The sequence below is a fragment of the Methylobacter sp. Wu8 genome, from assembly GCF_036440755.1.
GTDB lineage: Bacteria > Pseudomonadota > Gammaproteobacteria > Methylococcales > Methylomonadaceae > Methylobacter_A > Methylobacter_A tundripaludum_A.
This window is the reverse complement of sequence record NZ_JAZGVT010000073.1, coordinates 56,443-114,113: the sequence shown is the minus strand read 5'-3', so window position 1 is coordinate 114,113 and position 57,671 is coordinate 56,443. Positions and strand designations below refer to the sequence as shown.

At 55.0% G+C, this 57,671-nt stretch carries 50 protein-coding genes (2 of these 50 only partly in view); 39 read left to right on the top strand and 11 right to left on the bottom strand.

Translation table 11 applies throughout. From position 1 onward, the window contains the following. The 3 genes from V3O24_RS16240 to V3O24_RS16230 form a co-directional block, all read left to right on the top strand. On the top strand, nucleotides 1–2,381 hold the 3' portion of the coding sequence (locus V3O24_RS16240) for a methyl-accepting chemotaxis protein (RefSeq protein WP_331308026.1). Its footprint begins 505 nt before the window's first position; only the last 2,381 of its 2,886 coding nucleotides appear in the window; the start codon falls outside the window, past its left edge; its stop codon occupies nucleotides 2,379–2,381. Between the two features lie 186 nt (nucleotides 2,382–2,567). Continuing rightward, nucleotides 2,568–3,665, top strand: a complete 1,098-nt coding sequence (locus V3O24_RS16235) for an EAL domain-containing protein (protein ID WP_331308025.1) — start codon at nucleotides 2,568–2,570, stop codon at nucleotides 3,663–3,665. After that, nucleotides 3,665–6,190: a glycogen/starch/alpha-glucan phosphorylase gene (locus V3O24_RS16230; protein ID WP_331308024.1), complete on the top strand. Its 2,526-nt coding sequence runs from the start codon at nucleotides 3,665–3,667 to the stop codon at nucleotides 6,188–6,190. Before V3O24_RS16235 ends, V3O24_RS16230 begins: the two co-directional genes overlap by 1 nt. 223 nt (nucleotides 6,191–6,413) lie before the next feature. On the opposite strand, the gene V3O24_RS16225 is transcribed toward V3O24_RS16230, so the two are convergent. From V3O24_RS16225 to V3O24_RS16215, 3 genes are all read right to left on the bottom strand, one after another. Next, nucleotides 6,414–7,208, bottom strand: a complete 795-nt coding sequence (locus V3O24_RS16225) for a hypothetical protein (protein WP_331308023.1) — start codon at nucleotides 7,206–7,208, stop codon at nucleotides 6,414–6,416. Nucleotides 7,209–7,779: 571 nt separating this feature from the next. Further along, nucleotides 7,780–8,847, bottom strand: coding sequence for an acetate kinase (locus V3O24_RS16220; RefSeq protein ID WP_331308022.1), 1,068 nt, complete (start codon nucleotides 8,845–8,847; stop codon nucleotides 7,780–7,782). Beyond that, nucleotides 8,835–11,207 carry a phosphoketolase family protein gene (locus tag V3O24_RS16215; protein WP_331308021.1) on the bottom strand — a complete coding sequence of 791 codons (2,373 nt, stop codon included), beginning with the start codon at nucleotides 11,205–11,207 and terminating at the stop codon, nucleotides 8,835–8,837. The genes V3O24_RS16220 and V3O24_RS16215 overlap by 13 nt, the downstream gene beginning before the upstream one ends. Before the next feature lie 592 nt (nucleotides 11,208–11,799). Between V3O24_RS16215 and V3O24_RS16210 the strand changes: the two genes are divergently transcribed. The 9 genes from V3O24_RS16210 to V3O24_RS16170 all read left to right on the top strand — a co-directional run bounded on the left by V3O24_RS16210 (nucleotide 11,800) and on the right by V3O24_RS16170 (nucleotide 23,291). Beyond that, nucleotides 11,800–11,955, top strand: a complete 156-nt coding sequence (locus V3O24_RS16210; protein ID WP_331308069.1) for a hemin uptake protein HemP — start codon at nucleotides 11,800–11,802, stop codon at nucleotides 11,953–11,955. A 125-nt stretch (nucleotides 11,956–12,080) separates the two neighbouring features. Beyond that, a complete protein-coding gene (locus V3O24_RS16205) occupies nucleotides 12,081–12,332 on the top strand; it encodes a hypothetical protein (protein WP_146083301.1) in 252 nt (83 codons plus the stop codon). A 164-nt stretch (nucleotides 12,333–12,496) separates the two neighbouring features. Then, nucleotides 12,497–14,674 (top strand): TonB-dependent siderophore receptor, encoded by a 2,178-nt coding sequence (locus V3O24_RS16200; RefSeq protein ID WP_331308020.1) that lies wholly within the window; start codon nucleotides 12,497–12,499, stop codon nucleotides 14,672–14,674. 73 nt (nucleotides 14,675–14,747) lie between these two features. Next, complete coding sequence (locus V3O24_RS16195; protein WP_331308019.1) at nucleotides 14,748–16,352, top strand: aspartate aminotransferase family protein; 1,605 nt, start codon at nucleotides 14,748–14,750, stop codon at nucleotides 16,350–16,352. Continuing rightward, nucleotides 16,345–17,676, top strand: a complete 1,332-nt coding sequence (locus V3O24_RS16190; RefSeq protein WP_331308018.1) for a lysine N(6)-hydroxylase/L-ornithine N(5)-oxygenase family protein — start codon at nucleotides 16,345–16,347, stop codon at nucleotides 17,674–17,676. The genes V3O24_RS16195 and V3O24_RS16190 overlap by 8 nt, the downstream gene beginning before the upstream one ends. Next, nucleotides 17,673–18,860, top strand: coding sequence for an MFS transporter (locus V3O24_RS16185; protein ID WP_331308017.1), 1,188 nt, complete (start codon nucleotides 17,673–17,675; stop codon nucleotides 18,858–18,860). Before V3O24_RS16190 ends, V3O24_RS16185 begins: the two co-directional genes overlap by 4 nt. Nucleotides 18,861–19,523: 663 nt before the next feature. Continuing rightward, nucleotides 19,524–21,923 carry a GNAT family N-acetyltransferase gene (locus tag V3O24_RS16180; protein WP_331308016.1) on the top strand — a complete coding sequence of 800 codons (2,400 nt, stop codon included), beginning with the start codon at nucleotides 19,524–19,526 and terminating at the stop codon, nucleotides 21,921–21,923. Between the two features lie 46 nt (nucleotides 21,924–21,969). Next, the gene (locus tag V3O24_RS16175) at nucleotides 21,970–23,118 is read left to right on the top strand and encodes a PepSY domain-containing protein (protein ID WP_331308015.1); all 1,149 of its coding nucleotides are present in this window, start codon (nucleotides 21,970–21,972) and stop codon (nucleotides 23,116–23,118) included. Next, on the top strand, nucleotides 23,115–23,291 hold the full coding sequence (locus V3O24_RS16170; protein ID WP_331308014.1) for a hypothetical protein: 177 nt from the start codon (nucleotides 23,115–23,117) through the stop codon (nucleotides 23,289–23,291). Before V3O24_RS16175 ends, V3O24_RS16170 begins: the two co-directional genes overlap by 4 nt. Before the next feature lie 8 nt (nucleotides 23,292–23,299). On the opposite strand, the gene V3O24_RS16165 is transcribed toward V3O24_RS16170, so the two are convergent. Together V3O24_RS16165 and V3O24_RS16160 are read right to left on the bottom strand one after the other, a co-directional pair. Continuing rightward, nucleotides 23,300–23,557, bottom strand: a complete 258-nt coding sequence (locus tag V3O24_RS16165; RefSeq protein ID WP_331308013.1) for a hypothetical protein — start codon at nucleotides 23,555–23,557, stop codon at nucleotides 23,300–23,302. Between the two features lie 5 nt (nucleotides 23,558–23,562). Then, on the bottom strand, nucleotides 23,563–23,775 hold the full coding sequence (locus tag V3O24_RS16160; RefSeq protein WP_104422383.1) for a hypothetical protein: 213 nt from the start codon (nucleotides 23,773–23,775) through the stop codon (nucleotides 23,563–23,565). Between the two features lie 1,058 nt (nucleotides 23,776–24,833). Here V3O24_RS16160 and V3O24_RS16155 point away from each other — a divergent pair. The 8 genes from V3O24_RS16155 to sbnB all read left to right on the top strand — a co-directional run bounded on the left by V3O24_RS16155 (nucleotide 24,834) and on the right by sbnB (nucleotide 30,164). Next, complete coding sequence (locus V3O24_RS16155; RefSeq protein ID WP_331308011.1) at nucleotides 24,834–25,589, top strand: energy transducer TonB; 756 nt, start codon at nucleotides 24,834–24,836, stop codon at nucleotides 25,587–25,589. Between the two features lie 6 nt (nucleotides 25,590–25,595). Continuing rightward, nucleotides 25,596–26,432 (top strand): MotA/TolQ/ExbB proton channel family protein, encoded by an 837-nt coding sequence (locus V3O24_RS16150; RefSeq protein WP_331308010.1) that lies wholly within the window; start codon nucleotides 25,596–25,598, stop codon nucleotides 26,430–26,432. After that, nucleotides 26,429–26,857, top strand: a complete 429-nt coding sequence (locus V3O24_RS16145; protein ID WP_331308009.1) for a biopolymer transporter ExbD — start codon at nucleotides 26,429–26,431, stop codon at nucleotides 26,855–26,857. The genes V3O24_RS16150 and V3O24_RS16145 overlap by 4 nt, the downstream gene beginning before the upstream one ends. Before the next feature lie 99 nt (nucleotides 26,858–26,956). After that, nucleotides 26,957–27,181, top strand: a complete 225-nt coding sequence (locus V3O24_RS16140) for a hypothetical protein (protein WP_104422379.1) — start codon at nucleotides 26,957–26,959, stop codon at nucleotides 27,179–27,181. A 29-nt stretch (nucleotides 27,182–27,210) separates the two neighbouring features. Next, the gene (locus V3O24_RS16135; RefSeq protein WP_331308008.1) at nucleotides 27,211–27,435 is read left to right on the top strand and encodes a hypothetical protein; all 225 of its coding nucleotides are present in this window, start codon (nucleotides 27,211–27,213) and stop codon (nucleotides 27,433–27,435) included. A gap of 334 nt (nucleotides 27,436–27,769) precedes the next feature. After that, on the top strand, nucleotides 27,770–28,156 hold the full coding sequence (locus V3O24_RS16130; protein WP_331308007.1) for a hypothetical protein: 387 nt from the start codon (nucleotides 27,770–27,772) through the stop codon (nucleotides 28,154–28,156). Further along, a complete protein-coding gene (sbnA, locus tag V3O24_RS16125; protein WP_331308006.1) occupies nucleotides 28,153–29,142 on the top strand; it encodes a 2,3-diaminopropionate biosynthesis protein SbnA in 990 nt (329 codons plus the stop codon). Before V3O24_RS16130 ends, sbnA begins: the two co-directional genes overlap by 4 nt. Then, a complete protein-coding gene (sbnB, locus tag V3O24_RS16120; RefSeq protein WP_331308005.1) occupies nucleotides 29,139–30,164 on the top strand; it encodes a 2,3-diaminopropionate biosynthesis protein SbnB in 1,026 nt (341 codons plus the stop codon). Before sbnA ends, sbnB begins: the two co-directional genes overlap by 4 nt. 41 nt (nucleotides 30,165–30,205) lie before the next feature. Here the strand turns inward: sbnB and V3O24_RS16115 are convergent, their stop codons facing one another. Continuing rightward, nucleotides 30,206–30,544: a hypothetical protein gene (locus tag V3O24_RS16115; protein ID WP_331308073.1), complete on the bottom strand. Its 339-nt coding sequence runs from the start codon at nucleotides 30,542–30,544 to the stop codon at nucleotides 30,206–30,208. Between V3O24_RS16115 and V3O24_RS16110 the strand changes: the two genes are divergently transcribed. From V3O24_RS16110 to V3O24_RS16060, 11 genes are all read left to right on the top strand, one after another. After that, nucleotides 30,425–31,927, top strand: coding sequence for an IucA/IucC family protein (locus V3O24_RS16110; RefSeq protein ID WP_331308068.1), 1,503 nt, complete (start codon nucleotides 30,425–30,427; stop codon nucleotides 31,925–31,927). The genes V3O24_RS16115 and V3O24_RS16110 overlap by 120 nt on opposite strands. Then, nucleotides 31,924–33,129, top strand: a complete 1,206-nt coding sequence (locus V3O24_RS16105; RefSeq protein ID WP_331308004.1) for an MFS transporter — start codon at nucleotides 31,924–31,926, stop codon at nucleotides 33,127–33,129. The genes V3O24_RS16110 and V3O24_RS16105 overlap by 4 nt, the downstream gene beginning before the upstream one ends. Before the next feature lie 13 nt (nucleotides 33,130–33,142). Next, complete coding sequence (locus V3O24_RS16100) at nucleotides 33,143–34,873, top strand: IucA/IucC family protein (RefSeq protein ID WP_331308003.1); 1,731 nt, start codon at nucleotides 33,143–33,145, stop codon at nucleotides 34,871–34,873. Between the two features lie 4 nt (nucleotides 34,874–34,877). Beyond that, nucleotides 34,878–36,635, top strand: a complete 1,758-nt coding sequence (locus V3O24_RS16095) for an IucA/IucC family protein (protein WP_331308002.1) — start codon at nucleotides 34,878–34,880, stop codon at nucleotides 36,633–36,635. Beyond that, entirely contained in the window at nucleotides 36,635–37,396 is a 762-nt protein-coding gene (locus tag V3O24_RS16090; protein ID WP_331308001.1) for an aldolase/citrate lyase family protein, read from the top strand. The genes V3O24_RS16095 and V3O24_RS16090 overlap by 1 nt, the downstream gene beginning before the upstream one ends. Continuing rightward, nucleotides 37,393–38,589, top strand: coding sequence for a type III PLP-dependent enzyme (locus tag V3O24_RS16085; protein WP_331308000.1), 1,197 nt, complete (start codon nucleotides 37,393–37,395; stop codon nucleotides 38,587–38,589). The genes V3O24_RS16090 and V3O24_RS16085 overlap by 4 nt, the downstream gene beginning before the upstream one ends. A 2-nt stretch (nucleotides 38,590–38,591) precedes the next feature. After that, on the top strand, nucleotides 38,592–39,110 hold the full coding sequence (locus V3O24_RS16080) for a ParB N-terminal domain-containing protein (protein ID WP_331307999.1): 519 nt from the start codon (nucleotides 38,592–38,594) through the stop codon (nucleotides 39,108–39,110). A gap of 75 nt (nucleotides 39,111–39,185) precedes the next feature. Further along, nucleotides 39,186–41,282 (top strand): TonB-dependent siderophore receptor, encoded by a 2,097-nt coding sequence (locus tag V3O24_RS16075; RefSeq protein ID WP_331307998.1) that lies wholly within the window; start codon nucleotides 39,186–39,188, stop codon nucleotides 41,280–41,282. Nucleotides 41,283–41,583: 301 nt separating this feature from the next. After that, nucleotides 41,584–42,846, top strand: a complete 1,263-nt coding sequence (locus V3O24_RS16070) for a PepSY-associated TM helix domain-containing protein (RefSeq protein WP_331307997.1) — start codon at nucleotides 41,584–41,586, stop codon at nucleotides 42,844–42,846. Between the two features lie 602 nt (nucleotides 42,847–43,448). Beyond that, nucleotides 43,449–43,682, top strand: coding sequence for a hypothetical protein (locus tag V3O24_RS16065; protein ID WP_331307996.1), 234 nt, complete (start codon nucleotides 43,449–43,451; stop codon nucleotides 43,680–43,682). 13 nt (nucleotides 43,683–43,695) lie between these two features. Further along, entirely contained in the window at nucleotides 43,696–43,998 is a 303-nt protein-coding gene (locus V3O24_RS16060) for a hypothetical protein (protein WP_146083299.1), read from the top strand. 214 nt (nucleotides 43,999–44,212) lie between these two features. On the opposite strand, the gene V3O24_RS16055 is transcribed toward V3O24_RS16060, so the two are convergent. Next, a complete protein-coding gene (locus tag V3O24_RS16055; protein WP_331307995.1) occupies nucleotides 44,213–44,341 on the bottom strand; it encodes a hypothetical protein in 129 nt (42 codons plus the stop codon). Between V3O24_RS16055 and V3O24_RS16050 the strand changes: the two genes are divergently transcribed. The 5 genes from V3O24_RS16050 to V3O24_RS16030 all read left to right on the top strand — a co-directional run bounded on the left by V3O24_RS16050 (nucleotide 44,329) and on the right by V3O24_RS16030 (nucleotide 51,031). Continuing rightward, entirely contained in the window at nucleotides 44,329–46,527 is a 2,199-nt protein-coding gene (locus tag V3O24_RS16050; protein ID WP_331307994.1) for a TonB-dependent siderophore receptor, read from the top strand. The genes V3O24_RS16055 and V3O24_RS16050 overlap by 13 nt on opposite strands. 14 nt (nucleotides 46,528–46,541) lie before the next feature. Next, on the top strand, nucleotides 46,542–47,351 hold the full coding sequence (locus V3O24_RS16045; RefSeq protein ID WP_331307993.1) for an ABC transporter ATP-binding protein: 810 nt from the start codon (nucleotides 46,542–46,544) through the stop codon (nucleotides 47,349–47,351). Further along, nucleotides 47,348–48,814 (top strand): DUF3526 domain-containing protein, encoded by a 1,467-nt coding sequence (locus V3O24_RS16040; protein WP_331307992.1) that lies wholly within the window; start codon nucleotides 47,348–47,350, stop codon nucleotides 48,812–48,814. The genes V3O24_RS16045 and V3O24_RS16040 overlap by 4 nt, the downstream gene beginning before the upstream one ends. Before the next feature lie 12 nt (nucleotides 48,815–48,826). Continuing rightward, on the top strand, nucleotides 48,827–50,287 hold the full coding sequence (locus V3O24_RS16035) for a DUF3526 domain-containing protein (protein WP_331307991.1): 1,461 nt from the start codon (nucleotides 48,827–48,829) through the stop codon (nucleotides 50,285–50,287). Nucleotides 50,288–50,371: 84 nt separating this feature from the next. Then, entirely contained in the window at nucleotides 50,372–51,031 is a 660-nt protein-coding gene (locus V3O24_RS16030; protein ID WP_331307990.1) for a PepSY-associated TM helix domain-containing protein, read from the top strand. Between the two features lie 238 nt (nucleotides 51,032–51,269). Here the strand turns inward: V3O24_RS16030 and V3O24_RS16025 are convergent, their stop codons facing one another. Continuing rightward, nucleotides 51,270–53,612, bottom strand: a complete 2,343-nt coding sequence (locus V3O24_RS16025; RefSeq protein WP_331307989.1) for a DNA topoisomerase 3 — start codon at nucleotides 53,610–53,612, stop codon at nucleotides 51,270–51,272. A 241-nt stretch (nucleotides 53,613–53,853) separates the two neighbouring features. Beyond that, a complete protein-coding gene (gene ppnN / locus V3O24_RS16020) occupies nucleotides 53,854–55,224 on the bottom strand; it encodes a nucleotide 5'-monophosphate nucleosidase PpnN (RefSeq protein WP_331307988.1) in 1,371 nt (456 codons plus the stop codon). Nucleotides 55,225–55,425: 201 nt separating this feature from the next. Between ppnN and V3O24_RS16015 the strand changes: the two genes are divergently transcribed. From V3O24_RS16015 to V3O24_RS16005, 3 genes are all read left to right on the top strand, one after another. Continuing rightward, nucleotides 55,426–55,728, top strand: coding sequence for a hypothetical protein (locus V3O24_RS16015; RefSeq protein WP_331307987.1), 303 nt, complete (start codon nucleotides 55,426–55,428; stop codon nucleotides 55,726–55,728). 197 nt (nucleotides 55,729–55,925) lie between these two features. Then, a complete protein-coding gene (locus V3O24_RS16010; RefSeq protein WP_006892427.1) occupies nucleotides 55,926–56,132 on the top strand; it encodes a cold-shock protein in 207 nt (68 codons plus the stop codon). Between the two features lie 108 nt (nucleotides 56,133–56,240). Next, a complete protein-coding gene (locus tag V3O24_RS16005; protein ID WP_104422356.1) occupies nucleotides 56,241–56,507 on the top strand; it encodes an RNA-binding protein in 267 nt (88 codons plus the stop codon). Nucleotides 56,508–57,111: 604 nt separating this feature from the next. On the opposite strand, the gene V3O24_RS16000 is transcribed toward V3O24_RS16005, so the two are convergent. Continuing rightward, on the bottom strand, nucleotides 57,112–57,474 hold the full coding sequence (locus V3O24_RS16000) for a hypothetical protein (protein WP_104422354.1): 363 nt from the start codon (nucleotides 57,472–57,474) through the stop codon (nucleotides 57,112–57,114). A 24-nt stretch (nucleotides 57,475–57,498) separates the two neighbouring features. Continuing rightward, nucleotides 57,499–57,671: the end of a beta-ketoacyl-ACP synthase gene (locus V3O24_RS15995; RefSeq protein ID WP_331307986.1), read on the bottom strand. 1,057 nt of this gene lie beyond the right edge of the window; only the last 173 of its 1,230 coding nucleotides appear in the window; its start codon lies off the right edge, out of view; the stop codon is at nucleotides 57,499–57,501.

The following is a 57,671-nucleotide window of genomic DNA, read 5'->3' as shown; positions in this document are numbered from 1 at the left end:
TCGCTATTGTCGGCCTGCTGTCTGTCTTGCTGCTGGTTATCGGCGGTATAGGATTACTCGGCATGAGCAAGGCCAAAGAAGGCCTGCGTACTGTGTACGAGGACCGCACCCTGCCCATCAGCCAAATTTCCTCGATTCAAAATTTGTTGCTGACTAATCGGCTGGCTATTGCCGCAAGCTTCAATAACCCGACACCTGAGGCGATCCAACAAAACACCGAGGACGTGGAGCAAAACATCGACAAAATCACCCGGCTTTGGGCCGGCTATATGTCCACCCGATTAACCGCTGAAGAAAAAATACTGGCCGACCAATTTGCCGAATACAGAAAACAGTTCGTGGCGGATGGGTTAAAACCGGCGGTTGCGGCATTGCGGGGCAACCGCCTGGCGCAGACCGACATAGACAGGATCAACGACCTTTATTTACCGGTCGAAGAAAGTATCCGGCAACTGATGCAAATGCAGCTCGATATAGCCGGACAGGAGTTCGGGGCCGCCCAGTCCCGCCATGAAACCTTCCGCACTTTTTCCATCGGCCTGATCGCGGCAGGCATTGCGTTGGTGCTGTGGCTCGGTTTGGTTCTGGTCCGCGTGATCATACATCCGCTTGAGGCCTCCATCGCCCACTTCGGCCAAATTGCACAGGGCAATTACAACAATGTCATAGACATAGAACGCCGGAATGAAATCGGCAAAGTCATGGAAGCCCTCAAAGCGATGCAAACCAAACTGGGTTTTGACGTCGCCGAAAGCCAGCGCGTCGCCGATGAAAACCTGCGCATCAAGATTGCGTTGGATAACGTCAGCACCGGCGTCATGATCGCCGACAACGACGGTAAAATTATTTATGCGAACCCATCGGTAAGCGATATGCTCAGCAAGGCCGAGCAAGGTATCCGCAATGATTTTCCGGGTTTTTCAGCCGGCAAACTGGTCGGCAGCAAGATTGACAGTTTTCATAAAAAACCTGCGCACCAAGCGCAATTACTCGGCGCATTAACCGGCACCTACACAACCACTATGGAACTGGGCGGCCGTTCGATGGTAGTGGCAGCCAGCCCAGTCATCAATAAACAGGGGCAGCGTCTGGGTTCGGTAGCCGAATGGCAGGACCGCACCGCCGAAATCGCCGTCGAAAAAGAGGTATCAACCATTGTCGCTGCCGCTACTCTGGGCGACTTTACCCATCGTTTCGACTTACGCGGCAAGGAAGGCTTCTTGCGCGAATTGGGCGAAGCCCTCAACCAGCTCCTGTATACCACCGAAACAGGCATCAATGAAACCGTGCGCGTGCTCGAAGCGCTGTCCCGCGGCGACCTGACTCAAACCATCACTCATGACTACCACGGCACGTTCGGACAACTGAAGGACAATTCCAATACCACGGTGGAAAAACTTAAAAATATCATCCATCTGATCAAGGAGGCCACCGGCTGCATCAACACCGGCGTACAGGAAATTGCTTCGGGTAACAATGACCTGGCGCACCGTACCGAAGAGCAAGCCACCCGTCTGGAACAAACAGCCGCAAGCATGCAAGAACTCACATCCAGCGTGCAGCATAATACCGAGAGCGCCAAACAGACCAACCGGCTTGCCACGGGCGCAGCAGAAATAGCCGACCAAGGCGGTGTGGCGGTTGGCCAGGTTGTCTCCACCATGAATGAAATAAAAGAATCTTCGCAAAAGATCGAGCAGATTATTTCCGTGATCGACGACATCGCCTTCCAGACCAATATTCTCGCCTTCAACGCCGCCGTTCAAGCCGCCCATGCCGGCATCCACGGACACGGCTTTGCCGTCGTAGCCAGCGAAGTGCGCCACCTTGCGCAACGCGCCGCCGCATCCGCGGAACAAATCAAAAGCCTGATTGAAGACTCCGTGGAAAAAATCGATGTGGGCAGTAAACTGGCCGCCCAAGCGGGGCTGACCATGAAAGAAATCGTCAGCTCCATCCGTAGCGTCTCCGGCATGATGGCCGAAATAACCGCCGCCTCCGTCGAGCAAAGCGCCGGTATCGAACAGGTCAATCTAGCCATCCTCCAAATGGATAATGTAACTCAACAAAATGCCGCCCTGGTAGAACAAGCAGCCGCCGCTACGGAATCATTGGAAGAACAAGCGCAAAACCTGGCCGTCACCGTAAGCGGCTTTAACGTAGATGAAAGACTGGCCAGCCCGGACACGTTTCCTGTCGTTGAAGATGCCGCTGTAGCACTGCCGGCGCACCAACACCGCCATCGGGAACACAAGGAACGTGTTGTTTGGGATAGCGTAAGAACCGGCGGCAATGCTCTCCATAGTCTGGAAAAGGTCGCGGCAGCCAATATGAAGCCGCAACTGCTGGCCCTCGCCAATGGCGATTGGGAGGAGTTTTAATAATGACAACATTCCGGTTACCGCGCCCTGCTCCAACGTCATTAAGTTAAGCCGTTCGTGGTGATCCCCATTCGATAAACTCATGACAAGCTTCGGCTGCACTCAATCCATAAGGCAAGGTCTGCAATGAATACGTTTTATGACATTCAAATAACCGATGACCACCCTATTCTCCGTGGAAAATTTATGCCTAAAAAACTGAAAAAAAAACTGCCTAACACCCGGCAAGACCAATTTGCGTTGATCAAAAAGCAAAGCAACGCCCTGCAAAAACTGCACAAGAACGAAAGCAAACTGCATATTTTCAGTTCTCAACTTACCCGCCTGATCGATGCGATTCCCGATGCCGTTCTGCTCAAAGACAGGGACGGACGCAAATTGGTCACCAATCGACTGACTAAAAGCCTTTTCAAACTGCACGACATTGACTGGTATAGCAAAACGGATATAACTTCGGCTTTTGCGCACCCGGAAATACATGCCGACCATGAACATGACCACCGCACGTTGAAATCGGAGTTGGGCCTTGCGTTGGAAAAGCGCCAATTCCAGCTTTATTACCAAATTCAGGTAGACGGCAATTGCAAAATGATCGGAGCGGAAGCCCTGCTGCGTTGGGAACATCCACAATACGGAGTGCTTACTGCGGATCAATTCATCCCGATAGCGGAACAAACAGACTTGATCCTGCCGATCGGGGCATGGGTGCTGAAAACCGTCTGCGAACAACTTAGATTATGGCAGGCCGACCCGCTAAAAAAGAAATTGCAGCTCGCCGTCAACATCAGCCCCGGTCAATTCAACAGCCCCGGTTTCGCCGAACAATTGCGCCGGATGCTGGAAGAGACCGGCGTCAATGCGAAACGGCTTAAATTGGAACTGACCGAAAGCCTGATGCTCCATGACCTCTCCAACACCATCAAAAAAATGAAGGCGCTGAAACAGCTCGGCGTCCGCTTTTCAATGGATAACTTCGGTACCGGTTATTCCTCATTGAGTCAGCTGAAGAAGCTACCCATCGACCAGTTAAAGATCGACCCGTTCCTGATGCGCGACATCGCCATCGACACTGGCGACGCACTGATCGTAAAAACGGTCATCGCCATGACCAACAAACTGGAGATCGACGTGATTGCCGGCGGCGTGGAAACCGAACCGCAATTTGCCTGTCTAAAACAACTGGGGTGCTCGGCCTATCAAGGCTACCTGTTCGGCAAACCGATACCGCTAGATGAATTTGAAAAACTGATTAACCCGACCGACATAGCTTTCAGGATTAAATAATGCCCACCAACAAATTTGTAATCAGCAACCCCAAGCCGTCAATCACCAAGCTTCCCGCGCAGGGCCGGGAAAAAAACGATTTTATTGATGACTTCAAGGAATACTATGTCCACCTGCTGGGCCGGGACGAAAACTGCCGCTCCCCTTATTATGCCGGCGAAGCCTTATCGCTGGCGATTCGCGACCGCCTGATGGAGCGCTGGAAAACCACGCATCAAACCTATAAAAGCAATGACTGTAGACGGGGTTATTACCTGTCGATGGAATTTCTGATGGGCCGGACTTTGAGCAACGCCATGCTAAATCTGGGCGTAACCGATACCGTAACCCAGGCCATGTACGATCTCGGCATTGCCGTGGAAGAACTGATCGGCAGCGAACAGGATGCAGGGCTCGGCAATGGCGGCCTGGGCCGTCTCGCCGCCTGCTTCATAGACAGCTGCGCCACCTTGCAGCTGCCGGTGATCGGTTACGGCTTGCGTTACGAATACGGCATGTTTACCCAAACTATTATCAACGGCGAACAGGTCGAAAAACCCGATCATTGGTTGCGCCACGGTAACGTCTGGGAAATCGAGCGCCTGGAATATTCACATTGCATTAAATTCGGCGGCCATACCGAAGTCCAGACCGACGAGAACGGCAAACAACGGCATTGCTGGATGGCGACCAGTAATGTATTGGCCGTGCCTTTCGATACGCCGATACCCGGCTATCAGAATGGAACCGTTAACTCACTGCGGCTGTGGAAGGCGATAGCTACCGAGGAATTCAACCTGGATGAATTCAATGCAGGCGGTTATGCGGAAGCCGTCGCGGCAAAAATCACGGCCGAAAATATCACGATGGTGCTGTACCCCAACGATGCCAACGAAAACGGCAAGGAACTGAGATTACGGCAGCAATATTTTCTGGCTTCCGCCAGCTTGCAGGATGTCATCGCCCACTGGACAAGCCTGCACGGCGATAATTTCGAGCATTTTGCCGAAAAAAGCTGCTTCCAGTTAAACGACACCCACCCGAGCATTGCAATTGCCGAACTGATGCGCCTGCTGATGGACATGCACGGATTGACCTGGGATCAAGCCTGGACAATCACCAAAAACACCATGGCCTATACCAACCACACCTTGCTGCCCGAAGCGCTGGAAAAATGGCCGGTTAGCCTGATGCAGCGGTTGCTGCCGAGGCTGATGGAGATTATTTTTGAAATCAACGCCCGTTTTCTGGCTGAAGTTTCGATGCACTGGCCCGCGGATACCGATCGATTAAGCCGGATGTCGATCATCGAGGAAGGCGACCGGCAACAGGTAAGAATGGCCCATCTTGCGATAGTCGGCAGTTTTTCCGTGAACGGGGTTGCCCAGCTGCATTCCAAGTTACTGACGCAGGACTTGTTCAGGGATTTTTACGCCTTATGGCCGCATAAATTCAACAATAAAACTAACGGCGTGACGCCGCGGCGCTGGTTAGCGGCCTGCAATCCCGAGTTGGCAAGCCTGATAACGGAAACCATAGGCGACAAATGGGTCACCGATTTATCGCAACTGAAAAAACTGGAACCCTACGCCGACGACGCCAAATTCCGTCAGCGCTGGCACGCGATCAAGCAGGCGGGAAAACAACGTTTGATTGACTATAAAAAAACCAAACACGGCGCGGAACTGCATTTGAATGTCGATGCCTTATTCGATGTGCAGGTTAAACGCATTCATGAATACAAGCGTCAGCTGCTCAACGTATTGCATGTCATCCATCTTTATAACTGCATAAAAAAAGGCGACGCCGACCGGGTGCCAAGATGCGTATTAATCGGCGGCAAAGCGGCTCCCGGTTACCGCATGGCGAAAAAAACCATCAAACTGATCAACAATGTCGCCCAAGTCATTAATTCCGACCCTGATATAGGCGACAAACTGACCTTGCTGTTTTTACCGGATTACCGCGTTTCGGCGATGGAAAAGATCTGTCCCGGCGCCGATTTATCCGAACAAATATCCACCGCCGGCAAGGAAGCTTCAGGCACAGGCAATATGAAACTGATGATGAACGGCGCGCTCACCATCGGCACACTGGACGGCGCAAACATTGAAATCCGCGAAGAAGTAGGCGATGAAAACTTCTTTTTGTTCGGCTTGACCGAAGAGCAAATTGAAGCAAGGCGAGCCCACTACGACCCGCTCGACATGATCGACCAGGACGAAGATTTGCAGCAAGTCATGCATCTACTGGAATCCGGCTATTTCAACCAGTTCGAGCCGGGCATCTTCGACGACCTGATCAACTCGATAAAAAGTCCTCACGATCCCTGGATGACGATTGCCGATTTTAGAAGCTACGTCGATACCCAAAAACGGGTTGAAGACGCCTATCGGGACAAAGATCACTGGATCAAAATGAGCATTTTAAATTGCGCGAACAGCGGCAAGTTTTCTACCGACAGGACGATCGGCGAATACAACCGCGATATTTGGAAATTAACACCGCAACCGGCTGTAACGCATAAATTGGAAAATCCGGCTTAGCCTAACAGCCACCGGGCGACGCGGGTTGGCTCCCGTTCATAAAGCACAATGACATCGTAGGAGCGGGCCGCGCCCGCGACATTTGGGCAGCGACTGTAGAAATCGCGGGCATGACCGGTCATACAACACTTCACTTAATGGCAGTGACGCAGCGCGCGGGAACGAGGAGGTTTTTACAACATTATCACAAACACTGAAGCTTGGGAGCCTCGCGTTTTTTAACTTATCTTGAGTTCATCGTACTATCCAGTAACATCTGAAAGGCTTCAGGCGTAATACTCAAGGTTCCTCGAAAAGGATTATCCATCGCAGCGATAAAAAACAGCATCAAGCCGACAAACAGCGAAAGAATACCGGACAAAGCCAGATGAATCGAGACCCTATCAATAGAGAACATCCAGATCAGGGCCAGGTTCAACGCCGCCCCGATCACCACCACATACCAGAGTTCCTCAGGCAATGAGGCCCCCACGCTTTGCTTTCCCGCCACCCGAGCCTCGATGAAAACGTTGAATTGCCGCAGCGCTTCTGCATGCAGAATCTCTTCACCCTTGGTCTTTGGCTCGAAAGCGAACAAATCTTTCTGAAAGTTCGTAACGCGCATCGAGCCGCCCATCGGAACTATCCCGCGCTGCTGGGCAGGCCAAGCCTCATCGATCACATAATGGACATATCCGCGTAGATGGTTTTGGTAGCTGCTCCGAACCGGTTCAGGATAGCTGGAAACATCCCGGTATAACGCGGCAATACTTGTCACCTCTCTTGCTACTTTACTGTCTACATCACTGAAGTTCTGGTAAGTAGCGACGGCGATCAAGCCGAGCATCAAACCGTAGAAAACGCCGTAAGCCGAAAGAAAATAGCTGACAAACTCGTTTTCTCCCCCCTGTTCAGACCCAAGCCATTTCCGTATCCACGGCCTTAACGTCAGCAGGCCAATCCAGGTATAGCTCAGGCAGACAAAGCACATCAACCCGGCCAGAAGCCCATTCGGAATATCGTATATCCAGTAAAACATTAACCATTATCTCCGGTAATCAATCATATATGGAGTCAGCAGGACTTTTGCCCTTATAACATAAAGTTCACAAATGCCTAGAGAAGTGCTGATTTAATCCTTCGACTAGCTCAGGATGAACGGTAAGTTTCTGATTTCGTTCATGGTGAGCTTGTCGAACCATGAGCGAAATCAATTTGTTCAGCGCTTCCCTAGGGTACACCGCTGACAGCATTTAAAACATCGATTCATCATAACGAAAGATACGGCCAATGGGATGAACTCCTCCCGCCTATCGGTATCAACGCGCCAGAATTCAAGTAAATTCCACGCGCTACGTCACAGCCATTAAGGAACATGTATAAATTAATTTAAGCAATCACCATGAAGGACATGAAGACTTAAATCCTTCATGTCCTTCATGCGCTTCATGGTTTAAAAATAAGATTTGCTCAAGTTATTTCATGCACGATCCTAAGTTAAGTGCGTAGGAGCGGGCCATTATGCTTAACTTAAAGCAGCGCGAGGCGTTTCCGCCTGATCGCGCAGTATCTGTGCCGGCCTGTATAGTTCGTCCTGGAAGTTTAAATATCTACGGACAAGTACTTAAGCAAAGATTGCGGATCATCACTTCCTCATCAGCGGGAACGATCAACACGGGCTTGTGACCGGCAAGACCGATGTCGGTCATTCCGAAATGGTTGGCTGTCTGATCCAACGCAAACCCAAGAAAACTCAAAGGAACGCAGATTTTTTCTCGGATTTCGGCCGAATGCTCGCCGATGCCGCCGGTAAAAACCAATGCGTCAATACCGCCCGCCTTGGCCGCAAAACCGCCTATCGCGGCCCTTACCTGACGGCAAAAATAATCGACCGCGAATTGGGCGTTTTCACTGTTACTCGAAAGAAGCTCGTTCATTTCCGAGCTTTCGCCCGCCGACAAAGCCATCAATCCCATCTTGTGGAAGACCATGTCGCTCAATTGTTCGGGATTGTAATGTTTCGCCAGTTCCAACATCACGCCGGGGTCGAGGTCGCCGCTTCGGGTTCCCATCGGAATGCCGCCCGCCGGGGTATAACCCATCGTCGTGTCCACGGATTTCAGGTTTTCCATCAGGCAAAGGCTGGCGCCGCTGCCCAAATGGGCGACGGCAACTTTTTTATAAGCCGCATCGCCGAGCATATCGGGCAAAACTTTGGCGATATAGGCGTAATTGAGCCCATGAAAACCGAAGCGGCGCAAGCCAAGCTCGTTCGGAATCGGCAGGCGTTTGGCCAAATCGGGCATGGTCGCATGAAAAGCCGTATCGAAGCAGACGACTTGCGGCGCGTTGAAACGTTGCAGGCACAAATCCAGCCCGAGCAAATTGCCCGGCAAATGCAGCGGGGCAAGATGGATCAGTTCTTCCAGCCGGCAACGCTCGGCCGCATCGACCCGCCTTGCCGAATCGCTAATATCGCCGCCGTGGACAAAACGATGCCCGACCCGCTCCGGCATATCGCCTTCCAGATCGTGCAGCAACTGATCGAATGCTTCCCGTTGATCACGCACATGCTCATAACGGAAATTGCGCCGCGCCCCGTCAGCGGCAAACAGGCTCGCCTTGATCGAAGACGAGCCGCTGTTGATCGTTAGAACCGAACGCTTCAATACGGCCACACCCAGTTATCAACCTCGGGCAAATCGGTGCCGTGTTCGTAAGCGTAGTTGCGGCATTCGATCTGCATGTCGCGCATGCTTTCTTTGACATGCGCGCCCGCCACGCGCAAAGACGGAACGCGGTTGATCGCATCGATCACCAGGCTGAAGCGGTCGATCTCGTTTTGGATTGCGAGTTCCAGCGGCGTATTGATGCTGCCTTTTTCCTTGTAGCCGCGCACATGCAGGTTCTTGTGGTTGTTGCGGCGATAGGCCAGGCGATGGATCAGCCAGGGATAGCCGTGGAAGTTGAACAGAACCGGTTTGTCCAGCGTAAACAGGCTGTCGAAATCCTTGTCCGACAAGCCGTGCGGGTGCTCTGTTTCAGGCGTCAGCTTGTAAAGATCGACCACGTTGATGAAGCGAATCTTCAGTTCCGGGAAATTCTCGCGCAGCAACACCACTGCGGCCAGCGCTTCCTTGGTCGGGATGTCGCCCGCGCTCGCGATAACCAGATCCGGTTCGACGCCTTGATCGTTACTCGCCCAGCCCCAGATGCCGATGCCTTTGGTGCAGTGCTTGATCGCCGCATCCATGTCCAGAAATTGCAGATGCTTTTGCTTGTCGCAAACGATCACGTTGATGTAATTGGTGCTCTTCAAGCAATGATCGGCAACCGACAGCAGACAGTTAACGTCGGGCGGCAGGTAGATCCGCGTCACCTCCGGGCTTTTGTTGACCACCACGTCGAGAAAGCCCGGATCCTGATGGGTAAAGCCGTTGTGATCCTGGCGCCAGACGGTCGAGGTGATTAAGAGGTTCAGCGATGACACCGGCGCGCGCCATGCGACTTCCTTGGACATCGCCAGCCATTTGGCATGCTGGTTGAACATCGAATCGATCACATGCACGAAGGCTTCGTAGGTGGAGAAGAAACCGTGGCGGCCGGTCAGCAGATAGCCTTCCAGCCAGCCTTCCAAGGTATGCTCGGACAGCATCTCCATGACCCGACCGTCCGGCGACAGTTCGCCGCCGCCCGCATCTTCCGGCAGATAGTCGGCCAGCCAGGTTTTCTTACTGGCCTCGTACACGTCGTCCAGCTTGTTCGAGCTGTTTTCGTCGGGGCCGAACACGCGGAAATTGTTCATATTCAAGCGCATGATGTCGCGCAGGAACTTGCCTAGAGGACGCGTGTTTTCGGCGCTGGTGGTTCCAGGCTTGGTCACGACGGCGGCATAGTCGCGGCAATCCGGCATGTGCAGGGCTTTGCGCAGCAGGCCGCCGTTGGCGTGGGGGTTGGCGCTCATGCGCCGAGCGCCCTTGGGTGCAAGGGCTTTGAATTCGGGCAGCAAGCGCCCGTCCCGGTCAAACAGTTGTTCCGGCTTGTAACTGCGCAGCCAGTCTTCCAGCTGTTTGAAATGCTCCGGCGTGTCGCGCACGTTGCCCAGCGGCACTTGGTGAGCGCGCCAGAAGCCTTCCACTTTCTTGCCATCGACTTCTTTCGGCCCGGTCCAGCCTTTGGGCGAGCGCAACACGATCATCGGCCAGCGCGGGCGGACCGGCTGGCAGCTAGCGCGCGCTTCCTGTTGGATACGGCGGATTTCCAGCACGCACTGCTCCATAGCGGCCGCCATAGCTTGGTGCATCGCGTCCGGGTCGCTGCCCTCGACGAAATAAGGCGTCCAGCCGTAGCCCTTGAACAGGTTTTCCAATTCTTCGTGCGGGATGCGCGACAGGATCGTGGGGTTGTTGATCTTGTAACCGTTCAGATGCAGGATCGGCAGCACCGCGCCGTCGCGGATCGGGTTCAGGAATTTATTGGAATGCCAGGAGGTCGCCAGCGGCGCGGTTTCGGATTCGCCATCGCCGACCACCACCGCAACAATCAAATCCGGGTTGTCGTAAGCCGCGCCGAACGCATGCGAGACGCTGTAGCCGAGTTCGCCGCCTTCATGGATGGAGCCCGGCGTTTCCGGCGTACAGTGGCTGCCGATGCCGCCCGGAAAGGAGAATTCCTTGAAAAATTGGCGCATGCCGTGTTCGTCTTCGCTCTTGTTCGGATAGGTTTCGCTGTAAGCACCCTCCAGATAAACCGGACCGAGCACGCCCGGCGCGCCGTGTCCCGGACCGGCCATAAAAATAGCATTCAGGTCGTACTTATTAATCAGCCGGTTGAGGTGGATATAGGTAAAAGAAAGGCCGGGGCTTGATCCCCAATGCCCCAGCAAGCGACTCTTCACATGCTCAAGCTTGAGCGGTTCGCGCAGCAACGGATTGTCGCGCAGATAAATCATGCCCGCGGCAAGATAGTTACATGCGCGCCAATAGGCGTCAATCTTGCTGATTTCTTCTTGGGATAGCTTCGTCTGTTGGGTGGTCATGGTTTATAGATCCGGGTTTGGTTTCATAGGGGACAATTGACTTTCGATATTAGACATTCTCATTATGACGCCTATATGACAGGCTGGCTAACACTACAAGGTAATCGCTCTTAAGTGCCCCAGTACCGCATGCTTATTCCGGTTCTTACCCTCCCACCTCAATTAAACTCAAACCACATCATACGAAGTCTCTTTTTTCCTGTCTTTTCTGGACATTATCCAGCGTTAAGGACCGTGCATAAATTAATTTAGGCAATTACCATGAAGAGCATGAAGGACATGAAGACTTAAACCTTTCATGCCGCTTCATGTCCTTCATGGTTAAAAAATGAAATATAAAACTTGCTCAAGTTATTTCATGCACGTTCCTAATCGGCATCGATAGCAGCTTGGACATACACTATCCAATTAAGTGATTACGCGCTGACTTTTAAGTAATTTACCAAAATGGAACAACAAATGTTGACTCGACAAATGATAATCATTATTATTTGCAACCATGAACAAACAACTTCCCCCCTCTACAGAACCTTTAGACTTAACGCTGTCGACAAAACAGGACACAACGCCTGTTTTACGACCACCAGGGAAGGTGGAAGTGCCGGCAGTGACGGGATCACAGCTGGTGCGGCAGAGGTTAAACAGCGCGGAGCTATTTAGCTCGGGCCGCGAAGTTGTGATCGAGCACGCCGGTGAAGAATACCGATTACGTTTAACGCGCCAGGACAAATTAATCCTGACCAAATAATTTGTAAAAAGCAGCCAGCCATCAACCAACACTTCCGCTGTTGGTAGCCAGCCAATGTCAAAGAAACGCTGCATACCGCGGCTTCGGCAGACTTTATCCTGCCCAACATTTGGATGGTGAAATCAATGAACTCAATAAATTCAAATAAACGACACAAGAAAGTAAGCCTTGCCGGTAACGCCGATTGTCGCGTGGTGTTTTGTCCCGATTGCGGCACCCTAGAGATAAATCTGGGCGAAACTAAGATACGCACCAATTGCGAATCGCTGCACATACTCAGCTCAGTCTTAAACCACGCCAAGGTGCGGATCGCCCAGATGCAAGATGCGGCGCCGGCGCATCGCAATACTCAGCCGGCAATAGGCCGCGTTCACTAAAAATCATCCTGAAAACCCCTGCCCCTGAGTCACACGCTATCGGCCAGGAACATATATAAAGCATCGGTTTCATCGCCGATCCAGATAAATCTACTACATAACACAAATCAGCCACCCAGCTTTCTTGCCAGGCAGCCACCACTATAAATATTAAGGGGAAAGGCATGTCGAAAAGAAATACGGCTTTAAAGAAAGCAAGCTGGCGGCTGGCCGCATTATTGCCGCTGGGAGCCGCGCTGAACGGAATGGCGATGGCCGCCGAGCGCCCAGCCAAAGCGCAGGCTGCCGAAAAAAAAGAAATCACCCTGCCGGCCGTTAAGGTTAAAGCGGCGCGCGATAATACCTCCGACAATTACAAAGCCGGCAGCTCGACGGCCGGCACCAAAACCGACACTCCGCTGATAGAAACGCCCCAATCGATCTCGGTGATTACCAGCGATCAAATGGAAGCGCAAAATGTCAGCACTATGGCCGAAGCCTTGCGCTACACGCCCGGCGTGCAAAGCGAGACCTTCGGTTTTGAACCGCGCACCACCTTCATCAAAATTCGCGGCTTCGATGCGACGGAAACCGGGCTTTACCGCGACGGCCTCAAACTCAGCAATCCCGGCTTCGCCGTAGGTTACAGCCTGGAACCTTATGGCGCGGAACGCGTTGAAGTGCCGCGCGGACCCGCGTCGGTACTTTACGGACAAGCCAGCCCCGGCGGCTTGGTTAACTACGTGTCCAAGCGGCCGACATTCGACCCGTTCCGGGAAATCAAGTTTGAAGCGGGAACTTACGACCGCTTCCAAGGCGAAATCGATGTCGGCGGCGCGCTTGATGAACGTAAAACGCTGGCCTATCGCGTCACCGGCTTGGTGCGCGACAGCGAAACCCAGGTCGATTTCATCAAAGACAACCGTATTTATGTCGCTCCGGCGCTGACCTGGAAGCCCAGCGACGATACGACGCTGACTTTTTTAAGCCATTACCAAAAGGATGACACCAAACCCTCGCAACGTTTACCGGCCGAAGGCACGTTGCGCACCAATGCCAACGGCAAAATCCCGACCAACCGTTTCACCGGCGAGCCGAATGTCGATCAATACAGCCGGGAAGAGTTTGCCGTCGGTTACGCCTTGGAGCATCGCGTCAACGATGCGCTGACGTTGCGCCAGAACACCCGTTACTACAACAACGAAGTCGATGACCGCTCCATTTATACGACCGCATTGCTGGCCGACCAACGCACGATCAGCCGCGCATTGTATGAAAGCTTCGGCAAAGTCCACGGCTTCAACCTCGACAACCAGGCCCAGTTTAAATTCTCGACAGCGGTACTGGATCATACCTTGCTGTCGGGCCTCGATTTTCAACATGTCGGCTCCAATTCGCTGCAAACTTACGGCGCCGCGCCGAACCTCGACATTTTCAATCCGGTCTACGGCTCGGCGGTTGCGTCCGCTCCGGTCTTTAAAAACGAGGATGCGACCCAGAACCAGATCGGGCTTTATCTTCAAGACCAGATCAAATTCGGCGAGCACTGGCGAGCGACATTGGGCGGGCGCTATGACCGCGCGGACAGCGTGATCAAAAACAAGCTCACCGGTTTAAGCACAACGCAGGACGACAATGCACTGACCGGCCGCGCCGGCCTGGTGTACGTGGCCGACAACGGCCTGGCCCCGTACTTCAGTTATGCGCAATCCTTTCTTCCCGCGCTGGGCACCGATGCGGCTGGCAAAGCCCTTAAACCCGAAACGGGGGAACAATATGAGTTCGGCGTCAAATTCCAGCCGAAAAACCAAAACAGCTTCGTCACGCTGGCTTATTTCGACCTTACGCGTACAGACTTCCTGACCCCCGACCCGATCACTTATGCGAATGTGCAACGGGGCGAAGCCAATTCCCGCGGCGTCGAACTGGAAGGCGTCGCCAGTTTGGATAACGGCTTAAACCTGACCGGCAACTATACCTACCTGAATGCGGAAGTGACCAAGAGCTCCTTTACCGCCGAAATCGGAGAGCCGCTTGAATACACCCCCGAGCACAAGGCTTCTGTATGGGCCGATTACACCGTACCGGCCGGTATCGCCAAAGGTTGGGGCGTGGGCGGCGGCGCACGCTATATCGGCACATCGTTCGGCAACAGTTATGCCGCCAAAAACACGATCGAAGTACCCAGCGTGGTCTTGTTCGATGCATCGACGCATTACAAATGGAAGCAATTTCAGTTCTCCATCAATTTGCAAAATGCGCTTGATAAAGAATACGTCGCCACGGCCTTTACCAGCGGCGGCGAGTTCGCAACGTTCGGACCGAGACGCGTCGTAACGGGTTCCGTCAAATACAGTTTTTAATCCAGGCCGCTACAGCGTTAAAGCCCGCTTTACCGCTGTAGCGGCAAACATTCACTCGACCCAGGAGAAGCACATGAGTAGCGACACTTTCATACTGAAAGCAGTAAAAACTCCCGCAGAAAAAAACAGGGAGAGCTCACAGAATCCTGACTTCATCTTCACCGATAAAAGTCTGCATCACTACGAAGAAAGCCTGCTAAAAGGCATTGAACTGATACAAAAAAGCATGTCGGCCGCTGACAAACCGTTCAGCGGCGTCCTGCCGCACGAGCTTGCGGCCCAATTTCACTCGATCGATTTAAATCGATCGTGCAACGATCTTAACGACGCCTTGGCGGAAATTGAGCAACTCTATCTCAATCATGCGATTTATTTTCATCATCCTCACTATGTCGCCCATCTGAACTGCCCGGTTGCGGTGCCCGCCATTTTGGCCGAACTGCTGTTGACCTCGATTAATTCCTCGGTGGACACCTGGGATCAAAGCGCGGGCGGTACGCTGATCGAACAAAAACTGATCGACTGGACCGCGGAAAGAATCGGCCTGGGCGCGGAGGCGGACGGCATTTTCACCAGCGGCGGCACCCAATCCAACCTGATGGCGATGCTGCTCGCGCGCGACAGTTTCTGCGCAAAAAAATGGCGACATAACAATAAAGCGCAGGGCTTGCCGGTAGATTTCCGCAAATTGCGCATTTTCAGCTCGCAGATGAGCCATTTCAGCGTGCAAAAAGCGGCGGCGATACTGGGCTTGGGCTATGACTCGGTGATTTCCGTTCCTTGCGACCGCTATTTCAAAATGGACGCCCAGGCGCTGGAACAGGCCATCGAGCAGTGTCTGGCCGACGGCTTAATCCCGATGGCGGTTGTCGCCACCGCCGGCACGACCGATTTCGGCAGCATCGATCCCTTGCCTGAAATCGCCGAACTCTGCCGCATTCATCAATTATGGATGCACGTCGATGCCGCTTATGGTTGCGGTTTGCTGGTATCGCCCAAGTTTCGCCATTTGCTGGCGGGCATCGAGTCCGCCGATTCGGTCACCGTCGATTATCACAAATCTTTCTTGCAACCGGTCAGTTGCAGCGCGTTCCTGGTCAGGAACAAGCACTATTTAGCCGTAGTCACCCACCATGCCGAATACCTGAACCCGCTCAGCCAAGCCAATGAAGGCACGCCCAATCTGGTCAATAAAAGCATCCAGACCACCAAGCGCTTTGACGCGCTGAAACTCTGGCTGACCCTCAGAACGATGGGCGCCGACCAACTTGGCGCGGCGTTCGACCGGAACATCCATTTGGCGAAACAGACTTATTTACTGCTGCTGTCGGAACAAAGCATCGAAGTGATCCACCAGCCGCAGCTGAGCACGCTGGTGTTCCGTTACCGCCCGTCCCGGCGACATTCGGAACACGACATCGACCGCGTTAACGCCTATATCCGCAAAGCCCTGTTCAGGTCCGGCGAAGCGGTCGTAGCAAGCACCAAAGTACATGGCAAACAATATCTTAAATTCACTTTACTGAACCCGTTGACGACTATCCAGGACATGCAGGCCGTGCTTAAACTGATCACCCATCATGGGCAAAACTACTTCAATTCACCCGACAAAACCGTAACCCAAGCGGCCCACCCGGCCGCCAACCAGGCATTCATCAAGGAGGCCTGCGATGCGTGAGATCACTTATGATGTAATTGGCATCGGCGTAGGTCCGTTTAATTTAAGCTTGGCTTGCCTAATGCAACCGATAGAAGGCTTGAACAGCCTTTTTCTGGACAAAAGCCAGGGCTTTAACTGGCACCCGGGCATTTTGCTGCAAGACGCGCATTTGCAGACCCCTTTCCTGTCCGACCTGGTGACCTTGGCCGACCCGACCAGCCCGTTCAGCTTTTTAAACTACATCAAGCAGCAAGGCCGGATTTATTCGTTTTACATCAGGGAAAACTTCTTCCTGATGCGCAGCGAATACAACCAATACTGCCAATGGGCGGCGAGCAAGCTGGACAATGTCGCATTCAACACCCACGTCGGGCAAATCGAGTACGACGAGAGCCTGGGCTGTTATGTGATCCAGTCACAGTGCATGAAAACCGGGAAAGCCAAAACTTACCGTGCGAAAAAGTTGGTGCTGGGCACCGGAACCCTGCCCTACACGCCCGCGTGCTGCCTGGAAACGGCCGACAAATCGGTGCATTCATCGCAGTATTTGCGGCACAAGAAGACGCTGCAACGCAAAAAGTCGATTACGGTATTGGGCAGCGGGCAAAGCGCCGCGGAGATTGTTTACGACCTGCTTCAGGACATCGACAGTTACGGCTATGAACTGAGCTGGATAACCAGATCGCCCCGATTCTATCCGCTGGAGTACAGCAAGCTGACGCTGGAAATGACTTCGCCGGAATATGTGGACTATTTCTACCAACTGCCCGCGCACAAACGGGAGCGTTTAATCGCCGGCCAGAAAAACCTGTACAAGGGCATTAACGGCTCCTTGATTAACGACATTTACGACCTGATGTACGTTAAGCGCTTAAGCCATGATTTCCGGGTTAATTTGTTGACGAACTCGGAATTAAAAGCCGCCGAATTCAATGCCGGTGACGGGCGTTTTGAGCTGGAATTCTTTCAAGACGAGCAGGAGACGGGCTACAGCCACCGCACTGAAGGGCTGGTGCTGGCGACCGGCTACAGTTACCAGTTGCCGGCGTTTATCGACGGCATCGCGTCGCGCATTCAGCGGGATCCGCAAGCCCGGTTCGCGGTCAACAGGAACTACAGCATCGACCCTAATGGCGACGAGATATTCGTGCAGAACGTGGGACTGCATACGCACGGCTTCGTCACGCCGGACTTGGGCATGGTCTGCTACCGCAATGCCTGCATTATCAAAGCCGTCACCGGCCAGGAGCATTACCCGATAGAGCAAAGCATCGCCTTTCAGCGGTTCTCGGCGCCGGAAGAAAAAGTCAGCGCCGTTGAGCCATCCGGGGTTTTAGTATGAATCCGCAGCTGAAATTTTTTCTCGTTGCGATGGTCACGGTTTCGGTAATCAGCGACTCGATGCTGATTCCCTTTTATCCGCAATTCTTTGCCGCCGCCTTTTCGATAACGGCCCCGCAACACATCGGCCTGTACCTCAGCGCAAGCTGCTTTGTCGTCATGCTGGCGTTTCCGTTATGGGCCGCCGCGGCCAAACATATGCCGGTGCTCAGGCTGTTGATTTATACGCAATTTGCCGCGGGCGTATTGAGCATATTGTGTTATGAATCCGGCTCGCTGCCGGAGTTCTGGTTCGTGTCGCTGTTGATGATGGTGTTTAAAGCCAGTTATCTGCTGATTTACCCTTTTGTGATGAGCCTTGAACACAAAGACAAGCACGGCGGCACGATCGGGCTGCTGTCGGTCATCGTACACCTGGGCGCCATAGCCGGCGCGGGCATCGGCGGTTTTGCGCTGGATCTGTTCGAACCGCGACTGATCTTTCTGTTGATGTCGGTAGGCGATTTTTTACAGATGCTGGTGTGCGCGTTCCTGCTCGGCAAAGATAAAACCGATGCGGAAGCATCGCCGGAGGCTCCGCAATATACGGCGGAACAGGCGGCAGAGGTTTTAACCGGGAGCCTGGTTTATAAACTGGGCTTGGTCATGCTGCTCTTCTATTTCAGCGTTTACCTGATACGGCCTTTCTTCTCGCGCTATTGGGAAGCTGTCTCCGCATGGAACGGCGGGATTGTCACCGGCTTGGTTTTCGCCATACCGGGGGCTATCGCATTGCTGGCGCTGTGCATCAATAAAAACATGCGCAGCAGCAAGCACGGGATTGTTTCGGCGGCTTTACTGGGCATGTTCGGGCTGTTGCTGCAAGCCTCCGGGCAGCAGGCGATTGTGCTGTTGGGCCGATGCCTGTTCGGCTGGGCGCTGTTCCAGGCCACCGTCCGTCTGGACTTGCTGTTATTCGAAGTCAGCACGCCCGCATCTTATGCCGCCGACTTCAGCAAGATCTATTTTTTTCAAAGCCTGGGCGCGCTGATTGCCTCATATACCGCAGGTTCGTTAGTCGCCGCCCAAGGCCTGCAAATGCCCTTTATCGCGGGCGCCTTGGGACTGGTGCTGACGGCTTTTTTGTACGCGCTGCTGTTCAAGGCGGCGCCAAAGCCTATGAATGCGGTTATGGAAACGTCGTAAGGGGTGCTGACGCAGCACAATGTTTATAACTTGTTTTTATTACCATGAAGGACATAAAGATAATGAAGGGAAGTAGTTGTAGGCCGGAATAAGACCACCCAAGCCTGTCCTGAGCTTGACGAAGGGCGCAGCGCGTGGTGGCGTTTCCGGCGAATCCGGGCGGTGTGCCGGAAACGCTTGTTCTCGCTGACGCTCGAAAAGCCTTATTCCGGCCTACAGGGCTGATGTTACGCACGGATGGTACTTCTCCCGTTTGCCGCGCCGAGCACCGGAGCTTTTATCGAGAACAGCCCGTAGGGGTGCGGCAGGGATGCCGCACGTCGGCAGAGGGGCAGGAGCCCCTTCTGCTGACCCTCGATAAAAGTGAGGAGCGCAGGAAGCAAGCGGTAACCGGGTCGCCTTTTCTTTGGTTACTTTCTTTTGGCGAAGCAAAAGAAAGTAACTCGCCTTCGGGTGCGAGAACCCGATTCAAATAAGCGTCGCGGTAGCGACACTTTTAATAACAAAAATGTTAATGCAGTCTAAATTCGAATAACTGCGCAACATCAATTAATAAACCTGAAACCGCAGTTGGAGGCTGTGAAACCAGTTCGTGCTGAGCCCGTCGAAGCATCGACAGCTAACAACCTCTGCAACTCCCACACTGACAATGAGCAACAAAACATGAATTACGAATCTTTCATCTTCAAAAAATACATGCCGGCGATAGGCACGTTCCGTTTACGCCCCTTGCAAATCCCGCAAGATATTGCGTTGATCCATGATTGGGTCAACAGGGACTATGCAAGCTATTGGGGACTACAAGGATGCTCGATCGAACAGGTTGAAGCGGAATACCGGAAAATCGCCGAGCAGTCGCTGGTTTATTTGGGCTTTTGCAACGACCAACCCGCTTTTCTACTGGAATGTTACGACCCCGAACACCATGCGCTTAGCGAACATTATGCCTGGCAAGCCGGCGACCGGGGCATGCATATCCTGGTCGCGCCTGCCGAACGCCCGATAGCCAATTTCACCGGCTCGGTTTTTACCGTCATCATGGACTTTATATTCAGCGATCCGGCGGCGCAGCGGATAGTCGTCGAGCCGGACATCAATAATGAAAAAATCCATGCCTTGAATAAACGGGCGGGATTTGAATATCAAAAAGTCATAACGCTGCCCAATAAAACCGCCCATCTGGCATTTTGCAGCCGGGAACAGTACCGGGCTGCGCGGGGCAAGAACCCGGTCACGGTATCGCCCAACCATGTCGTCGCTCATTTGCGGGAAGACGTCTGGGCGCATGTGAATACCCTGCATCTTTGCAAAGCGATCAGCGAGTTTGCGCACGAATTGCTGATAACGCCCGAACTCCAGTTCTCGGAAGGCGACTGGGGGCATTACCGGCTCAAGACCGACAAGCCGGGCGTCGAATACAGCTTCCGCGCGCAAGTGTTAAGCCTGGAACACTGGTATATCGACAAGGCTTCCGTTGAAAAATTCGTTGACGGCGACAAGGCCGCGCCGGATTCCTTAAGCTTTATCCTGGAAGTCAGCGAAGGCCTGGGCATCGATCCGGCGATACTGCCGACTTATATGGAAGAAATCACCAGTACGCTGTACGGCAGCGCTTATAAGCACACCAAGAAGGGCGTCGATGTGGCGCAACTCCTCGACGCCGATTTTCAGACCATCGAAACCGCGATGATGGAAGGCCATCCCGCCTTTCTGGCCAATAACGGCCGCATCGGTTTCGATGCGGCCGACTATCAGGCTTATTCGCCGGAAGCCGCGGCGCCGGTTAAGCTAATCTGGCTGGCGGCGCATAAAAGCAAAACGGTTTTCGCCTGTGCGGACGATTTGTCTTATACGGAATTGCTGGAGCAGGAGCTGGGAAATCCGACCCTCGATCAATTTACCCGAACATTGGCGCGGCAGGGGCTGGATACCGATGATTATTGGTTTATGCCGGTGCATCCGTGGCAATGGTATAACAAACTGGCCGTCATCTTTGCCGCCGACATCGCCGCACGGCATTTGGTCTGCTTGGGGTTCGTCGAGGATGTCTATCTTGCCCAGCAATCGATCCGCACCTTCTTCAATACCAGCCATCCGCACAAACGCTATGTCAAAACGGCCTTGTCGATCCTGAATATGGGTTTCATGCGCGGACTGTCGCCCTACTACATGAGCACCACGCCCGCCATTAACGACTGCATCAACGGGCTGATTGAGCAGGATCCTTATCTGGCGGAAAAAGGATTCAGCATACTCCGCGAAGTCGCCGCTGTCGGATACCGCAATCATTATTACGAAACGGCCACGGCTAAGGACAGCCCCTATAAAAAAATGCTGTCCGCGCTGTGGCGCGAAAGCCCGGTGCCGCAGTTAAAACCGGGGCAGCGTTTGATGACGATGGCCGCCCTGCTGCATACCGACGCCCAGGGAACCGCCTTGTTGCCCGCGTTGATCAAATCGTCCGGCGTCGATACCGCAAGCTGGCTGCGGCATTATTTGAACTGCTATTTGAGCCCCCTGCTGCATTGTTTCTACGCCTACGATCTGGTGTTTATGCCGCACGGCGAAAACCTGATCCTGGTCTTGGAAAACAATGTCCCGGTCAGGGCCATCATGAAAGACATTGCCGAAGAAGCCGCGATCATGAACAAGGAAATCGTGCTGTCCGAGAAAGTGCAGCGCCTGTCGGTATTCGTGCCGGAAGAGCTGAAAATATTGTCGATCTTTACGGACTTTTTTGACCTGATTTTCCGTTATATGTCCCACATTCTGGTCGAGCACGGCGGTTATTCCGAACAGCGGTTTTGGCAACTGGTCGCCGAGTGCGTACTGGACTATCAACGCACGCATCCCGAACTGGCCGATAAATTCGAGCGGTACGATCTGTTCGCGCCCGAATTTATCCGCTCCTGCCTGAACCGGCTGCAATTGGGCAATAATCAGCAAATGATCGATCTCGCCGACCCGGCCAAAAACCTGAAATTTGTCGGCACGTTGAAAAATCCGATAGCCGTCTTTAAAGCCGGGACCAGTGCGGCTGACATAGCGGAGGCGTGCGTATGAGCGACCGGATTTTATATCGCGCGCCGGCGTTTTCGCGGTAACGCTTATGTTGACGCGCAGCTCAATCAAGCACTGGTATCTGATCCACAAATGGACGAGCCTGATCTGCACCGCGTTCATGCTGCTGCTGTGCCTGACCGGGCTGCCGCTGATTTTCTCCGATGAAATCGATCGCGCGCTCGGCTATAGCGTAACCCCGCCGGACCTGCCTGAAACGGCGGAGCGGGCCGACCTGGATGCGATCATCTCGGCCGCCAAAGCGCGGAGGCCCGGCGATGCCGTGCAATTTATCGTGGCCGACCCGGACGAGCCCGATCTCTGGTTTGTGCGCATGGCCGAAAACGTGGCGGCGGCGAAACCCTCGGCATTTTATGCGTTCGACGCCCGCACCGGCGATTATCTGTATCAGTATCCGCTGGACCAGGGCGTCATGAATATCATGCTGAGGCTGCATGTCGATATGTTCGCGGGCCTCTGGGGGACGTTGTTTCTGGGTTTTATGGGGCTGCTGCTGATCGCCTCGCTGGTCTCGGGCGTCGTGTTGTACGGCCCGTTCATGCGCAAGCTTGCATTCGGCGCCGTGCGGCGCAAGCAATCGGCGCGTTTAAAGTGGCTGGACCTGCACAACCTGCTCGGCATCGCGACATTGGTCTGGTTTCTTGTCGTCGGCGCTACCGGCGTAATCAATACGCTGGCGACGCCGATATTCGGACAATGGCAATCCGGCGAACTGGCCGATATGACCGCCCCCTACCGCACTATGCCCCCGGTTCGGGAACCCGGCTCGGTGCAGAAAGCGCTCGATGCCGCCCACACGGTTGCGCCCGATATGTCGCTCGGTTTTATCGCGTTTCCCGGCAACGGCTTTGCAGGGCCGCGCCATTTTGTCGCCTTCATGCAAGGCAATTCGCCGCTAACGTCCAAGCTGCTGAAACCGGTCTTGATCGATGCACAAGCAGGAGTCGTCGTTGAAACGCGCGAATTGCCCTGGTACGTCACCGCGCTTTTGATCTCCAAACCGCTGCATTTCGGCGATTACGGCGGCCTGCCGCTGAAGATTATCTGGGCGTTGCTCGATATACTCAGCATTGCGGTACTCGGCAGCGGCTTGTATCTGTGGTTGAGAAAACGCAATGTATCAATTGAAGCCCGGCTGGACGCGCTGCCGAACGAAAAGGAGAAAGATTGCGCATGAAAACATCACTAACCGGGATACAAATATGGGCGATGCCGGTCTTTCTGGGCTTAGTCAGCGCTGGTGGTCTTACCGCCGCCCTGCTGTTCGACGGCATCGGCGATGCGGTGTCATGGATTGCCCTTGCCGCGCCGGTCGTGACCGCTCTTTGGTACGGCGTCCGGCGTACTTAATCGGCGGGTTAAGTCCCGTACACGCCGCTGTAAATCTGCATTTCGGCTTCGGCCTGCGGCTTTGCTTTTTTCAAATAACAGCCAAACCATGAGCTAGCTTGGTTGACATAGTTGGTTTTATTGCCGCTTTCAGCGCTGGATTCGGCCAACAGGCGATAATGCCGTGAAATGACCAGTGCAAGACAAGGCGATTGTCCCATTGCATACTGGACTTTTAAATAGTCTATCGCGCTGATCAGCAGCTCATGTTTTTTATCGTCTTGCATCGTGGTTATTCCTTACCCAGCTGGACTGGAAGCCTGTTCATTTTTGATTTTGCCAAAGAGAGAAATATCTTCCAGACAATCTGCTTTGAGCCAAAATCCAGGCATCTAAAATCTGTTGCATGGATTTGCCCTTTTTCAACGAGAGCAGTCAATACCTCAGGCGCTATAGCCAGTTTCACAGATGGAGATGGACGAAAAATAGAAAAAAATGTTTTCATGACTGGGCCGGGTATTTATTGCTTTGACTAAAATGATAATGATTCTTATTTAAAAGTAAAGTGTTTTTTCCTCCCGCATTCTTCTCTCTTTCAAGTCTTACTTTTAATATGACGCATATAGCCTTTTCCATTAAAAGCTCGTCATGGCTAAAACTTATTCCATCGGCTTAGAGGATGATGCGCATTTCCTGCGTATAAACTAAGGCTAACTTCCCAACATTATTCCCTGTGCTCAAAACAAAAGTAGCTGATTGACGTTTCCATCCGGCAACACGCAATTATTTGTCATCTGCTCGACGACAATTAGCCTGCCCGACACACATACTCACCAACTGTAACAAAGCCCGTTAAGGAAGCGCGCCCCCTTTCGTTCATGGTTCGACAAAGAACCTCTAAACGAGCCTAAAAATATACTTATAAATCAATATACTATCATTCTATTTAAAGACTAAATCAACGCTTCCTTTAAGTATTTTTCATATAAATGCCGACAAGTATTGACCTGGCAAATGATAATCATTATTATTTGCATGCAAGACAAATTACCTTTGCCTGCAAAACGGGACATAACGCCGGCTTTACGGCATCGGTTAACCGGCACCGAATGTTCGGTATGGGACGCGAATTGTCAGCGAATACGCGGGAAAAATGATTGAGTTTGACCTGTCAGGGCAAATTAATCCTGACTAAATATTTTATCTTAATACAGTTATTGCACTTTATTGTCGGCAGGTTATTTTCCTCCTACCTACCGGCCTCTCTCCTGATCATGATACGGAGGATGAACATGCCGACAATAAAGTGCAATACACATACTAAGAGCAGCCAGCCATCCGACACTCAAGTGTCCGGTAGCCAGCCAATGTCAATGAAACGTAGCGATTTGCCGCTTCGGCAGACTGTGCATTTGGATGGTGAAAATCAATGAATTTAACTAAACGACACAAGAAAACAGGCCTACCCGGTAGCAGCAATTGCCGCATGGCGTTTTGTGCAAATACAAAATGCGTCGCCGGCAAATGGCCGCAATCGACAACTAACCTGCCGCGTTCACTAAAATGATTTTCCCGGCACTCAACTTCCATTTCATGGACAACAACTCCACGCCCTTGATGCTGGGAAATATTGTCCATGGCGGAACTACCCGCATCAACGACCGCCCATGGATTGCGTTGAGTCTAGTGCTATGCGCGCATCTGGCCCTATTTGCAGCATTGTCCCAGCAGCAGCCGTCTTCACCGCTTGAGACCATCGCCCAACCGATCATGGTCAGCTTGATGAGTGCGCCGCAAACAACGCTGCAAAAGCCTTTGCCCGCTGCCCAGCCGGTGGCGGAAGTGCAAAAACCGGTTAAGAAAACGGTCAAAACCCCGGTCAATAAACCTGCCGTACCGCTTACAAAACAAACCAGCCGGCCGACCCCTCCTGCGGAACAAACATCAACACCGGCGGCCGCTCCAAGCTCCTCTATTGCCGAACAACAGTCGAAAGCGACAAACAGCCGGGCGCCTGCTGACACCCAGACATATCAATCGCCTGACTTCAACGCCGCTTATTTAAACAACCCGTCTCCCGCTTATCCGCCACTCTCGAGGCGGCTGGGCGAACAAGGTTTGGTATTGTTGCTCGTACATGTGACGCAAGACGGTGCAGCCGGTTCTGTCGAACTGCAAACCGGCAGCGGCTCAAACCGTCTCGATCAGGCTGCGCTGGAAGCCGTCAAAAAATGGCGCTTCATTCCGGCCAAGCGCGGCGAACAACCGGTCAGCGCATCGGTAGTAGTGCCGGTCAGATTTTCAATAGAGGAAGGATAAATCATCATGCAAGCGGAACATATCTTAGACAACCTGGAGTTCATCAGCCAAGGCGGCGCCGTATCGATTACCGTAGCGGCGGGACTGCTGGCCATGTCCATAGGCAGTTGGAGTTTAATGGTCATCAAAGCCATACAGGCGCGGCGTTTAAAAAACAGCAGTGCGGCTTTTTTAACACGATTTTGGCATGCCTCGTCGTCAACCCTGACGTCAATGGCGGCGGCCATGAGCCAGGATTTGAAAAAAGCGGAAAACCCGTTTGCGCGCCTTGCGCTGCAAGGCATCAGCGCTACCGACCACCACAAACGTTACACCGCGCAACGGGTAAGGGATGATGAAAATAGCGCGTTGCAGGAACATTCGCGGCATGATGAATTTATTGCCCAGGCGCTACGCCGAACTATCGGCCAGGAAGCCATGCAGATGGAAACAGGACTGACCTTATTGGCTTCGGTAGGCAGTATCGCCCCTTTCATCGGATTGTTCGGCACCGTCTGGGGCATTTATCATGCGCTCGGCACCATCGCCGTCGGCGGCCAAGCTACTGTAGACAAAGTGGCAGGCCCGGTCGGTGAAGCATTGATCATGACCGCATTCGGCCTGGCAGTCGCCATCCCAGCGGTTCTCGCCTATAACACCTTGGTGCGCGACAACCGCCTGTTAATGGGCGAATTGGAAACGTTCGCCCACGACCTGCATACCTACCTGACCACCGGAGTACCGCTGGCAGCCGTGCAAATTACCGAAACGGTACCGTCGGAGAATTCAAGCCAGACCGCCCCTGCCCGGCCCTCATCAGACGCTCCGCAAGCAAATTCTCTTCAAGCGGAGGTGTCACTATGATCGGTTCAGGCGGCTTCGGCGGCGATAACCGTCATACCCAACCGATGGCGGAAATCAATACGACGCCGATGGTGGATGTCATGCTGGTGCTGTTGGTGATTTTCATCATTACCGCCCCCTTGCTGACCCACTCGATCAAAATCGACCTGCCGCAAGCGGGCAGCCAAGCCAACCCGGAAAAACCCGACACCGTCACCCTGTCGATTGATGCGGAAGGCAAACTGTTTTGGAATGATGCGCTATTTGAACAAGAAGAACTTGCGTTGCGATTGGAGACGGCGGCGCAGAAAAAGCCGCAGCCCGAATTGCATTTGCGCGCTGACAAAGCCACAAATTATCAACAATTAGCCATGGTGATGTCCGCCGCGCAAACAGCGGGAATAGAAAAGCTCGGCTTTGTGACCGAACCAAAATCAAAGGAATAGCGCTTTTCCAATTTACTTTTAACCGTATATTCAGCCCGCCAAAAAGCTTTTGTCGCTTGTATAGCCGGCCAACTATTACAAAAACAACTGAAGCTTTGTATGAAACAATCATTCCAATACAGGCAACCGCATACCAGAGCGACATTGCTGCTGATGCTTGCCGCAGTACCTATAGCGAGTTTGGCGGATGCCGCCGATATAAAAAGCGATGCGCGCACCGCTGCCGTATCCGATACGGAAGAAGCAGAGAGCGAAAAGAAGTACCACAAGGAAAAACATCAAGCTGACCATAAAACCACCCTGGAAAAAACGGTTCTTACCTGAGTTCCGCCTATACCGATGCCGCCAACATCGTGCTGGAAGACGCCATTGGCGACAGAGGCAAAATACCGGGCTATTGGCTGTGGAACACGCAAATCACCAAGGTCTTCCGTGTCAACAAGGCCAACCTGCGGATCGGTCTTGCCGGCAACAACCTGTTCAATCAGGACGACTACTTCCGCGGCGTGGGTATCAGCCTGGGTCGAATGCCGGGACCGGGGCGCTCTGTGATGCTCAGCGTTCAAATAGATATATAAGGAAAACTGATATGCAACCAAGAATTGATCTGCTAACTCACATCTCGAGCAAATCGGTCAACGACAGCTTTCCGCCTCGGCCTGTCGTTGGCATTATTGACGGACCGGGCTAACGCAGTATTTTCAGCAAACTGATGCCCTGTATTAATCGGTCGTATTCATTGGGCTTAGTCTATCTATCCGGCTGTTGTTTTTAACTTAATCGCCTTGAAGCGAGAATAAATCTGTAAATCAGGCTTATGCAGAATGCATAAGCCGCCCCACATTTAGCCAGCCATCACTTGGGTGTGAGTAGCCAGCCAGAAACAAACCAACCTCAACGAGGAAAATGTTTATGCGCTATTACCAACATCAAGTACTGCCGCCAACCACCGCTACATTAACGGACGCACTCTATTCCAAAGCTGCGGAGATTACTCCGCGGCCGCGTTCTGCTATGAAAGCGAAAAGCGCAGGTACTTTTACCGCAATGCAAGTATCAACCTGTCATAAATATGCGGCGGAGCTACTCCGTAGCGAAGCCGCCGTTAACGATATTCCGGCCGCTATTAGCGCACGAGATTATCGCGCATTAACGCGGCGCTTATCGCCTGATGAGGCTGACTTCTTCCGTAAGCAGCCGGAAGCGGCGGCTACACGCAAGCTACACCGGTTCGACATCCTCCATTTCCACATCGGCGCGCCCGGCCTCAATGCATTGCGTAGCGAGGCGGCCCAATGATCCTGCACAGCATTCTTAACGGCATCGGGGAAACGCCTATCGTCCGCCTGTCGCGTTTGTTTCGCAATTCGCCATGCGAGGTTCTCGCCAAGCTGGAAATGCTCAATCCCGGCGGCAGCGTCAAGGACAGGCCGGCGCGCTACATCATCGAACGCGGTCTGGCCGACGGCACTATTCAGCCGGATTCGCATATCGTCGAAAGCTCGTCGGGCAATCTCGCCATTGCCTTGGCGATGGCTTGCCGTATCCACGGCTTGCGTTTTACGGCGGTGGTCGATCCGAAAATATCGCCGATCAATTTAAAGATCATTCGATGCTACGGCGGCGATATCGAACTGGTGACCGAGAAAGACAGCCAAAACGGCTATCTGGAAACCCGTATCGAGCGTGTAAAACACCTGTTGCGCGAGCAGCCGGATGCAGTATGGATCAACCAGTATGCCAACAAACGTAACTGGCAAAGCCACTATCACGGCGAGGGCGAAGAGATCCTGAAATCTCTGGATGGGCCGGTGGATTATCTGGTGCTGGGCGTCAGTACATCCGGCACCGTGCATGGCATCTCCCGGCGGTTGCGGGAAGCATGGCCGGATCTGAAGGTTGTGGCGGTGGATGCCGTCGGTTCGGTGCTGTTCGGCACCCCGCCGTATCCGCGCGAACTGCCCGGAATCGGCGCCAGCCGCGTACCGGAGCTGTTGCAGCGCGGCGAGATCGATCAGGCTATTCATATCGACGACTATGAGTCGGCCGTCGCTTGCCGGGAGCTGGTCAAGCACGAAGGCATTTTCGCCGGGGGCTCGTCCGGCTCGGTTATCGCAGCCATTCAGCGTCTCTCCTCGCAAGCGCCGCGCGGCGCACGCATCCTGACCGTCCTGCCCGACCGGGGCGAGCGCTACCTGGATTCCGTCTATGACGACGAATGGCTGTCGCGCATGAAAGATCGGCATCTGGACCGCACATCACACTTACTTGGACAAATAGCATGACTACACCAACCAACTCACCGGATTTACTTTATCTCAGCCGCAACGACTTGATCGAATTAGGCGGCGGCCATTCACAGCCCTATGTCGACGCAATCATCGACGGGCTTACGGCGCACGTCCGCCGCGATTATGTGCAGCCGCTCAAACCCTACCTGCGCTGGCCGGGCGCCGACCATATCGCCGACCGCATAATCGCGATGCCTTGTTACCTGGGCGGCGAACAGGCAATCGCCGGGCTCAAGTGGATCGGCAGCCGCCAGCACAACCCGGCCCGATTCGGCTTGGAGCGCGCCAGCGCGATAGTGGTGCTGAACGATGCGCAAACCAACTATCCGATTGCGATCATGGAAGGCGGACTGATCAGCGGCATGCGCACCGCCGCCATCACCGCCGTCGCCACGCGTGATCTGGCGCGTAGCGGATTCACAGATGTCGCCGGTATCGGTTGCGGCCCGGTTGCGCGCATGCAGATGCAAACATTGCTGGAGCAATTCCCGTCGATCGAACGTTTGCATCTGTTCGACTTGTCGTCCGCTGCTGCCGATACCTTCATCGCCGAACTGGCCGGGCGTTTCCCGAGCATCGCCTTGCTTAAGGCTGACTCGGCGGAAGCCGCGGTGCGCGCCGCCGATGTGATCGTGACCTGCACGGTAGCCGACGCGCCTTACTTGCCCTACGACTGGCTCAAACCCGGCGCTTTCGTCAGTAATGTGTCGATCATGGACGTGCATAAGGAAGTCTACGAACGAGCCGACAAGGTGGTGGTTGACGATTGGGAACAGTCCAACCGCGAGAAAAAAATCATCAACCAGCTGGTGCTGGAAGGGCGTTTCAGCCGCGAACGCCTGCATGCCGAATTAGGTGAAATCGTCGTCGGCGACAAGCCGGGCCGGGAAAACGATCGGGAGATTATTCTGCTCAACCCGATGGGCATGGCGCTCGACGACATCGTCTGCGCACGGCATTTCTATCATCTGGCGCGCGAGCGCGGAATCGGCACGCAACTGCCGTTATACGGTTGAAATCTATGGAGTCCAACACTCATCATCCGTATGCGCGGCGCTTAACTCAAGACTTGTTCGACGCACTCTGGCTGGAAGATCTTTACGACTTTCGCAAACACTGTGTGTTCGATTCGGCCGCCGATGGCGAAACGGTGCTGAAAATCGCGCTCGACGAACTGCGGTCGCTGCACTGGCGCGGCCGTCGGGCCGCCGGATTGCGTCCGTTCCGGGTTTCGGATCGGCCCGTCGTCTTGCATGGCGCTACGCACCCGACAGACTTGAATGCCGTCCAAAGCGTCGAGGCCTTGCAATCGGCCGACTGGTGGCTCGACCGGAGCGGCCGCTTTTCCCGGTTTTTCCGGCTTGCCTACGTCCAGGCCGCGTTCTCGGCTGAGCATGAACACAGCATCGTCGCCAAACTGACAGCGGCCCCGGACGACCTGCTGTCCTGGGAAGCGCTAAGTTGCCTGAAAGACCGGCCGTTCCATCCGCTGGCCCGCGCCAAGGACTGGGACGGAAGCGACGGCACAGCCTATTCGCCCGAAACCATGACATCAGTCCCGCTGCATTGGGTGGCCTTATTGCGGGACAACCTACGAGGCAGCACCATGACCGGCCAGCCCCTTGCAGAACTCCTGCTCGACCGTATCGAGCGGGACACATTGAGCTGGACCGCCCACGCTCACGGCGCCGATGGCGATGCCTGGCTGTGGTTGCCGGTCCATCCGTGGCAATGGACGCGGTTTGATTGGGACGAGCTGTCGGAAACGGCGGCGCATATCGATTTGGGACCGGGGCCGGGATCGGCGATTCCGACCGCTTCGATACGCTCGCTTGCTATCGCCGGAGAGTCCGGCATACATCTTAAAGTGTCGCTCTCCATCAATGCGCTGGGCGCTATCCGCACCCTGCCGCCGCGCTATCTGCACAATGGCGTACTCGCCGGAGCCTGTCTGGAAAACCTGCGCCGGAAGGACGCCTGGCTGGCGTCGAACTTGCTGCTGTGCGACGAGAATCAATGGTGGGCGCTGCGGCAGCATGACGCACTCGAAGCCGATCCGGGCGAACTGGCCTGCCTGATTCGCAGATACCCGGCGCTGCCGGGAACCCGGCTGATTCCGATGGCGGCGTTGCCGGTAACAAGCGCTGACGGCGCACTGCCTGCGTTCGATCATCTGCTGGGTTGCGCGGCGCATGAACAAGAGGCTTGGATGCTGTTCGCCGACATCGCCCGCGCTTTGCTGGAGTTGGGCCTGCGCTGTTTCGCGCAAGGCGTGATGCCGGAGCTGCACGGACAGAACGTGCTGTTGGCTTTCCAGGGGAAGCGTATCGCCGCGCTGGTGCTGCGCGACCACGACACCTTGCGCATCTGCCGGCCGCTGATGCAGGCCCAAGGCGTAACAGCGCCCTATTACGTCATCGACCGCGGCACGCCCAATACTCTGGAACCGGACAGTCCGCGCGAACTGCTGGCCTATCTGCAAACCTTGGCCATCGAAGTCAACCTGTACGCCATTCTCGCCGCGCTGGCCGAACGCTACGGCCGCGAAGAAGCGCATGGCTGGCATATCGTCCGCACGGTGCTGGAAGACTGCCTGGCATGCGTGCCGCTACCGGATGAAATCGCCGCTCAGACCAAGACTCTGCTGCTGGACGAAGCCAATTGGCCATTCAAGCAGGTGCTCGCGCCGCTGCTCAGCCGCCCGAGCTTAGGCACCGGCATGCCCAGCGCAATGGGGCGATTGATCAATCCCTTGCTGGCCGTGGAGCGTAATAAATGAGCGCGGTGCTGTCGAGTTCCCGCAACCTTGCGCTGCTGCTGAGCTGTCAGGCCGTGACCACGCTCGGCATGATGGTGCTGGTGCCGATCATGCCGCTATACGTGGCGACGCTGACGCAGCCGGACTCGGTCGGCGCGGCGCGCTGGAGCAGTCTCGCCTTAGCCGCGCCGGCCTTGGGCGTGTTGTGCTCCGCCCCCTACGCCGGTCAATGGTGCGACCGCTTCGGTTATCGCCGCATGCTGCTAGTGTCGCTGACCGTGTTTATTGTCAGCATGCTGCTGATGGCCTTGAGTCCGAATGTTTACGGTTTCATGCTGGGCCGCTTGCTGCAAGGCATCAGCACCATCGGCGTGGTGCTGACCGCCTTCATCGGTTACGTCAGCGACGACGCATCGCGCGGGCGCTCGCTGGGCTTGCAGGAAAGCGCCGTCGCCTGCGGTTCGCTGGCGGGGCCGATCCTTGGCGGCATCATGCTGGACTATTGGTCGCTCAAGCCGCTGCTGACAACCAGCGCGCTGCTGACCGGCATCATCGGCGGGCTGCTGTGGAGCCGGCTCAGCGAACCGCCAAAAACAAAGCCCGTTCCCGATGTTCCGCAGTTCGCAGGCTTGCGCACCGTACTCGCCGACGCCGATTTGCGCAAATGGATGCTCGCCGCCTGTTTGATTCAGGCCGCCGCGTTCGCGCTGGTCAATGTCTTTGCGCTTTACGTGACGGCTCATTTCCCCGCTGCCGACGCCACCGCCGGCAAGATCGGGCTGCTGCACGCGCTGGGCTGGCTCGCCGCCATGCTGGCCGGTCCGCTGTGGGGCCGTCTCAACGACCGCGGCGAACCGCGACGTCATTTTACGCTGGCCGCCGTTGGCTGCGCCTTGTCGATCGGATTACTGACTGTGGCCGACCAAATCTGGCTCGTCGCCCTGCTGCGGATGGTTCAGGGCGCGTGTTATGCAGCGCTGGCGCAGTCGATGCTGCTGGCCTGTAGCCGTCAACTGCCTGCCTCGGCCTATGGGCATGTGACAGGCTTAAGCAGGAGTTTCATGGTCGTCGGCCAACTGCTGGGCCCGCTGCTGATCATGGTTCTGATGCCGCGCCTCGACCAAGTCAACCTCGTTTGGCCGGTGGCGGCATTGTTCCTGGCCGCCGGATTGCTGGTTCATAGCGGCCGACATGCCGCTTTAACTCCCTGTAAACAAAATTAAAGGAAAAATTCAGATGTCACCACACCTACCGCAACTTGCCGCAATAGAGCGGCGTCTGGTGGAACAGTACCTCAATACTTATTGCCGGGAAACCGCTTGTTTCGACCCCCGCCTTGCGCCTGCCGAGCCGGGGCCGGTCGAACTGCATGCGCCGATTGAAGCTTGGCGAGCCGCCGGGCTGATGCCTTACCGGGTATCGTTTGCCCAAACCGGGTATCAGTGGGTCGGCGCTCTAAGCTACTTCTCTCCGATCGGCTACCACCGCGTATCGCCTTTCGCGTGGATCGAACGGAACGGCGACTGGAGCCCCCTAACCGACGACGTAAAGCCCCTGGTCGATCTGATCGTCGACACGCTCGCTGCGACCGGCAATCATCCTGCCGATGCCGCGGATCACTGTCGCGACCGCCTGAAGACACTGATGTACAACAGTATCGATAAGGTGCATCGCTTCCACCGATATAAGCCCGATGGGCTGCGCTCGTCTTTTCTGGCAGCCGAGCAAGGCTTGCGTTTCGGCCACATTTTCCATGTGACCTCCAAAGCCTCGGAAGGCTTTAGCGAAGAAGACATGCAGCGTTACGCCCCCGAGCTGGGAGCCTCGTTCCGCCTGCATTACTTCGCGGTAGCCGACGGACTGCTCGACGAGCGCGTCCTGGGCGGAGACTGCTTGCCGGTCGATCCTGAGGCGGCCCGCTTAGCCGAAAACTTGTTGGCCGATGGCGATTATCGGCTGTTGCCGTGCCATCCCTGGCAAGCTAATTATTTACTGGGCCTGCCTGGAATCGATGCACTGGTAAAAAGCCGTTCGCTGATCTCGTTGGGTCCGTTGGGAGAAGCGGCTTGGCCCACGTCTTCGGTTCGCACGGTGTGGCTGCCCGGCCAAAGTCTGTTCCTCAAACTATCGCTCGACATCCGCATCACCAATTTCATCCGTAACAACCCGCCCGAGCAGGTCGAGCGGGCGCTGGACGCCAGCCTCGCTCTGTCTTTTCTGCCACGGCAGGTACTCGAACAATCCGTGTTCCGCATTCTTCCGGAATTGGGAAGCCGGACCTTGAAGCTGTCGAGCGACGCACTACGCGCCGCTTGCGCAGTGGTGTACCGGCAAGCGATGCCGCTTGAGGAAGCCGAACACGTTCAGGTGCTTGCGTCGGTGCTGGAGGAATCGGCTGACGGGGAAATCCCATTGCTGGCCTTGCTTCGGCAAGCAGCCGGGATACAAGCGCCCGACGAGGCGCTGGTTAGGACGTGGTGGGCCCGCTACCTCGACGTCACGCTGCTGCCGTTGCTTCGGCTATTTTCCGATTACGGCATCAGCCTGGAAGCGCATCTGCAAAACACCATGATGGCTTTCCTGGGCGGCTGGCCGGTGCGCGGCTATGCGCGCGATATGGAAGGCGCCAGCATCAGCCGCGCGCGTTTTCCGTTCCTCGACCGGCTGAACCCCGACAGTCCCGCGCTGTACGAGGAAGAGCAAGCATGGCATCGCTTCCAGTATTACGTGCTGGTCAATCACATAGGCCATGCCATTGCCTGTCTGGCGCGCACCGGACTGATCACGGAGGCCGTGCTGTGGCGGGACACCGCGGATAACCTTAATGCGACCGGCAACCCGCTGGCACAGACATTACTCAACCAACCTACGCTGCCGGCAAAAGCCAACATGCTCAGCAGTTTCCATCAACACGGCGAACGTCCGGTCTGGGTCGAAATCCCCAACCCCATGCTATCTCAAAGGTAACTCCATGCAACCCTACGATTATCAAAACCTGCTCGACAGTCCCTTTTACCGGCAGGCCAGCCGCCGCGTGCTGCGCCAACTGCTGGAAGCCTTGCTGTTCGAAGACGCGTTACCGCGCTACGAGTGGCAGGGCGAAACGCTGATTGTGCCCGCCCTCAGTGCCGACCACGCGCCGGTCAGCTACCGGTGCCGTGCGCAACATACTTTCAGTTTCGGTCGCATACGCATCACTGAGCCGCTGCTGCGCGAGGCTGACGGCGTTAGCGAAGACGCGACCGATCCCGCGCTGTTCCTGGCGGAAATCGCGCCATGGCTGGGCGCCGACCCAATCCTGCTCAGCCGGTTCGCGGCAGAACTAACGGCGACCCAGATCAAGGATGCCCAAACCCTGCATGCGCGCGGCTATCAGGCATTGCGCGACGCCGATTACGATACGGTCGAGGCCCGGCTGACCGATAGCCACCCGTACCATCCGAGCTATAAATCGCGCCTCGGCTTCACGTTGTCCGACAACAGCGCCTATGCGCCGGAGTTCGCGCCGACTGTGACGCCGTTGCTGTTGGCGGTGCGCCGCGATTGCAGCCGTTGGGCTGTCAGCGCCACGCCGGGCCTGCCGTTGCTCGGCGAAGCGGACGGGCAGCTTTTTTCCGATGAGCTGACTCGGCGCGGATTGCAGGCCGAAGACTATCTGCCGCTGCCGGTTCATCCTTGGCAATGGGACGAAGTGATCCTGCCCGGCTACCATCAGGCGATGGCGCGCGGCGAATTGCTGCCGATCGGGCCGCTAGCGGATCATTACCTGCCGCAACAATCGATCCGCACCCTGAGCAACCTGAGCGACCCCGGCCGCCTGTCGCTCAAGCTGGCGATGAACCTAGTCAATACTTCCACGTCGCGCGTGCTGGCGCCCCATACCGTGCAAAACGCCCCTGTCATCAGCGACTGGCTGCACGCGCTGGTGGAGCGCACCGACTGGGCTGAACCGATGGCGCGGCCGGTGCTGTTGCGCGAAGTGGCCGGCGTAAGTTTCAGCTCTAAGGCTCCGGCGCACGGACAGTACGGGGCATTGGCCTGCATCTGGCGCGAAAGCGTGCATAACCATTTGCAGCCCGGTGAAGCCGCGCTTCCGATGACGGCCTTGATGCATGTGGACGCCGATGGACGGCCCTTTATCGACCCGTGGGTAAAGCGCTACGGCTCCGAAGCGTGGTTAAAGCGGCTGATCGAGCGCGCCTGGCTGCCGGTATTGCATCTGTTGTGGGAACACGGCACGGCGCTGGAATCGCATGCGCAAAACATGATCCTGCTGCACGAAGACGGGCTGCCGGCGCGCGTGGCGCTCAAGGATTTTCACGACGGCGTGCGCTTCAGCAAGGCGCTGCTGTCCGGTCCCGCACCGGTGCTGACAGCACCGCCCGCCGAGCATGCCCGCGTCAATCCTAACTCTTTTCTGGAAACCGACGACGCCGACGAACTGCGAGATTTTACTTTCGATGCGCTGTTCTTCGTCAATCTGGCCGAACTGGCCTGGTTATTCCAGCGCTTCTACGATATGGCCGAGGCGCGGTTCTGGCAGATCACCCGCGAGGTGCTTCGCGCTCATCAACAGCGTCATCCGCGGCTGGCGGCGCGTTATGCGTTATTCGACTGCTTTGCCGATCAGGTCTCGATTGAACTGCTCGCCAGCCGCCGATTCCGGCAGGAAATCCGTTTGCGCACGCGGCTTGCGCCAAACCCACTGGCGCAACAGGGCAAGCTGTGATGCGCCTGAAAGCCCGCTTGCAACTGAACGAGCCGCTATACGGGCTGTTTTGCTCGACGCCGGCCGCACTCTCCGTCGAGCTTATCGCCGCGGCCGGTTACGACTTCGCGGTGATCGACCTGGAACACACGCTGATTGGCCCAGAACAACTTGCCGGCATGTTGTTGGCGGCACGCGCCGGCGGCATAGCCGCGCTGGTCCGGGTGGCGGCTCCGCATCAAGCGTTGCAGGCGCTGGACGCCGGGGCCGAAGGCATCGTGTTTCCACGCATCCGCTCGGCGCAAGCCGCTCTGGATGCGGTGCGGCTTTGTCATTTTTCCCCGCGCGGCGACCGTAGTCTGAACGCCACCTGGCGCAACGGCTACGGCCGCGACGACTTGGCCGCTGCCATGGCAACTGAGCGCGAGCACACCCTGGTAGTGGCAATGATCGAAGACCGTGAAGGCGTCGAACAAGCCGACGCCATCGCTGCGGTGGACGGAATCGACGTGCTGCTGGAAGGCGCGGCCGACCTCTCGCAGTCGCTCGGACTGCCTTGGCAGACCCGCCACCCGGACGTCTGTGCGGCGGTGTCGCGCATACACGCGGCAGCTTTACAGCACGGCAAAACCTTCTGCGCCCTGCCGCGCGCGCCGGAGGATTTTCAAGCCTGGCGCCGAAACCAAGTCCGCATGTTCATCCTGGGCGACGATCGCGGTATCGCCCGCCGCGCTATGGCCGCCCATCTGACCCAACATCAACTAAAGGACATCGAGCAATGAACCTGCAACAGTTACATAATTACCTGGAAGGCCAAACGGAGCCGGTGTGCGCCTATCTGTACGATTTGGCGCATTTGCGCCGGCGCGTCGACACGCTACGCCGTAACCTGCCTTCGCAATGCAAGCTGTTCTACGCCATCAAGGCCAACAGCGACGCGCCGATCCTGGAGTCGCTGTTACAGCGTAGCGACGGCTTTGAAGTAGCGTCGCTGGGTGAAATTCAGCGCGTGCGCGCAGTCGACAGCGCCGTGCCGGTTATATTCGGCGGTCCCGGCAAGACCGATGCCGAACTGGAAGGCGCTCTTGAGCACAGGGTCACACTGATCCACGTGGAAAGCGAACACCAGTTGCGGCGTCTCGATTGGATCGCGCGCCAGCGCAACCAAGTGGCGAACATCCTGCTGCGGGTCAATCCGGCGCATGTGCCGCAGCAAGCCACGTTGCGCATGGGCGGACAGGCCAGTCAATTCGGCATCGAAGAGGCGCGGATACCGGCGCTGATTGAATTGGCGCTAAGCCTACCGGGCGTGCGCCTGAAAGGCCTGCATATCCATGCCATCTCCAACAATTTGGATGCACTGACCCATCTTGCCCTGCTCGAACACTACTTTGATTTGGCGGAAGCTTGGCAGCGCCGCTATGGGCTGGCGTTCGATTGGCTCAATGTCGGCGGCGGCATCGGCGTGAACTACGCCGAGCCGCTCGCGCAATTCGATTGGGAAGGCTTCTGCGCCGGACTATCGGCGCTGATCGCCGCGCGTCAACCCGGCTTCGGCATTATCTTCGAATGCGGCCGCTTCCTGACCGCCGACTGCGGTTATTACCTGGCCGAAGTCACCGACGTGAAAAGTAACTACGGCAAACACTTCGCCATTTTGCGCGGCGGATCGCACCATTTCCGCTTACCGGTGTCTTGGCAACACAATCACCCGTTCGTGATCCTGCCGCGCGACGCTTGGCCTTACCCGTTTTCGCGTCCAGGCGTACACCACGCCCAAATCACGCTGTGCGGCGAACTCTGCACGCCCAAGGACGTCCTGGCGCGCGACGCCCACGTCGATGACCTGCGCGCGGGCGACTGTGTCGCTTTCTTGCTGGCCGGCGCCTACGGCTGGCACATTTCCCATCACGACTTCCTGAGTCACCCGCACCCGGACCGGGTGTACCTAGACAACTGTATAGAAAGGATCTGACCATGCTTTGTTCTCTTCCCATCCATTTTGTGCGCATAGACCTTATTCGCCCAAACGAACGCCACCATCCCGAACATGCCGCGGCCTTGGCCGATACGATCATGCGCGAGCAGCTCTGGCGCATTCCGATTACGCTCGAACGCAACAGTTTGGCCGTCATGGACGGCCATCACCGCTTCGAGGCGGCGCGGCGGCTCAAGCTGAGCCATGTTCCGTGCCTGCTCCTCGACTACGAGCAGGTGGAGGTCATCGCCACGCAGCAGGGCTATATCGTTACCCCCCAGGAGATCGTGCGCCGCGCCCGGACCGGAGACTTATACCCACCCAAAACGACCCGCCATCGGTTTCCGTCGCCGCTACCCGTCTGCAACATTTCATTATGGCTGCTGCAAGACCGGGGCGCACCGCTTCCCTCGTCCGCAGTGCGATCCGTTGACCGGCATGCGGCAAAAATGATCAGGAAGTCCGCCGAACGGTGGATACCGTCCGGCTTTGCCACCCGGCCGGGCAACCCTCCCTAGCCGCGCCGTCACCGGCTGCGTACTTTGCATAAGCATCTTATTTTTCATACACATCAACCTAAAGAGGTATCCTCCATGCAATTTAATTTACCCACCTTAGCAAGCGGTCTTACGCTGGCGTTTTTGCTTCCCCAGGCCAACGCCGAGAGCCTAGACAAGGCCGAACCGGCCACGCAGCTTTCCACCGTGAATGTGGCCGCCGAGCAAAGCAAGAGCTTCAAGTCCAATGTCGTTCAGGTCGGCACATTCCGCGACATGGCGCCGCTCGACGTTCCGCAGACCAGCAACGTGGTCACCCGGGAGGTGCTCGATGCCCAAGCGGCGAGCACCCTGTTCGGCGCCTTGCGTAACACGGCCGGCGTTACCCGCGCGCAATTGAACGGTTCGACTTACGACAATATTTCGATTCGCGGCATTCTGGTGGAAAATCGCAGCAATTACCGGCTGAACGGATCATTGCCGGTCATCAATCTGATCGACATTCCGTTGGAGAACAAGGAACGCGTCGAAGTGCTCAAAGGCGCTTCGTCGCTTTATTACGGCTTTGTGCCGCCCTCCGGTATCGTCAACATGGTCACCAAACGCGCCGGCAAGAATCCAATTACCAATGTGTCGGTGCAGGCCAACCAATATGGCGGGACAAATGGACACATTGATGCGGCCAGGCGCTTTGGCGACCGGCAGCAATTCGGCGCGCGCGTCAACCTGCTCGGTGGCCGCGAGGACATCGGCATCGACAATTTTTCCGGCTACCGTGCGCTGACTTCGGGCGCTTTTGACTGGCTGGTCAACGATAAACTTTCGCTGAAATTCGATATTGAACATTACCGCAAAGAAGTCTCCGAGCAGGCGGGAATCCAGGTGCCTGCGGCAGTCAACGGCGTTATCACCTTGCCCGGCGTACCGGACGCGACCCGCAATCTCGCCGGCGAATGGCAGAAATACGACGCCGAAGCCACTAATCTGCTGCTGCGCGCCGATTATGCGATCAATGACGATTGGGCGTTGTTAGTCGAAGCCGGTAAAGCGGAAGTCCTGCGCGACCGTAATTTCTCGCAATTCCAAAACTATAATCTCGCCACCGGCCAAGGCACCCTGCGCACTTTCTTCCAGCGTGGAGCGGAGTGGAATAACGAGAATATTCGCGGCGAAGTGTTCGGCCGCTTTCCGGGCGAGTGGATCACGCATGAAGTGTCGCTGGGCGTTACCGGCAATGAGCGCAGTCAGGATCCCCGCTCCTCCTCCACGTTCGACGTGACGCAAAACCTGTACAACCCGGTTGACATCCCACAACGATCTCCGACCGCCCCATTCACTTCAAATTCATCGAAAATAACGGACCTGGGCGCGTATTTATCCGACCGCGTTTTGCTTGGCGAGAAATGGCAAGCCATGCTGGGAGTGCGCGGCAGCAACTATGAGAGCGTCGGAGCTACCTCGCGTTTTAAGGCGGACACTATCAATCCGTCGCTGGCGCTGACGTATAAGCCTCTTACCAACGTATCGATCTACGGCAGTTACATTGAAGGGGTTGAGGAAAGCGGGCAAGCGCCGGCCAACCGCGCCAATAATGGCGAGATATTGGCCCCGGCTGTGTCGGAGCAGAAGGAAGCCGGCGTGAAGGCGGAGCTTGGAAAAGGGATATTGCTGCAGGCGGCGTATTTCGACATCAAGCGCGCATCGACCACGGTAGACTCGGCCAATCGCTTTGTGCTGAACGGCATGGCGCAGTACAGGGGCGTGGAATTGTCGGCCTCCGGCGAAGTGACCCCGCAACTGTCGCTGATCGGGTCGGCCATGTTCATGAATGCCAAGCAGCTGAACGCCGCCAATACGGCAACCTTCGGCAAGACGCCCGATAACACGCCGGAGCAAACCGCCAGCCTGTTCGCCGAGTATCGCCTGCAAAGCGTGCCGGGACTGTCGCTCAGCAGCGGGGTACATTACGTGGGCAAGCGCCCGGTCAATAGTGAAAACCAGGCTTTCGTCGATGACTATGCGGTGTTGTCGTTAGGCGCGCGCTATGCGACCCGCATTGCGGGCAAGCTGACCACGGTTCAGGCGGTGCTCGACAATGCGACCAACAATAATTACTGGAGTGCCGCGGGTAACGGCTTGCTGGGGGTCGGCGCGCCGATTTCGCTAAAGCTCGCAGCCAAGGTCGAATTCTGACCGCCGCTGCCGTTGCGGTAGCTCGGGCTACCAAGGGCGGGTACATTTTGCATAAAGATTAAAGGCAAAAGGCGCGCCCTTTTGCCTTGCGCCTTACAAAGCAATCTGTTTAATCCGTATTGATCTCCGGCTGAATAATTATCATGATTTCTACCATCTAAAGGGAAAAAATAGCCATGAAATCTCCTGTTTTTCAATCCTGTCTCCCGGCCTTAGCAGTGCTATGTTCGCGTATTGCCCGGGCATCGGACAGACTGTGCCACTTTCGGCGAAAGCTGGTTTTTGCGCCGGCAAGGGAATCATGACCGCGCGCGGTTGGCGAGTGCGCCCTTTCCTTGCCAAAGTCCATCGCTATGCGGGCCTGGGCATGGCTTTGTTCTTGATTGTGAGCGGACTCACCGGGGCGTTGCTGGCTTTTTATCATGAGCTGGATCAGGCATTGAATCCCGGCCTGTTCCGTGTGCAGGAGCGCCGGACTGCGGCACTCGGGCCGGATGCGTTGGTTGCCGCCGTACAGAAGGCGTATCCGAATACCCAGGTCAGCTTTCTCGCGCTGCACCGCGCGGACCGGGAGAGTGTGCATGTGCGTTTGAGTCCGGGCAACCAATCCGCCGACGGCAAACCGAATGTGCCTGACATCGATGAGGTCTATCTCGATCCCTACGATGGGCGGATACTGGGCGGTCGCCAAACGGACGCATTGCGTGCGGACCGGATACACCTGATGCCCTTCCTCTATGGCCTGCACCGTTCGATGCACCTGCCGGAACGCTGGGGAGTCTGGTTGATGGGACTGGTGGCACTGACATGGATGTTCGATTGCTTGGTCGGGGTTTATTTGACGCTGCCAAGCTATCGGAACCCCAAAACATCGGCTTGCCGAACAGTAGGCTACTCGACCGAAAGGAATTGGCGGCAACGCTGGAAACCGGCCTGGCTAATCAAGCGCGGCGCCGGTGCTCCACGCCTCAATTTCGATTTACACCGTGCCGGCGGTTTGTGGCTTTGGGGCATGCTGTTCACGCTTGCCATGAGCGGCGCGTATTTCAACCTGGCTCAGGAAGTGTTCCGGCCCGTGGTGAGCCTGTTCGGCACGTTGAGCCCCAACCCGGTACAGGCGCTGCCCAAACGCTCCGGCGTACAGCCCGCGCCGCAACTGTCGTTCGAGGCCGCCATCGAACGCGCGCGAACCCTGTTGCCTGAGCAAGCGCGCGGTATGCAGCCCGACTTCGTCGGTTACATGCCGGCGCGGGGCGTTTATCGGGTAGGTTTTCAGGAGCAGGGACGCGGCGAATCGGCCTTCATCCTTGGCTTTGAACAGGTATTTGTCGATGCCGACACAGGTCAACTCAGAGGCCGGCGAGGCTACGGCAGCGGCACCCCGTCCGACAAGTTCCTCGCTTGGCAGTTTCCGCTGCATTCCGGTCAAGTTCTTGGCCTGCCGGGACGGATTGTTGTCTGCATTACCGGACTGGCGACGGTAATGTTATCGATAACCGGGGTGCTGATCTGGAATAGGAAGCGTAAATCAAGAGGCAGAGCGGCTCAGCCGGTCTCACGATGAAATCAAGACGGTGATAAAGCCTATAGGCCGGTATGTTAAAAAGCATACCGTGCTTTAAGCATAAAGACTGCCATTCCCCCCTCAACCATGCGTGTATTTCCCCTCGACAGCATAAGTATCTCCACAACTTTTTACATTATAAATACAATAAGTTATAAGTCGGCCTAGCTCCCTCTCCTGCTGGATAGGGCTGGGGTGAGGAGAATAAAAACAACCCTTTATATTCCCCTCATCCCAACCTTCTCCCTCAAGGGAGAAGGGGCTAGAACTTGTGTAGATACCTATGCCTCGACAGTTGGCTCACTGTATTTCATAAGATCGCATCATAAAAGCCATCGGGAAGAAGAAATTCATTTGACTTGTAAATAGGAATCGTTATCATTAACGTCAAATAAAACTTGATCCGGTTTTAACATGGAAAATAACTTGGTACACATAGCACTCTCGGTACATACATTAGCCTCACTCATTGAAAGCGAATGTATTCATGCAGTGGATTTTAAGTGCCTGGATATTGACTCGAAAAAAACGGTCTGGAAATTATTCCTATCCACTGTGAAATTAACGAAAAAAGAATAAAACCGGATATCAGGAGAATTACTATGTCTGAAAAAGATCAGCAAGAGACGTTATTAATGGCTATCGAATATTTGAAAACTCAATATGAAGCTCTGCAAAATCCTTGTATTGCCCTGCTCATTTCCCGATATTACCGCTTACTTGCAAATTTAAGTATTGCTAAAAACAAGCGGGGAAAGTACGTCAAATACTCAAGGCATTCCCAAAAAATGCAAAATCAGCTTAATGATTTTATTCAGCCTCATGAATGCAACTGATAAAGGAAAAACCGTGGAACAAAACCTGAATAGCATCGCAACGCTCATTAAAGAAAAAAAAACCGATGATTTATCGTTTATTAAATTACATTCCACCCTCTGCTTTTTAATGACACGATTTCATAAGGATCAATGTCCTAAGCTTGCCCACTTTATTGTCAGCCACATTCGTCTGGTAATTGAGCATCCTGATGTAGCCGGTTCTCCTGATTGCCGAACCCTATACTTGCAACTGCTGCAACAATGGCAAAACATAAGAGCGACTTTGTTGGAACAAAGGACAAATATTTCAACGGATAGAAAAACCGCCCATTAATTCACTGGTACTCAGTCAGTATTGATAAGTAATCGAGCTAAAGTTTTCCGGTATTTTGGAGTGCAAGCTCTGCTTGCCAAGCAGGCGCAGCCTGCACTCCAATTTGGCTGGGCTCGCTCGGGCTGACGGTGTTTTTTGTGCTGGACTCGCTATAACTGCCGCTACGCCAACATCACGAAAACGGGAACTGCGGCAACCAACGCGCTTTTGTGGTTTACGGATTTAATTCTTCAATATTTAATTTTTCAATCTCATCTCCAGCCAGCCAATAAGCTTTTGCCGCTTGTATAGCCAGCCAACCATCTCTATACAAAACAACAGGGGCTTTATATGAAACATCCATTCCAACGCAGGCAAGGACGCGCCAGTGCGGCATTGCTATTGGCGCTTGCCGGCGCACCGTTAGTCACGTTGGCCGATACCGCGGCAAGCAAGAAAATACCGCCGGCCAAGCCGAAAAACGAAACCGTGCTGCCGGAAGTCAAGACCAACGCAGCGCGGATATACCCCGGATCCCCTGACGATGTCGCGAGAACGGGCAGCAAGACCGATACGCCGTTGCGCGATATTCCGGCCAGCGTGGCGGTGGTGCCGGAAAAACTGCTCAAGGAACAGGCCGCCATCACCCTGAATGACGCCATGCGCAATGTCAGCAGCGTTCAGCCGCAAATGGCGGGCGGCTACGGTTATGCCAATAACTATACCTCGCGCGGTTTGAGTTTAAGCTTTTTACGCGACGATATGCCCGACGGGCCGTCCCAAAACGGCTATTACCGCACCCTGTATGACGTCGAGCGCATCGAAGTGTTAAAAGGCCCCGGCTCCGCACTGTTCGGCGCTGCGAACGGCGGCGGCAGCATTAACATGATCACCAAAAAGCCGCAAAAAAAGTTCAATGTATCGGGAGGCACAACGTTCGGCAGTTTCGGCACAGGCACCGGCTATCTCGATTTGACCGGGCCGATGCTGAACGATACGGCGGGCCGCTTAATCGTGAACGGCGAACACTCGGACGGCTTTCGCGGTTTAGGCCGCGACATTGTCGAAATTTCCCCGAGTCTGACCTGGAACATAGCCGATAATAAAACGCTGACCATTGATTTCGATCATCGCGATATCCAGGTTAAGCCGGACAATTTCGGCATCCTTTTCGACGCCAAAGGCAATCTTCCCGAGGTCTCCCGCGAAACCCGCTACTACACCCCGTTTAATAAAACAGACCAGCAAATCAACCGGGTCGGCGTCACCCACGACTGGACATTCTCCGACGCATTGAGCATGCGCACCGCAATGACCACTGAAAACCGTCAGCTGGACTTAATCAGAAACCTGTCCGCCACCGCCACGTTGGCGAACACCGTAACGGGGCGAAACGCGCGCAGACAAGCCGATGACGCTTCTTACACCACGTTCCAGAATGAGTTGACCTGGAAAACAAGCACCGGACCGATTGATCACACGATACTCGGCGGATTTGAATATAAAAATACCGACATCGACTCGAATGTCGATATTTATATGTTCCCCAATATCGCCAACTTGTTGAACCCGGTCGTATTGGAAACTTCGCTGGCAGGAAACACCAACTACCAGCTGTTCGACCGAAAAATGACCAGCGATACCGTGTCTTTCTACGGACAAGACCAGTTGGCGTTCGGCGAACATTGGAAACTGCGCGGCGGCGTCCGCCACGACATTATCAATTACGACGACAAAGGCTTTGAACGGACGGTTCAGAGTCTCGCGGGCATATCCAAATACCGTGAAATTAACGAAAGCAAGTCCTTCACCACCGGATCGATAGGCGGAGTATTTCAGCCGACCAAGAACCTGGCTTTTTACGCGGGCTATAGCGAAGGGGCATTCATCAACCTGGGTACAGAAAGCAAGGCCTACCCGACAGCGCCTGAAACCTCTTCACAGGTGGAAGTCGGCGCTAAAACCACGCTGCTGGACGGCAAGGTCGACTTGAATGCAGCGCTGTTCGATACCGAGCGCAGCGACTATTTCGTCACCTTGCCCGGCAACAACGGCCTGGCGACCCAGGACGGCAAAGACCGGTCCCAAGGCGTGGAAATGGATATTGGCGTCCACCCGCTCGCAGGCTGGAATATCACCGGCAATGCGGTATGGATGGACCCGGAAACGCTGTCTCGGGCCGTCGCCAGCAATGCGACTTTGGGCGTCAACAATCGCAGCATTTACGGCACTACCCCGACAGGCGTCAGCAAAGAAACATTCAGCATCTGGAACAATTATGAAATCCAGCAAGGGGCTGTCAAAGGCCTAAGCTTCGGCGTAGGCGTTACCCATAAAGGCGAGTCTTATGCGGATAACCTGAACTTGCTCAAAGTGCCGTCCTACACGACGGTCGACGCCGCAATCGCCTATCGCCAACCCCGCTGGGAAGCCGCGGTTAACCTGAAGAACCTGACCGATGAGAATTACTATACCAACCCGACATTTGTCGGCGCTCTGCCCGGCGACCCGCTTAGCGTTTACGGCAGCCTGCGTTTTAACTTTAACTAAAGCGGAGACCTGACATGCTGCAAGCATCTGAACTCACTAAAGCCTATAACGGCGTCATTGCCCTGAACAAACTGAACCTGACCGTCAACAGCGGCGAGATTTTCTGCCTGCTGGGCGCGAACGGCGCAGGCAAAACCACGACAATCAATTTGTTCCTGAATTTCGTGACGCCGACCGCCGGGCGGGCGCTGGTAAACGGTATCGACGTCAGCGCGGAACCGCTCGAGGTAAAGCGCCACATCGCCTATATTCCTGAAACGGTGATGCTTTACCCCAGCCTTTCCGGCCTGGAGAATCTTAACTATTTCACCACGCTCGCGCTCGGGCATAAGCGGCCCGAGCATGAATTGCTCAAGTTGCTCGCCGAAGCCGGGCTGGCGAAAGAGGCGGCGTTCAAACGCGTCTCCGGTTACTCGAAAGGCATGCGGCAAAAAGTCGGCATTGCGATTGCGATGGCGAAAAACGCCAAAGCATTGCTGCTCGACGAGCCGACCTCCGGCCTCGATCCGCAAGCGGCCAACGAATTCTCCAAACTGCTGGACCGGCTCAAGGCCGAGGGCGTGGCGATCCTGATGGCTACCCACGACCTGTTCCTGGCCAAGCAGGTCGGTACGCGCGTCGGCATCATGCAGCGCGGGATACTGGTCTCGACGATGACGACCGATGATCTGGGCCACGCCGATCTCGAACGTATTTATCTCGATATCGCCTCCTGCACCGATGCAGGAGGCGCGCCCCCAAGGACGGGGGAGGCAAAGCAACGCACGGAGCAGTTGCCGAGCGCCATGCAGGGAGCAGTTGCCGGACAAAAGGAGGCCCGATGAATACCGCCGCAACTGTTGCCGGCGGCAAAACCGGTGCCGGCGTTATCGATACCATTGCACGCAAGGAATTAGTTGAGCTGCTGCGCGATTCGCGTTTCTGGTGGACCGGCGGCATCATTCTGCTGCTGATGTTGATCGCTCTGTTTCTGGGCTGGCGGCAAATGCAGCGCGTTGACGGCGAGCACGCCGCGGCGCGCGCAGTGACTTATCAGCAATGGCTTGATCAGGGCGATAAAAATCCGCACCAGGCGGCCCATTTTGGGCAATACGCTTTCAAGCCGGTAAGTCCGTTGGCTTTCATCGATCCGGGCATCGATCAATTTGTCGGCTCGACGGTGTGGGTGGAAGCCCACAAACAAAACGAATTCAATTTCCGTCCGGCGCGGGATGCAACCTCGCTGCAACGCTTCGGCGAGCTGACCATGGCGTTCGTATTACAAATACTCGCGCCGCTGGTCATTGTGCTGCTCGGATTTTCCGCATTCACCGGCGAGCGCGAACGCGGCACCCTTCGGCAATTGTTGAGCATCGGCGTAAAGCCTACGCAATTGCTGATCGGCAAAGGCCTGGCGATTATCGCGGCCGTCGGCGCTTTACTGCTGCCGGTGGCGCTGCTCGGCTTTATCGCGCTGGGTTTTGTCGACGATCAACATGCGGACGCGAAAAATTTATACCTGCGGAGCACTTGGCTGATCCTGGGCTACGCAATTTATTTGACCGGGTTTATTGCATTGGCGTTGGGCGTATCGGCCGCCTCGTCGTCATCCCGCAAAGCGTTGATCGGGCTGCTCGCGTTTTGGGTAGTGAACGGTTTTATCGCGCCACGGGCCATGACGGATTTAGCCCGCATCGTCAGCCCGACGCCGACCAAGGCGGAATTCCAAAACGGCCTCAACGAAGCGCGCAAAGCGACTTTTGGTCACGATGAAACGCATCCCGCTTTCGCCGCTTTCCGCGATGAAGTATTTAAAAAGTACAACGTGACCCGCATTGAGGATTTGCCGGTCAGCTTTCGCGGCCTGACCTTACGCAAAGACGACGAGAACGGCTACCGCATTTACGACGAGCACTACGGCGCGCTCTGGGCCATCTATGCGCGCCAGGAACGTATCCGCGCGATCGCCGGGTTTGCGTTCCCGCTGGCCGCGCTCAGGCCGTTTTCGATGGGCTTGGCGGGCACCGATACCTTTCATCAAAACCGCTTCGCCACGGCTGCCGAACTGTACCGGCGGCAGATCCAGACCGCGATGAGCGAAGACCTGATTCAGCACCACAAAAACGGCGACAACAACTATGTATCGAACCGCCGGTTGTGGGAACAGATCCCGGAGCTGGAACACAAAATACCGGAAGCAAGAACCGCTATCGCCGAACAGAGCTTGAATCTGGGGATTTTATCGGCTTGGATGTTCGGGGCAATCGCTTTTGCGGTAACGGCTATGCGGCGCTTACGGCCATTATAAGGACTAGCAACAATGCACACATCACTGTATTTAAAAGAGATATTTAACTTTGAGCGCTCACTGTTCCGCGCCGACCGCCTGGATTTTTTTGTCGCATTGATTCTGGTTGCGGCAGTCGGTTACGCGTTTGTCAACGGCCAGTCATGGATCAACAAACAGCAGCAAGCCGTGCATGCGGCGCAAACCGAAGAGTCGGTGCGCCTGCAAGAGCTGAAAGACAAACTGGCCCGGATTGGTGCGGGCGGCCTTGCACCGGCCAAGGCGTTTGAAAATCCGGTCAACGCCTATTGGGTGGGCAATCGCCATGCGGCAAGCTATGCCGTGCTGCCGCCTACCGCATTCGCCGCGACCGCAATCGGCCAAAGCGATCTCAACCCGCCCTACGTCAAGGTATCCTCCGATAACAAAGAGTCGTTCGCCTTAAACGAGGAAATCGAAAACCCCGGCAATTTGCTGATCGGCAATTTCGATCTGGCTTTTGTCGTCGTGTTTTTATTGCCGCTGCTGATTATTGCGCTGTCGTACAACGTACTCTCCGCCGAGCACGAGCAGGGTACGCTGGCTGTCACAATGACAAACCCGGTGCCGCTTTGGGTTTTGATCGCCGGTAAACTCGGCTTTCGCGCGGCGCTTGTCTTCTCGCTGACTGCCGGCATGACGGTGATCTGCTTGCTGGCCATCGGTACCGATTTGTCGACGATGGATAGCTTGGTGCGGCTGGGCTGGTGGATGCTGCTGTTGCTGGCTTACATCCTGTTCTGGTTGACCCTGGCCGCGGCGGTCAACGTGCTGGCCAAATCATCCGCACAGAACGCGCTGATGTTGACGGGGCTGTGGATTGTGATTTTGCTGGTGTTGCCGAGCTTTATCAGCATCGCGGTCAACGTCGCCTACCCGGTTCCGTCCCGCGTCGCCATGGTAGGACAGATCCGCGCCGCACAAACCGATGCGAACCAGGAGTCCGACGCAACCGTTGCGCGTTTTGAGCAAGAGCATCCCGAAATGACCGCGAAACCGCTTGCAAAAGCCGATGACGTTGCGGCCATCAGGAAGCGGGTATTGGTGCAGCAAGCGGCGGCCGGCCGGATTAGCCAAATCATGGCGGGGTACGATAGGCAATTGGCGCGGCAACAGCGCGTCGTCGACAGTCTGCGCTTTTTATCGCCGGCGATTGTGATGCAGGAGGCGTTAAACGCCGTAGCCGGCACCGACAACAGCCGCTACCGGCATTTGTCTGAACAGGTCGATGCGTTTCACCGCGAATGGCAAGCGTTTTTCCTGCCGAAAGTGCTTGAGAACACGCCGCTCACACTCGAGGATTACCAACATTTTCCGCGCTTTGTCTATGCCGGTCCGGCCGCTTCCGAAACCAATATGCGTCTGCTCGGCGGGCTGCTCGGCTTGGTTGTCCCGATTGCTGTGCTATATTTGTTCAGCCTTCGCCGCATCCGGGATTATCCGATTACGGCATAACCAAGCTCAGGCATAAATGGGAAACCGCCGGAACCGACAGGCCGATTCCGGCGTTCCGACAAACGAAACAGAATAGGATAAATAATGGTGCAAACGCAAAGCCGGAACACAACATTCAGCCGGCAACCTAAACGCTTTCATTGGCTCAAATGGCTGCGCCGCATGCATGCCTGGGTCGGGCTGTGGGGTGCGGCGCTGGGTCTGTTGTTCGGCGTTAGCGGAATTTTGCTCAATCATCGCATGGTGATGAAGATTCCGGCAGCGCATATGGAACAGTCGCAAGTCGAACTGGCCTTGCCCGAGCCGCCTCCGGCCGATGCAAAAGCCCTGGCAGAATGGCTGCAAGTCCAATTAAACATCGGCCGGGAACCTCATAAAATTTCCACCGAACCGGCAAAAATCGTGACCTGGGGCGGACAAAGCTTCCGGCAGCCCGGCCAATGGCGGGTTGACTTCCACAATCCGCAGCATTCCGTTAACGCGGAATATTGGGTAGGGAATACTTATGTTTCGATAAGACATCAGGATGCCAACGCGTTCGCATTCATCACCCGCCTGCATAAGGGCGTCGGCATGGGGACCGGCTGGGTGCTGCTGGCCGATACGCTGGCCGGCGGATTGGTATTTCTTTCCCTGACCGGCCTGTTGTTGTGGACTAAGCTGCACGGCTCGCGTTTGGCTATGGCCGGGCTGGGGCTGGGCTCGCTTGGTCTGATGGTGTTTATTACGCTGAGCTCGCTATAACGGATGCTGCGCGAGTCGTATAGGCGGCTCCCATCCACCCGCCGCACTCCAAGATTCCGTTCCCACTTCGACAGGCTCAGGGCGAACGAAATCTTGGAACGCTCAAGCTTTGCGGGTCGCTGAAGTGTCAGAACAGCATGCCTGCGCCGGAGAGTTGGAACGACGGTGTTTTTCTTCGTGTCTTCGTGGTAAATATTTTTTAACCTGCTTGCCCCGATCCCAATCTCCATGCCGGTTTCTATTCAGGTACCGAAAAATCCATTTCGACCTTGCCCTCAACCAGTTTCAGGTTGGCTTCAAACTCCTTGCCTTTGCCGGATTTAAAGCCTTTTAACAGCCCGGTCTCGCCTTGGCTTAGCAGTTTTTTGGCCATCGCTGCGGTGATTTTTTTATGCGCAACAGTTTTCCAGATCGCCATTTTGCAGCCGTTGCGCCATTCGCTACAGCTGTAGGCTTTTGCGGTTTCAATGATTTTGCCGTTACACAGCGGGCAATCGGCAATGGCTTCTGTTACAACGGCCCGCTGCACCGGCTCGGCTTTGATATAACCTGTTTCGCCCTGTTTGCCCAGCGTCAGTTGGGCGTTGAACACCTCATCGCCCGGCTTGACCGCGTAATTGTGCAGGGTCCGGCCGGTTTGCAATAACTGGCAGGCCATGTCCCGGTTGACCGGCACGCCAAGCATTTCCTTCCATAACACGAACTTGCAACCGGCTTTCCAGTCGCTGCAACCGTAGCCTTTCCGGCCTTCGATTACCGGATGGCCGCATAAGGGGCAATCGCCGAGGCGGCTTTGATCGTACAGCGGCCGGTCCGATTGGTCTTTGATATTCCGGGTAAACTGGATGATTTCGGCCATGAACCGGTCGGGGTCGTACTCGTTGTGTTCTATTTTTTTGAGCTTGGCCTCCCATTCGCCGGTCATCGCCGCGGACTTCAGCCTGTCGTCGGCGATAATCGAGATCAGGCGCCGCCCGGATTCGGTGCTCAGCAAGTTCTTTTTTTGCCGCTGGATGTAGTTCCGCTTGATCAGCACCTCGATAATCGAGGCCCGGGTTGCGGGCGTGCCGAGCCCCTTTTCTTTCAACGCTTCCTTGAGTTGTTCGTCGTCGCAGGTTTTACCGGCCGATTCCATGATGCCGAGCAGACTCGCTTCGTTATAGGGTTTGGGCGGCGTGGTTTTGCCCTGAGTTATCGACGGCTGCTGCGGACCGGTTTCGCCTTTTACAAAATTGGGCAGGATTTTTTGCGTCCTATCGGCCTGATTTGCCGCATCGTTTTTATACAAGACCTGCCAGCCGGGCGATTCGATCATCGTACCGGTGGTTTTGAATTCGACTGTTGTAGCGGCGGCTCCAGATACCTCGCCTAACACGGTGGTGATTTGCTTGATGCAGGGCGGATAGAACGCCGCGATAAAGCGCAGCGCTATCGCCTCAAAGACTTTGGCTTCATTACCCGACAGCGCTCCAGGCAAGGCGGCCGTGGGGATGATCGCATGATGGTCGTTGACTTTCGCGTCATTGAACAGACGGCCGCTCAGCGTCAGTTTATCGAGGTCGAGCGGCTCAATCTGCTGCTCGAATTTAATGCGCAATTTCGTCAGCAAGGGCTTCATACCCGGCTTCATATCGTTGGTCAAATAACGGCTGTCGGTGCGCGGATAGGTGACGTGTTTTTTCTCGTATAGCTGTTGGGCGGCGCTTAAGGTTTGCTCGGCGGTCAGGCCGTGGCGGATGCTCATGTCTTTTTGCAGATCGGTCAAATCGTACAATAACGGCGGGCTGAGCGTTTCCTTCTTGCCCTTGACCCCGGTAATCTGGAAATCCTGGCCGGTAATTTGGTTTAACAGGGTTTCCGCGTCGGCTTTTCGGTCGAACCGCCCGCCGACATATTGAAAATCGGCATCCCGGTACAGGGTGTGCAACTCCCAAAAATCCTTGGCGACGAAATTGCTGATTTCCGCATCTTTTTGCACGATCAGCGCCAGCACCGGAGTTTGCACCCGGCCTATCGTCCATAAGCCGCCCTGCCCGCCGAACTTCAGGGTGTAAAGCCGCGTGGCGTTCAAGCCGACGATCCAGTCCGATTCGCTGCGGCATTTGGCCGCGCGATAAAGTCCGTCGTAGGCGTGGCCTTCCTGCAACGCTGCAAAACCCTTGCGTATCGCATCATCGGTTAGGGAGCTGATCCACAAGCGTTTAAACGGTTTTTGCATGCACCCGGACCAGGACAGGATGTACCTGAAAATCAGCTCTCCTTCCCGCCCCGCATCGGTTGCGCAGATGATTTCGTCGGCGGCCTTGAACAAGCGCTTGATGGTGTTCAGCTGTTTTTGCGCTTGAGCATCGCCCCTGGCTTTTAAGCCGAATTGCTCGGGAATGATCGGCAGCGATTCCAACGACCAGCGTTTCCAGGCCTTGTTATATTCATCGGGCTCTTTCAATTCGACCAGATGGCCGAACGCCCAGGTGATTTGATAGCCGTCGCCCTCGAAATAACCGTCGCGCTTGTTGCCGATGTTCAGGCATTTGGCTATGTCGCGGGCGACTGAGGGTTTTTCGGTCAGGATGACTTTCATGAGAATATCGTTCCCACTTTCCGGCATAGGAACGAGTAAAGATTATCACCACGAACGACTGCACGGATGCAGGAGGTACGACCCCACGGACGGGGGAGGTAGAATCGCGTCTGGAACAGCGATCGAGAGCAACGCATGGAGCAGTTGCCGAGACACGAAGGACACGAAGTTTTATTTCTTCGAGCTCTTCGTGTCTTCGTGGTGAATAAACGCTTTTCAGTCGCTTGGGGCCACAATCTCATTATTTAATAATCTTGTAACACGGCACATATTTCTTCCCCGGCAATTTCATCCGGTGCTGCTCAACGAACGAGGCCAGCAGGGAATCCATCAACGCCATGATCTCCGTATCGCCGCGAATCTCGAAATGACCGTATTGTTCGATAGCGCGTATACCGTCGTCCTTTACGTTGCCAGCCACGATGCCGGAAAACGCACGGCGCAGGTTGGCGGCTAGCAGGTGGCTGTCCTGCTCTTTGTTCAAGGCCAGGTTTCTCATGTTGTCATGGGTCGGTATAAACGGCTGTTGAAACGGGACGTCGACCTTCAGCAACCAGTTGAAATAGTAGGCGTCGCCCTTTTCTTTGCGGAACTGGCGCACCTGCTGGATGCCCGCCTGCATTTCCCTGGCGACCTCCACCGGATCGTTGATAATGATTTTGTAACGCTGCCGTGCGGATTCGCCCAAGGTGCCGGCAATAAACCGGTCGATTTCCTTAAAGTAATCCTCTGAACTGTCGAGCCCGGTGAATACCAGCGGAAACGGCATGTCCTTGTTATCGGGGTGCAGCAAGACGCCCAATATGTAGAGTATTTCCTCAGCCGTGCCCGCGCCGCCGGGAAACACCACGATGCCGTGCCCGGTGCGGACAAAAGCCTCCAGGCGTTTTTCAATATCCGGCAGAATCACCAGCTCGTTGACGATCGGGTTAGGCGATTCGGCCGCAATAATGCCGGGTTCCGTTATCCCGAGATACTGGCCGTTTTTTATCCGCTGCTTGGCGTGACCGATGGTGGCGCCTTTCATCGGGCCTTTCATTGCGCCCGGTCCGCAGCCGGTGCAAATATCCAAGCCGCGCAGCCCCAGCTCGTAACCGACGATCTTGCTGTAATCATATTCTTTACGGCTGATTGAATGCCCGCCCCAACACACGACCAGCTTTGGCGGAGTCATCGGTCGCAAAATATTGGCGTTGCGCAGGATGTGGAACACGGCGCTGCTGACGCCGTCCGAGCTGTCCAGATCAATCTTCGGGTTATCGGTAATCTCGTCGCTGACATAAATAATGTCGCGCAGCACCGTGAACAAATGTTCATTGATACCTTTGATCATTTTGCCGTCGACAAAGGCATGGGCCGGGGCGGCCTTGATATCCAGCTTAATGCCGCGCTGTTCCTGGACTACGCGTATCTCAAAATCGGGATAGCGTTCCAACAATTCCTTGCCGTCATCCAAGGTGCTGCCGCAATTCAATACGGCGAGCGAGCAATTGCGAAACAGCCGGTACAGTCCGCCTTGGCTGGTATCCAACAGCTTGCTTACTTCGGCCTTGGACAGTACATCCAGACGGCCTTCGGGAATGATGATTGCGTCAATTACGGGGTATTTCATGATGTTCCTAAATAGTTATGTCCGTGCGCTTCCCGGCTGTATTCAGCGGAGACAACACACCCGTTTTTATTCATTCGGCATTCAGCGGTCTATCGATACTCTTTAGCACAGGCCAACTATCGCGGACTATAGAAATGAATTCAATCGCTAAAAGAATGCTGTTCGCCGCTTTTGCGCTGCTGCCCTGCGCTTGCGCCCATTATGCGTATTATCCGGGCCATAGCGCTTACAGCAGCGGTTACACCATTATGCACAGAAACGACTACGGCGAAAGACCGGACTATTATGATAACGGCTATCGGCGCTTTCCACATCCTCCCCATCACGATCAGCACAATATCCGGCCCCATCGCCCCCCAGCTGATTCGGGAGATCGTCGGCCGGGCCAGAATTATGATCATCCCTTTAACGACGGAAACAATTACCGTCATGACTTTGACCGCAGGAATCGTTATTAACGCTTTACCGATCAATAAACGTCTTGCCCGAAACAGCGCCGTCTAAATTTTCAATGGCTATACTGGAGATTAGCCTCTATAATGCTGATCCTAAGTAGATAGCATTTCGCACAAACTCGAAACGTCTGCTTAGGTTTTGCATGTTATTCAGCACTTTTCAGAAATTCCATTCGCTTTTCTCTTCAAAATTGCCCAGCATGATTTGCAATCAAACTTTTTTCATTGATTTATATAGGTAATTTTATGGCAACAGGTACTGTTAAGTGGTTCAACGAAGCAAAAGGTTTCGGTTTTATTTCTCCTAGCGACGGCAGCGCAGACGTGTTTGTACACTTTTCCGCAATCGCAAGCGACGGCGGTTACCGTACCTTGGCTGAAGGCCAAGCCGTTAAGTACGATGTAGAATCAGGCCCTAAAGGCCCACAAGCGTCACAAGTAAGCGCGGCTTAAAACCGCTTTACTTTTCAATACCCGGCCCCGCCGTCGACACGATGCGGGGTCGTGGCACAACCGATTAACCCGGACCATCAACTCACCCCCTAATTTAGGACATGTCTTTTGAAACGAATTTTTGTAGGAAACTTACCTAGCGAAGCCACTGAAGAAACTGTACAGGCTTTATTTTCCGAATACGGAAAAGTCCGCTCCATTCAACTTGTTTCCGATATATTTAGCGGAAAATGCCGGGGCTTCGGCTTTATCGGAATGGAGGGCCACGAAGCAAGAGCCGCGATAGCCGGTCTTGACGGCAATCTGTATTGCGGAAAACCTTTAAAGGTTAAATTTGAAGATACGACTGCCGGTAAAAATGGCAGACGCCATTGAAACATTAACGGCATAGTCCCACTCTCCCCGATTACTCAACGGCCTTAGCCGCAGCATGACGCGGGATTATCGCTGAACTATCTGGGCGACCAGCTTTTCCGGTCGCCCCCAATGCCGGACAACAACGGCCGCATCCTTTTCTCTTTAAGCACACCGCAGAATTGCATGCTGCTTTTATCGTTAGATAGCCCCGCTTTGCCTGAATATTCGTTATATCCAACGTAATAATCCATAGCCCTGTTTGAAGAAATAAAGCTTGACAGCCCATCGCCGCCAAACCGTTTTTCCACAGATGCGGACAATACACTTTTATTTCAGCGGCATAGCCGAAAAACCTCATTCCAACTGTAAAAACGCCACTTACAAAGCCCGTTTTAACGCGCTAAGTCATTGATATTTTATTACATATCCAAAACAGCCGAGCACTGGCTACAATTTGAACGATCTAACAAAAAAGCTTAAGAAGTGAATAGTTAGGAGATTTATTTTCAGCTTATGCACAGAGTTATCCACAGAAAATGTGGATAACTCCGAACTGTAACACGGCCTTCTTTAGCCGCCGGTTCACGTTGCAAACATCCGGCTAAGAGCCCATGCCGATGCTTTATTCCTGCTTATCATTCACCAAATCGTAGGTGATATCCGGGTTAAATCCCATCGGCCAGTAAATGGCCGCGAACGGCGGCCAGAATATTGAAACGGTGCGGAATTTCGTTCTCAGTTTGCCTTCTTTAACAACCTTGCCGTCTTTTTGCAGGCTGTAAGGTATGCCGCCTCCAGGCGGCACGCCCGCCGCAGTCCAGAAAAACGGTTTGGTGGTGACTTTGCCGTCGGCTTTGATGTCTACCGGCTCCGGCCTTTTATAGATATACAGATCGGCGCCGGGTGGAACTTTGAAGGTGCCGGTCGTGGTGCAGCCTGTGACCATGAGCAGTACAGCCAAGGCTAAACATATTTTTCTTATCATTGTCGTTCTCCAGGTTGAGTGGGATTAACTATCCCAACGCTTAAAAATCAAAGAAGTATTGATACCCCCGAAAGCAAAATTGTTACTCATCACATAGTCGCAATCGCATTTCCGGAAATCCTCTTTGATATAATCCAGCCGGGCGCACTCAGGGTCAACGTTGTCAAGATTGGCCGTGGCATGAAACCAGCCTTCAT

Coding starts and splice junctions, on each gene's coding strand:
- V3O24_RS16070 (WP_331307997.1), top strand. CDS start 41,584: ATGACCGCGCGCGGTTGGCGAGTGCGCCCTTTCCTTGCCAAAGTCCAT.
- V3O24_RS16185 (WP_331308017.1), top strand. CDS start 17,673: ATGAATCCGCAGCTGAAATTTTTTCTCGTTGCGATGGTCACGGTTTCG.
- V3O24_RS16105 (WP_331308004.1), top strand. CDS start 31,924: ATGAGCGCGGTGCTGTCGAGTTCCCGCAACCTTGCGCTGCTGCTGAGC.
- V3O24_RS16140 (WP_104422379.1), top strand. CDS start 26,957: ATGAAACAATCATTCCAATACAGGCAACCGCATACCAGAGCGACATTG.
- V3O24_RS16040 (WP_331307992.1), top strand. CDS start 47,348: ATGAATACCGCCGCAACTGTTGCCGGCGGCAAAACCGGTGCCGGCGTT.
- V3O24_RS16065 (WP_331307996.1), top strand. CDS start 43,449: ATGTCTGAAAAAGATCAGCAAGAGACGTTATTAATGGCTATCGAATAT.
- V3O24_RS16195 (WP_331308019.1), top strand. CDS start 14,748: ATGAGTAGCGACACTTTCATACTGAAAGCAGTAAAAACTCCCGCAGAA.
- V3O24_RS16200 (WP_331308020.1), top strand. CDS start 12,497: ATGTCGAAAAGAAATACGGCTTTAAAGAAAGCAAGCTGGCGGCTGGCC.
- sbnB (WP_331308005.1), top strand. CDS start 29,139: ATGACTACACCAACCAACTCACCGGATTTACTTTATCTCAGCCGCAAC.
- V3O24_RS16165 (WP_331308013.1), bottom strand. CDS start 23,557: ATGCAAGACGATAAAAAACATGAGCTGCTGATCAGCGCGATAGACTAT.
- V3O24_RS16145 (WP_331308009.1), top strand. CDS start 26,429: ATGATCGGTTCAGGCGGCTTCGGCGGCGATAACCGTCATACCCAACCG.
- V3O24_RS16160 (WP_104422383.1), bottom strand. CDS start 23,775: ATGAAAACATTTTTTTCTATTTTTCGTCCATCTCCATCTGTGAAACTG.
- ppnN (WP_331307988.1), bottom strand. CDS start 55,224: ATGAAATACCCCGTAATTGACGCAATCATCATTCCCGAAGGCCGTCTG.
- sbnA (WP_331308006.1), top strand. CDS start 28,153: ATGATCCTGCACAGCATTCTTAACGGCATCGGGGAAACGCCTATCGTC.
- V3O24_RS16180 (WP_331308016.1), top strand. CDS start 19,524: ATGAATTACGAATCTTTCATCTTCAAAAAATACATGCCGGCGATAGGC.
- V3O24_RS16045 (WP_331307993.1), top strand. CDS start 46,542: ATGCTGCAAGCATCTGAACTCACTAAAGCCTATAACGGCGTCATTGCC.
- V3O24_RS16230 (WP_331308024.1), top strand. CDS start 3,665: ATGCCCACCAACAAATTTGTAATCAGCAACCCCAAGCCGTCAATCACC.
- V3O24_RS16085 (WP_331308000.1), top strand. CDS start 37,393: ATGAACCTGCAACAGTTACATAATTACCTGGAAGGCCAAACGGAGCCG.
- V3O24_RS16080 (WP_331307999.1), top strand. CDS start 38,592: ATGCTTTGTTCTCTTCCCATCCATTTTGTGCGCATAGACCTTATTCGC.
- V3O24_RS16215 (WP_331308021.1), bottom strand. CDS start 11,207: ATGACCACCCAACAGACGAAGCTATCCCAAGAAGAAATCAGCAAGATT.
- V3O24_RS16170 (WP_331308014.1), top strand. CDS start 23,115: ATGAAAACATCACTAACCGGGATACAAATATGGGCGATGCCGGTCTTT.
- V3O24_RS16095 (WP_331308002.1), top strand. CDS start 34,878: ATGCAACCCTACGATTATCAAAACCTGCTCGACAGTCCCTTTTACCGG.
- V3O24_RS16175 (WP_331308015.1), top strand. CDS start 21,970: ATGTTGACGCGCAGCTCAATCAAGCACTGGTATCTGATCCACAAATGG.
- V3O24_RS16035 (WP_331307991.1), top strand. CDS start 48,827: ATGCACACATCACTGTATTTAAAAGAGATATTTAACTTTGAGCGCTCA.
- V3O24_RS16015 (WP_331307987.1), top strand. CDS start 55,426: ATGCGTATTATCCGGGCCATAGCGCTTACAGCAGCGGTTACACCATTA.
- V3O24_RS16090 (WP_331308001.1), top strand. CDS start 36,635: ATGCGCCTGAAAGCCCGCTTGCAACTGAACGAGCCGCTATACGGGCTG.
- V3O24_RS16010 (WP_006892427.1), top strand. CDS start 55,926: ATGGCAACAGGTACTGTTAAGTGGTTCAACGAAGCAAAAGGTTTCGGT.
- V3O24_RS16050 (WP_331307994.1), top strand. CDS start 44,329: ATGAAACATCCATTCCAACGCAGGCAAGGACGCGCCAGTGCGGCATTG.
- V3O24_RS16190 (WP_331308018.1), top strand. CDS start 16,345: ATGCGTGAGATCACTTATGATGTAATTGGCATCGGCGTAGGTCCGTTT.
- V3O24_RS16100 (WP_331308003.1), top strand. CDS start 33,143: ATGTCACCACACCTACCGCAACTTGCCGCAATAGAGCGGCGTCTGGTG.
- V3O24_RS16205 (WP_146083301.1), top strand. CDS start 12,081: ATGAACTCAATAAATTCAAATAAACGACACAAGAAAGTAAGCCTTGCC.
- V3O24_RS16030 (WP_331307990.1), top strand. CDS start 50,372: ATGGTGCAAACGCAAAGCCGGAACACAACATTCAGCCGGCAACCTAAA.
- V3O24_RS16075 (WP_331307998.1), top strand. CDS start 39,186: ATGCAATTTAATTTACCCACCTTAGCAAGCGGTCTTACGCTGGCGTTT.
- V3O24_RS16025 (WP_331307989.1), bottom strand. CDS start 53,612: ATGAAAGTCATCCTGACCGAAAAACCCTCAGTCGCCCGCGACATAGCC.
- V3O24_RS16055 (WP_331307995.1), bottom strand. CDS start 44,341: ATGGATGTTTCATATAAAGCCCCTGTTGTTTTGTATAGAGATGGTTGG.
- V3O24_RS16130 (WP_331308007.1), top strand. CDS start 27,770: ATGCGCTATTACCAACATCAAGTACTGCCGCCAACCACCGCTACATTA.
- V3O24_RS16155 (WP_331308011.1), top strand. CDS start 24,834: ATGATTTTCCCGGCACTCAACTTCCATTTCATGGACAACAACTCCACG.
- V3O24_RS16000 (WP_104422354.1), bottom strand. CDS start 57,474: ATGATAAGAAAAATATGTTTAGCCTTGGCTGTACTGCTCATGGTCACA.
- V3O24_RS16115 (WP_331308073.1), bottom strand. CDS start 30,544: ATGCTCAGCCGAGAACGCGGCCTGGACGTAGGCAAGCCGGAAAAACCG.
- V3O24_RS16150 (WP_331308010.1), top strand. CDS start 25,596: ATGCAAGCGGAACATATCTTAGACAACCTGGAGTTCATCAGCCAAGGC.
- V3O24_RS16225 (WP_331308023.1), bottom strand. CDS start 7,208: ATGTTTTACTGGATATACGATATTCCGAATGGGCTTCTGGCCGGGTTG.
- V3O24_RS16235 (WP_331308025.1), top strand. CDS start 2,568: ATGCCTAAAAAACTGAAAAAAAAACTGCCTAACACCCGGCAAGACCAA.